This is a genomic window from Simplicispira sp. GW247-4R2A (assembly GCF_059424465.1).
The window spans coordinates 1-55,386 of the sequence record NZ_JBWKZM010000032.1 but is presented as its reverse complement, the minus strand read 5'-3'; the positions used below and the strand labels follow the sequence as shown (position 1 = coordinate 55,386).

52 protein-coding genes are annotated in these 55,386 nt (G+C 66.3%); 25 read left to right on the top strand and 27 right to left on the bottom strand.

What is annotated here, in order from left to right; genetic code table 11:
* Positions 1–159: 159 nt before the first annotated feature.
* Positions 160–615, top strand: a complete 456-nt coding sequence (locus AC07ZH_RS17915; protein WP_147414726.1) for a tripartite tricarboxylate transporter TctB family protein — start codon at positions 160–162, stop codon at positions 613–615.
* A 3-nt stretch (positions 616–618) separates the two neighbouring features.
* Positions 619–2,121: a tripartite tricarboxylate transporter permease gene (locus AC07ZH_RS17910; protein WP_495200765.1), complete on the top strand. Its 1,503-nt coding sequence runs from the start codon at positions 619–621 to the stop codon at positions 2,119–2,121.
* 41 nt (positions 2,122–2,162) lie between these two features.
* On the opposite strand, the gene AC07ZH_RS17905 is transcribed toward AC07ZH_RS17910, so the two are convergent.
* The 3 genes from AC07ZH_RS17905 to AC07ZH_RS17895 all read right to left on the bottom strand — a co-directional run bounded on the left by AC07ZH_RS17905 (position 2,163) and on the right by AC07ZH_RS17895 (position 6,322).
* On the bottom strand, positions 2,163–2,951 hold the full coding sequence (locus tag AC07ZH_RS17905) for a tyrosine-protein phosphatase (RefSeq protein ID WP_495200764.1): 789 nt from the start codon (positions 2,949–2,951) through the stop codon (positions 2,163–2,165).
* A 68-nt stretch (positions 2,952–3,019) separates the two neighbouring features.
* Complete coding sequence (locus AC07ZH_RS17900) at positions 3,020–3,358, bottom strand: DUF4124 domain-containing protein (protein ID WP_495200763.1); 339 nt, start codon at positions 3,356–3,358, stop codon at positions 3,020–3,022.
* Between the two features lie 18 nt (positions 3,359–3,376).
* Positions 3,377–6,322 (bottom strand): DNA topoisomerase III, encoded by a 2,946-nt coding sequence (locus AC07ZH_RS17895; RefSeq protein WP_495200762.1) that lies wholly within the window; start codon positions 6,320–6,322, stop codon positions 3,377–3,379.
* 119 nt (positions 6,323–6,441) lie between these two features.
* On the opposite strand from AC07ZH_RS17895, the gene AC07ZH_RS17890 reads away from it, so the two are divergent.
* The 3 genes from AC07ZH_RS17890 to AC07ZH_RS17880 are packed head-to-tail and all read left to right on the top strand — an operon-like array spanning position 6,442 to position 8,624.
* The gene (locus tag AC07ZH_RS17890; RefSeq protein ID WP_495200761.1) at positions 6,442–6,987 is read left to right on the top strand and encodes an SET domain-containing protein; all 546 of its coding nucleotides are present in this window, start codon (positions 6,442–6,444) and stop codon (positions 6,985–6,987) included.
* The gene (locus AC07ZH_RS17885) at positions 6,984–7,880 is read left to right on the top strand and encodes a biotin--[acetyl-CoA-carboxylase] ligase (RefSeq protein ID WP_495200760.1); all 897 of its coding nucleotides are present in this window, start codon (positions 6,984–6,986) and stop codon (positions 7,878–7,880) included. The genes AC07ZH_RS17890 and AC07ZH_RS17885 overlap by 4 nt, the downstream gene beginning before the upstream one ends.
* A 6-nt stretch (positions 7,881–7,886) precedes the next feature.
* Positions 7,887–8,624 carry an SPOR domain-containing protein gene (locus tag AC07ZH_RS17880; RefSeq protein WP_495200759.1) on the top strand — a complete coding sequence of 246 codons (738 nt, stop codon included), beginning with the start codon at positions 7,887–7,889 and terminating at the stop codon, positions 8,622–8,624.
* Between the two features lie 82 nt (positions 8,625–8,706).
* Here the strand turns inward: AC07ZH_RS17880 and AC07ZH_RS17875 are convergent, their stop codons facing one another.
* The 3 genes from AC07ZH_RS17875 to AC07ZH_RS17865 all read right to left on the bottom strand — a co-directional run bounded on the left by AC07ZH_RS17875 (position 8,707) and on the right by AC07ZH_RS17865 (position 11,654).
* On the bottom strand, positions 8,707–10,155 hold the full coding sequence (locus AC07ZH_RS17875; protein WP_119109792.1) for a sensor histidine kinase: 1,449 nt from the start codon (positions 10,153–10,155) through the stop codon (positions 8,707–8,709).
* Positions 10,156–10,412: 257 nt separating this feature from the next.
* A complete protein-coding gene (locus AC07ZH_RS17870) occupies positions 10,413–11,087 on the bottom strand; it encodes a response regulator (protein ID WP_119109793.1) in 675 nt (224 codons plus the stop codon).
* A 54-nt stretch (positions 11,088–11,141) separates the two neighbouring features.
* Positions 11,142–11,654: a MarR family winged helix-turn-helix transcriptional regulator gene (locus AC07ZH_RS17865; RefSeq protein WP_495200758.1), complete on the bottom strand. Its 513-nt coding sequence runs from the start codon at positions 11,652–11,654 to the stop codon at positions 11,142–11,144.
* Between the two features lie 140 nt (positions 11,655–11,794).
* Here AC07ZH_RS17865 and recA point away from each other — a divergent pair, with 140 nt between their 5' ends.
* Both recA and recX read left to right on the top strand, forming a co-directional pair.
* Positions 11,795–12,928 (top strand): recombinase RecA, encoded by a 1,134-nt coding sequence (recA, locus tag AC07ZH_RS17860; protein WP_495200757.1) that lies wholly within the window; start codon positions 11,795–11,797, stop codon positions 12,926–12,928.
* 50 nt (positions 12,929–12,978) lie between these two features.
* Entirely contained in the window at positions 12,979–13,434 is a 456-nt protein-coding gene (recX, locus tag AC07ZH_RS17855; protein ID WP_495200756.1) for a recombination regulator RecX, read from the top strand.
* 37 nt (positions 13,435–13,471) lie between these two features.
* Here recX and argC read toward each other — a convergent pair whose 3' ends face one another.
* Complete coding sequence (gene argC, locus AC07ZH_RS17850) at positions 13,472–14,404, bottom strand: N-acetyl-gamma-glutamyl-phosphate reductase (protein ID WP_495200755.1); 933 nt, start codon at positions 14,402–14,404, stop codon at positions 13,472–13,474.
* Between the two features lie 165 nt (positions 14,405–14,569).
* Here argC and sucC point away from each other — a divergent pair, with 165 nt between their 5' ends.
* From sucC to AC07ZH_RS17785, 13 genes are all read left to right on the top strand, one after another.
* Entirely contained in the window at positions 14,570–15,730 is a 1,161-nt protein-coding gene (sucC, locus tag AC07ZH_RS17845) for an ADP-forming succinate--CoA ligase subunit beta (RefSeq protein ID WP_119109797.1), read from the top strand.
* A 53-nt stretch (positions 15,731–15,783) separates the two neighbouring features.
* Positions 15,784–16,677 carry a succinate--CoA ligase subunit alpha gene (sucD, locus tag AC07ZH_RS17840; RefSeq protein WP_119109798.1) on the top strand — a complete coding sequence of 298 codons (894 nt, stop codon included), beginning with the start codon at positions 15,784–15,786 and terminating at the stop codon, positions 16,675–16,677.
* 254 nt (positions 16,678–16,931) lie between these two features.
* Positions 16,932–18,614 carry a serine/threonine-protein kinase gene (locus tag AC07ZH_RS17835; RefSeq protein WP_495200754.1) on the top strand — a complete coding sequence of 561 codons (1,683 nt, stop codon included), beginning with the start codon at positions 16,932–16,934 and terminating at the stop codon, positions 18,612–18,614.
* Positions 18,614–19,414: a Stp1/IreP family PP2C-type Ser/Thr phosphatase gene (locus tag AC07ZH_RS17830; protein WP_495200753.1), complete on the top strand. Its 801-nt coding sequence runs from the start codon at positions 18,614–18,616 to the stop codon at positions 19,412–19,414. The genes AC07ZH_RS17835 and AC07ZH_RS17830 overlap by 1 nt, the downstream gene beginning before the upstream one ends.
* Positions 19,415–19,467: 53 nt before the next feature.
* Complete coding sequence (locus AC07ZH_RS17825) at positions 19,468–20,148, top strand: FHA domain-containing protein (RefSeq protein ID WP_495200752.1); 681 nt, start codon at positions 19,468–19,470, stop codon at positions 20,146–20,148.
* Positions 20,149–20,228: 80 nt separating this feature from the next.
* On the top strand, positions 20,229–22,445 hold the full coding sequence (locus AC07ZH_RS17820; RefSeq protein ID WP_495200767.1) for a CHASE2 domain-containing protein: 2,217 nt from the start codon (positions 20,229–20,231) through the stop codon (positions 22,443–22,445).
* 10 nt (positions 22,446–22,455) lie between these two features.
* A complete protein-coding gene (locus AC07ZH_RS17815; protein ID WP_495200751.1) occupies positions 22,456–23,247 on the top strand; it encodes an MBL fold metallo-hydrolase in 792 nt (263 codons plus the stop codon).
* A gap of 199 nt (positions 23,248–23,446) precedes the next feature.
* Positions 23,447–24,034: a pilin gene (locus AC07ZH_RS17810; protein WP_495200750.1), complete on the top strand. Its 588-nt coding sequence runs from the start codon at positions 23,447–23,449 to the stop codon at positions 24,032–24,034.
* Positions 24,035–24,154: 120 nt separating this feature from the next.
* Positions 24,155–24,976, top strand: a complete 822-nt coding sequence (tfpZ, locus tag AC07ZH_RS17805; protein ID WP_495200749.1) for a TfpX/TfpZ family type IV pilin accessory protein — start codon at positions 24,155–24,157, stop codon at positions 24,974–24,976.
* 159 nt (positions 24,977–25,135) lie between these two features.
* The gene (locus AC07ZH_RS17800) at positions 25,136–26,158 is read left to right on the top strand and encodes an ABC transporter substrate-binding protein (protein ID WP_495200748.1); all 1,023 of its coding nucleotides are present in this window, start codon (positions 25,136–25,138) and stop codon (positions 26,156–26,158) included.
* A complete protein-coding gene (locus tag AC07ZH_RS17795) occupies positions 26,142–26,978 on the top strand; it encodes an ABC transporter ATP-binding protein (RefSeq protein WP_495200747.1) in 837 nt (278 codons plus the stop codon). The genes AC07ZH_RS17800 and AC07ZH_RS17795 overlap by 17 nt, the downstream gene beginning before the upstream one ends.
* A 275-nt stretch (positions 26,979–27,253) precedes the next feature.
* Positions 27,254–28,081, top strand: a complete 828-nt coding sequence (locus AC07ZH_RS17790) for an ABC transporter permease (RefSeq protein ID WP_495200746.1) — start codon at positions 27,254–27,256, stop codon at positions 28,079–28,081.
* Positions 28,078–29,643: a Wzy polymerase domain-containing protein gene (locus tag AC07ZH_RS17785; protein ID WP_495200745.1), complete on the top strand. Its 1,566-nt coding sequence runs from the start codon at positions 28,078–28,080 to the stop codon at positions 29,641–29,643. The genes AC07ZH_RS17790 and AC07ZH_RS17785 overlap by 4 nt, the downstream gene beginning before the upstream one ends.
* Before the next feature lie 9 nt (positions 29,644–29,652).
* Here AC07ZH_RS17785 and moaC read toward each other — a convergent pair whose 3' ends face one another.
* Positions 29,653–30,150: a cyclic pyranopterin monophosphate synthase MoaC gene (gene moaC, locus AC07ZH_RS17780; protein ID WP_119109908.1), complete on the bottom strand. Its 498-nt coding sequence runs from the start codon at positions 30,148–30,150 to the stop codon at positions 29,653–29,655.
* A 142-nt stretch (positions 30,151–30,292) separates the two neighbouring features.
* Between moaC and AC07ZH_RS17775 the strand changes: the two genes are divergently transcribed.
* Positions 30,293–31,828: a M48 family metalloprotease gene (locus AC07ZH_RS17775; RefSeq protein WP_495200744.1), complete on the top strand. Its 1,536-nt coding sequence runs from the start codon at positions 30,293–30,295 to the stop codon at positions 31,826–31,828.
* Here AC07ZH_RS17775 and AC07ZH_RS17770 read toward each other — a convergent pair.
* Both AC07ZH_RS17770 and AC07ZH_RS17765 read right to left on the bottom strand, forming a co-directional pair.
* The gene (locus AC07ZH_RS17770) at positions 31,796–32,149 is read right to left on the bottom strand and encodes a phage holin family protein (RefSeq protein WP_495200766.1); all 354 of its coding nucleotides are present in this window, start codon (positions 32,147–32,149) and stop codon (positions 31,796–31,798) included. The genes AC07ZH_RS17775 and AC07ZH_RS17770 overlap by 33 nt on opposite strands.
* Positions 32,150–32,170: 21 nt before the next feature.
* On the bottom strand, positions 32,171–32,899 hold the full coding sequence (locus tag AC07ZH_RS17765) for a TerC family protein (protein ID WP_495200743.1): 729 nt from the start codon (positions 32,897–32,899) through the stop codon (positions 32,171–32,173).
* Between the two features lie 460 nt (positions 32,900–33,359).
* On the opposite strand from AC07ZH_RS17765, the gene AC07ZH_RS17760 reads away from it, so the two are divergent.
* Positions 33,360–33,707 (top strand): HPF/RaiA family ribosome-associated protein, encoded by a 348-nt coding sequence (locus AC07ZH_RS17760; protein ID WP_119109811.1) that lies wholly within the window; start codon positions 33,360–33,362, stop codon positions 33,705–33,707.
* Between the two features lie 96 nt (positions 33,708–33,803).
* Here AC07ZH_RS17760 and AC07ZH_RS17755 read toward each other — a convergent pair whose 3' ends face one another.
* On the bottom strand, positions 33,804–34,673 hold the full coding sequence (locus AC07ZH_RS17755; protein ID WP_495200742.1) for a gamma-glutamyl-gamma-aminobutyrate hydrolase family protein: 870 nt from the start codon (positions 34,671–34,673) through the stop codon (positions 33,804–33,806).
* Between the two features lie 152 nt (positions 34,674–34,825).
* Between AC07ZH_RS17755 and AC07ZH_RS17750 the strand changes: the two genes are divergently transcribed.
* Positions 34,826–35,134 (top strand): DUF2007 domain-containing protein, encoded by a 309-nt coding sequence (locus AC07ZH_RS17750; RefSeq protein WP_495200741.1) that lies wholly within the window; start codon positions 34,826–34,828, stop codon positions 35,132–35,134.
* Positions 35,135–35,141: 7 nt separating this feature from the next.
* On the opposite strand, the gene AC07ZH_RS17745 is transcribed toward AC07ZH_RS17750, so the two are convergent.
* The 3 genes from AC07ZH_RS17745 to purB form a co-directional block, all read right to left on the bottom strand.
* A complete protein-coding gene (locus AC07ZH_RS17745; RefSeq protein WP_495200740.1) occupies positions 35,142–35,702 on the bottom strand; it encodes a YaeQ family protein in 561 nt (186 codons plus the stop codon).
* Positions 35,703–35,725: 23 nt separating this feature from the next.
* Positions 35,726–36,904: an ATP-binding protein gene (locus AC07ZH_RS17740; protein ID WP_495200739.1), complete on the bottom strand. Its 1,179-nt coding sequence runs from the start codon at positions 36,902–36,904 to the stop codon at positions 35,726–35,728.
* A 163-nt stretch (positions 36,905–37,067) separates the two neighbouring features.
* On the bottom strand, positions 37,068–38,462 hold the full coding sequence (gene purB, locus AC07ZH_RS17735) for an adenylosuccinate lyase (protein ID WP_495200738.1): 1,395 nt from the start codon (positions 38,460–38,462) through the stop codon (positions 37,068–37,070).
* A gap of 120 nt (positions 38,463–38,582) precedes the next feature.
* Between purB and AC07ZH_RS17730 the strand changes: the two genes are divergently transcribed.
* Positions 38,583–39,197 carry a glutathione S-transferase N-terminal domain-containing protein gene (locus AC07ZH_RS17730; RefSeq protein WP_119109816.1) on the top strand — a complete coding sequence of 205 codons (615 nt, stop codon included), beginning with the start codon at positions 38,583–38,585 and terminating at the stop codon, positions 39,195–39,197.
* Between the two features lie 12 nt (positions 39,198–39,209).
* Here the strand turns inward: AC07ZH_RS17730 and AC07ZH_RS17725 are convergent, their stop codons facing one another.
* From AC07ZH_RS17725 to AC07ZH_RS17685, 9 genes are all read right to left on the bottom strand, one after another.
* The gene (locus AC07ZH_RS17725) at positions 39,210–39,659 is read right to left on the bottom strand and encodes a nuclear transport factor 2 family protein (RefSeq protein WP_495200737.1); all 450 of its coding nucleotides are present in this window, start codon (positions 39,657–39,659) and stop codon (positions 39,210–39,212) included.
* The gene (locus AC07ZH_RS17720; protein WP_495200736.1) at positions 39,656–40,441 is read right to left on the bottom strand and encodes an SDR family NAD(P)-dependent oxidoreductase; all 786 of its coding nucleotides are present in this window, start codon (positions 40,439–40,441) and stop codon (positions 39,656–39,658) included. The genes AC07ZH_RS17725 and AC07ZH_RS17720 overlap by 4 nt, the downstream gene beginning before the upstream one ends.
* Positions 40,438–40,980 carry a DUF3833 domain-containing protein gene (locus AC07ZH_RS17715; protein ID WP_495200735.1) on the bottom strand — a complete coding sequence of 181 codons (543 nt, stop codon included), beginning with the start codon at positions 40,978–40,980 and terminating at the stop codon, positions 40,438–40,440. Before AC07ZH_RS17715 ends, AC07ZH_RS17720 begins: the two co-directional genes overlap by 4 nt.
* On the bottom strand, positions 40,977–42,272 hold the full coding sequence (locus AC07ZH_RS17710; RefSeq protein WP_495200734.1) for an MFS transporter: 1,296 nt from the start codon (positions 42,270–42,272) through the stop codon (positions 40,977–40,979). The genes AC07ZH_RS17715 and AC07ZH_RS17710 overlap by 4 nt, the downstream gene beginning before the upstream one ends.
* A gap of 15 nt (positions 42,273–42,287) precedes the next feature.
* Positions 42,288–42,833, bottom strand: a complete 546-nt coding sequence (locus tag AC07ZH_RS17705) for a chalcone isomerase family protein (RefSeq protein ID WP_495200733.1) — start codon at positions 42,831–42,833, stop codon at positions 42,288–42,290.
* Positions 42,830–44,059 (bottom strand): class I SAM-dependent methyltransferase, encoded by a 1,230-nt coding sequence (locus tag AC07ZH_RS17700; RefSeq protein WP_495200732.1) that lies wholly within the window; start codon positions 44,057–44,059, stop codon positions 42,830–42,832. Before AC07ZH_RS17700 ends, AC07ZH_RS17705 begins: the two co-directional genes overlap by 4 nt.
* Complete coding sequence (locus tag AC07ZH_RS17695) at positions 44,056–44,925, bottom strand: DUF1365 domain-containing protein (protein WP_495200731.1); 870 nt, start codon at positions 44,923–44,925, stop codon at positions 44,056–44,058. The genes AC07ZH_RS17700 and AC07ZH_RS17695 overlap by 4 nt, the downstream gene beginning before the upstream one ends.
* Positions 44,922–46,226: an NAD(P)/FAD-dependent oxidoreductase gene (locus tag AC07ZH_RS17690; protein WP_495200730.1), complete on the bottom strand. Its 1,305-nt coding sequence runs from the start codon at positions 46,224–46,226 to the stop codon at positions 44,922–44,924. Before AC07ZH_RS17690 ends, AC07ZH_RS17695 begins: the two co-directional genes overlap by 4 nt.
* Before the next feature lie 241 nt (positions 46,227–46,467).
* Complete coding sequence (locus tag AC07ZH_RS17685) at positions 46,468–47,091, bottom strand: glutathione peroxidase (protein ID WP_495200729.1); 624 nt, start codon at positions 47,089–47,091, stop codon at positions 46,468–46,470.
* 136 nt (positions 47,092–47,227) lie between these two features.
* Between AC07ZH_RS17685 and AC07ZH_RS17680 the strand changes: the two genes are divergently transcribed.
* A complete protein-coding gene (locus AC07ZH_RS17680; protein WP_495200728.1) occupies positions 47,228–48,211 on the top strand; it encodes a MerR family transcriptional regulator in 984 nt (327 codons plus the stop codon).
* A 12-nt stretch (positions 48,212–48,223) separates the two neighbouring features.
* On the opposite strand, the gene AC07ZH_RS17675 is transcribed toward AC07ZH_RS17680, so the two are convergent.
* The 4 genes from AC07ZH_RS17675 to AC07ZH_RS17660 form a co-directional block, all read right to left on the bottom strand.
* On the bottom strand, positions 48,224–49,426 hold the full coding sequence (locus AC07ZH_RS17675) for an HD-GYP domain-containing protein (RefSeq protein WP_495200727.1): 1,203 nt from the start codon (positions 49,424–49,426) through the stop codon (positions 48,224–48,226).
* A gap of 76 nt (positions 49,427–49,502) precedes the next feature.
* On the bottom strand, positions 49,503–52,649 hold the full coding sequence (locus tag AC07ZH_RS17670; RefSeq protein WP_495200726.1) for an efflux RND transporter permease subunit: 3,147 nt from the start codon (positions 52,647–52,649) through the stop codon (positions 49,503–49,505).
* An 11-nt stretch (positions 52,650–52,660) separates the two neighbouring features.
* Positions 52,661–53,830, bottom strand: coding sequence for an efflux RND transporter periplasmic adaptor subunit (locus AC07ZH_RS17665; RefSeq protein ID WP_495200725.1), 1,170 nt, complete (start codon positions 53,828–53,830; stop codon positions 52,661–52,663).
* Between the two features lie 57 nt (positions 53,831–53,887).
* Entirely contained in the window at positions 53,888–55,348 is a 1,461-nt protein-coding gene (locus tag AC07ZH_RS17660) for an efflux transporter outer membrane subunit (RefSeq protein WP_495200724.1), read from the bottom strand.
* Positions 55,349–55,386: the final 38 nt, after the last annotated feature.

The following is a 55,386-nucleotide window of genomic DNA, read 5'->3' as shown; positions in this document are numbered from 1 at the left end:
GGATTGGGGTCGGAGCACGAGTTTCGCTGCGCGAAATCGTGATCCGACCCCAATGCCTGCGCGGCGTGCGTGCGACTTCAGACCCGCCAGCGCCCCATGGCCGCCCACAAGATAATCGTGGCCACACACGACCGGGCGGTCCGGTAGTCGGAGCAAGCGTTGAAACCTGACATTCGCGACCTTGTCGCTGGCATCGCGATGATTTCGCTAGGCCTCTTTGTAGCCTTGTATGCGTCCACCCATTACCAGGTCGGCTCCGCCTCCCGCATGGGGCCAGGCTATTTCCCGACGGTGCTCGGCTACATCCTCGCCGCGCTGGGCCTGGTGATTGCGCTGCTCTCGCTGCGCAAGACGGTCCATGTGGTGCAGCCGCCCCCTTTTACTTTGCGTCCCTTTCTGGCGGTGATGGCGGCGGTGGCGCTTTTCGCTTTGCTGATTTCGCATGTTGGGCTGGTCCCCACCACGATTTTGATGGTGGTGGTCACCTCTGCCGGAAGCAACAGCTTTCAGTTGCGCCGGGCCGTCCTGCTCGGTGTTTCCCTCTCGGTCATTGCCTGGCTGATCTTCTCGCTCGGTCTGCAAATGACACTGCCGGCCTTTGCCTGGGAGTTCTGAGCCATGGACTTCCTTTCAATCTTTGCGGCCAACCTCTCCATAGGCATCCATGAAGCGGTCACGCTCAGCAACCTTTGGTACTGCTTCGTCGGGGTGTTCCTGGGAACGCTCGTTGGCGTGCTGCCGGGCCTGGGCTCGCTGATTGCGATTTCCCTGCTGCTGCCCATCACCTACCACCTGCCCGCCACCGGCGCGCTCATCATGTTGGCGGGGGTGTACTTTGGCGCCGATTACGGCGGCGGCACCTGCTCCATCCTGCTGGGGGTGCCAGGGCACGCGGCAGCAGCAGTCGATGTGCTGGACGGCTACCCCATGGCCAAGCAGGGGCGTGGCGGTATCGCCTTGTTCATGAAGTGCGTGGCCTCGTTCTGGGGCTCCGCCGTGGGCATCGTGCTGCTGATGATGTTTGCCCCTGTTCTCTCGGGCTGGGCCCTGAATTTCGGCCCCTCGGAGTACTGCGCGTTGATGCTGCTGGGCCTGATTGCGGCTTCCACCGTGGGCCAGGGCTCGCCCCTCAAGGGTGTGGCGATGGTGTTCTTTGGTTTGATCCTGGGCGTGATCGGAACGGACGTGAACAGCGGTGTCTCGCGCTTTGCCTTCGACATCCCTGAGCTGACCGACGGCATCAGCCTGATCGCCATGGCCATGGGGCTGTTCGCCATTACCGAGGTGATCAAGAGCGCCAACACTTCGCGCGTGACGCCCGAGGAGCAACGCTTCTCGCTGCGCGACCAGATGCCGACCAAGGAAGACTGGCGCCGCTCCTTTGGCCCCATGCTGCGCGGCTCGGGCCTGGGCGCCTTTTTTGGCGCGCTGCCCGGCACCAGCGGGGGCATGGCGACGTTTCTGTCGTACTCGATGGAAAAGCGCATTTCCAAGCACCCGGAGGAATTCGGCAAGGGCGCCATCGAGGGCATCGCCGGGCCCGAGGCCTGCAACAACGCGGGCGTGGGTACGGCGTTCATCCCGACGCTGACGCTCGGCATTCCCGGCGACGCCGTCATGGCGCTGATGCTGGGGGCCCTCACCATCCAGGGTATTCAGCCTGGTCCGCAGGTCATTACGGCCCACCCGGACCTGTTCTGGGGGCTGATCGTGAGCTTCTGGATCGGCAATATTTTTCTGGTGATCCTCAACATCCCGCTGATTGGCATGTGGGTGAAGTTGCTCTCTATCCCCTACCACCTGATGTTCCCGGCCATCGTGCTGTTCACCTGCATCGGGGTGTACAGCACCAGCAACAGCACGTTTGATGTCTGGGTGCTGCTGGCCTTTGGCATCGTGGGCTACCTCATGGCCTTGCTGCGGCTGGAGGTGGTGCCGGTGCTGCTGGGCCTGATCCTGGGGCCGATGCTGGAAGAAAACTTCCGCAGAACCTTGCTGCTCTCGCGCGGCAGCTTCAGCGTGTTTGTGGAGCGGCCCATTACGGCTGTGGCGCTGGGGGTTTGTGCGTTTTTGCTGCTCTGGACGGTGTGGGGCTCGCTGCGCAGCCGCGTCACTGCATAGGGGGAAGCAGGCCGGCGCCGCGCGCTGGCCTGTGGCTTGCCTCAGGCGTGCGGTGCTTGCAGGTAGCGCCCTGCCAGTTCCCGCTGCGCGGCGCTGTCCACGCCCAAGACGTCCACCAAGTACGTCTGCAGGCCGCCGTAGTCCTGGTCCACCTTGTGCAGCGCCGCGTCGAGAAACTCGGCCTGCACACGCCACAGCACCGCCAGCACTTCTTCCGGTGCGTGGCCCTCGGCCATGGCGGGGCGGCGGTACAGGTCGTTGGTGAGCAGGTAGTCGCGCATCACCACGTCGCGCGGCACGCCGAGCGCCAGCAGGATGAGCGCGGCGGCAAAGCCGGTGCGGTCCTTGCCGGCGGTGCAGTGGAAGACCAGCGGCGTGTCCTTGGCGAGCAGGATGCGAAAGAACTCGGCAAAGCGTGGCGCGTTCTCGTGCACGAAGCCGCGGTAGGTTTCCTGCATCAGCGCCACCGCGTCCTGCGCGGTCAGTGCCCGGCCATCCCGCTGCAGTTCGATGGCGCGCTGCACCACCGTGGGCTCGATGGCCAGTTGGTAGTGCTCGACGGCGGGCAGCAGGTAGGCGAGCTGGGCGCGTTCGCGCTCGCCCCGGAAATCCACCGTGCGTGCGATGCCCAGCGCGGCCAGGCGTGCCTGGTCGCCGGGCGTCAGGCTGGCCAGGTGGTCGGAGCGGAAGATGCGCCGCCATGCGACCTGCCGGCCGCCGTGGCCGGTGTAGCCGCCCAGGTCGCGGAAGTTGCTGGCGCCGGCCAGCGGCAGGGAGCGGGTGGGGGTTTCGGATCGCGGAGCGTCCGCAGAGAGGTCGGGTGTTGGCATGGCGCTGAGCGTAGCGCAAGCGGCCGGTTTTGGCCGTCCCCCGCGGGCAGCGCTCCCGGGCGGGCCGTTCACTGCGGCAGCACGCTCAACGCGGGGTCCAGCGGGCGCTCCTGGCTGCCCGGTGGGCATGGCTGGTCGGTGTACACCGTGCGGCTTCCTTGCACGCACTTGCGTGGTGGCGCGGCCGGGGCCGGGGCTGATGCGCCCGCTTTGGCAGGCTGCGCGCTTGCCGACGCCCTGGCGTGGCCAGGCGGTGGGCTGGGGCGGGTGATGGCCCGCCAGGTTTGCCTGGCCCAGGGGCCGGCGAGCGGCGTCCAGCGCTCGGCGGTCCACCACGCGGCCACGCTAGCTGCGACCAGAACCACGGCCAGGGTGGTCCAGACAGCGCGCTCCCTGGGGCCGAGCATGGTGCCCCCCGTTCCAGGTCAGCCCAGGTGCGGGCCGAGCAGGCCGGCGAGCTCGAACATGCCGGCGCTGTCCTTGCCGAACACGGCGCGCAGCTTGTCGTCGGCGACGATGGTGCGCTTGTCCTTGGGGTCCTGCAGGTTCTGCGCCTTGATGTACTCCCACAGCTTCTTCACGGCGGCCGGGCGCGCCACCGGCTCGGTGCCGATGACGGCGGCGAGCGCAGCGCTGGGCGCTTTGCCGGCTGCGGCCTTGCGTGGTGCGGCCGCTTTCGCCGCCGTCTTTTGGGCCGGGGCTTTCTTGGCAGTGGCTGGTTTTTTAAGGTCTTTTAGGCCTCCAGCGCTTGTCCTGCTTGCGCCAGCAGCTATGGTTTTGGTAGTTCCACCGGCAGCCGGCTTGCGCGGCGGGAACTTGCTCGGGGCAAATTCAAAGTTCACTTTGCCGGCTTCAGCGTCCCAGGCCAGGTGCGCCTTGAAGGCGCGGCGGGTGCGCATGCTGACGAACTTGTCGAGCAGGTCGGTCTTGCCCGTCTGCAGGAGCTTTTCCATCTGCGCGCGCTCCACTGGCTGCTGCAGGATGATCTTGCCGCTCTTGAACGTGCAACTGGGCACGGGCTGCGCGGCGGTGGGGACCGATTTGGCGCACACGTAGTTGCTGCCGTGCTCGTGCACTTCGGCGCCGCAAATGGGGCAGGCGCCGAGCGCCGGGTCGGTGAATTCGACCAGCTCGCCGGTTTCCTCGGCCTTGTCGTCGCCAAAATCGAATTCGAGCTTGTAGTTGTGCGCTTCGTCGTCGTACTTGAGCACGATCTCGGACGTGAACGGCCAGCCGGCCTTGGAGCGAAAGCCGTCGAGTGGGCCGATCTTGCGCTCGCTCAGCAATTGCTCGGCCTCTTGCGGCTCGAAGGTGCGGCCCGCGGGCGATTTGCCGAAGGAGAAGCCGCAGGGTTCCGCGCCTGGCTTGCCCACGCAGGCGTACCTGCGGTAGTTTTCCTTCACCACGCCGCCGCAGTTGGGGCAGGGCGCCACCAGCGTGGCGTAGTCGCCGGGGATGGTGTCGCGGTCGTATTCCTTGGCCTTCTTCACCATGCGCTCGGTCATGGCGGCGATTTCCTGCATGAAGGTGGCGCGCGGCAGCAGGCCCTTTTCCATTTGCGCGAGCTTGTATTCCCACTCGCCGGTCAGGTCGGCGCGGGCCAGCTCCTTCACGTCCAGGCCGCGCAGCAGCGTCATGAGCTGGAAGGCCTTGGCGGTGGGGATCAGCTCGCGGCCGTCGCGCAGCATGTACTTTTCCGCCAGCAGGCCTTCGATGGTGGCCGCGCGCGTGGCCGGCGTGCCCAGGCCTTTTTCCTGCATGGCCTCGCGCATGTCTTCGTCTTCCACCTGCTTGCCGGCGCTCTCCATGGCGCCCAGCAGCGTGGCTTCCGAATACCGCGCCGGTGGCTTGGTCTTGAGGCCCTTGGCGTCGACTTCGTTTGCCAGGGGCTTTTCGCCCGGCTGCACCGGGACCAGGTTCTGGCCTTTGTCGCCTTCCTTGGCGTCCTGCACCTCATCGGCGGCTTCCTTGCCGTAGATGGCGAGCCAGCCGGGTTTGACCAGCACCTTGCCTTCGGTCTTGAAGTGGTTGGTTTGGCCCGCTTGCTCCACTTTGCTGATGCGGGTGGTCACCAGGTATTCCGCGCTGGGGAAAAACACCGCCAGGAAGCGGCGCACCACCAGGTCGTAGAGCTTTTGTTCGGCTTCCGACAAACCGCTGGGCGCTTGCAGCGTGGGGATGATGGCGAAGTGGTCGCTCACCTTGGCGTTGTCGAAGATGCGCTTGTTCGGCCGCACGTAGTGGCCTTCGATGGCCGTGCGGGCGTGCGGCGCCAGGTGCGCCATGCCGCTGCCCGCCAGCATTTCGAGCGTTTGCTTGGCCACGGGCACATAGTCTTCGGGCAGCGCACGCGAATCGGTACGCGGGTAGGTCAGGGCCTTGTGGCGCTCGTAGAGCGACTGCGCCAGGGAGAGCGTGGTCTTGGCCGAGAAGCCGAATTTGCCGTTGGCCTCGCGCTGCAGGCTGGTCAGGTCGAACAATTGGCCCGGCGCCTGGGTGGTGGGGCGGCTCTCTTCGGTCACCGTAGCAGCCTGCCCGCGCGAGGCATCGGCAATGGCGCGCGCCTGGGCTTCGGACCACACGCGGTCGGCGCGCTGCTCGGCATCGTTGGGGTTCTTCTTCCACGCCGGGTCGAACCACTTGCCGGGGTACTGGCCGGCCTGCGCAGCAAACGACGCGTGGATTTCCCAGTAGTCGCGGCTGATGAATTTGCGGATTTTTTCTTCGCGCTCCACCACCAGCGAGAGCGTGGGCGTCTGCACCCGGCCCACGGTGGTCAGAAAGAAGCCGCCGCCCTGCGAGTTGAAGGCCGTCATGGCGCGGGTGCCGTTGATGCCGACCAGCCAGTCGGCCTCCGAGCGGCTGCGGGCGGCGTCCGCCAAGCCCTGCATCTGCTCTTCGGTGCGCAGTTGGTCAAAGCCGTCGCGAATCGCCTGCGGCGTCATGGACTGCAGCCACAGGCGTTTGACCGGCTTGCCCAGTGGCTTGGCGCCGCCGGCGTACTGCTCTATCAGGCGAAAGATCAGCTCGCCCTCGCGGCCCGCGTCGCAGGCGTTGATGAGCTGCGTCACGTCCTTGCGCTTGGCCTGCTTGACGACGGCGTTCAGGCGCGTCTTGGTCTTGTCCACGGGTTTGAGGTCAAAGCGCGGCGGAATCACCGGCAGGTTGGCAAAGCTCCACTTGCCGCGCTTGACGTCGAATTCTTCCGGCGCCTGGATCTCGACCAGGTGGCCGACGGCGCTGGTGACGACGTACTGGTCGTTCTCGAAATGCTCTTCGTGCTTGTCGAACTTGCCCGCCATGGGCGTGAGTGCGCGCACGATGTCTTGTGCGACCGAAGGTTTTTCTGCGATGACGAGGGTTTTGCTCATGGGGTTTCGTACTGGGGCGCCGCGGCCGGACAGGGCCGCGCGCGCTTCTACAATCGGGCTTCCTCGCGCGTACACGCGCACGCGCAGGTGTGCATATTCAAAGTAACAGAAGTTTTGCCATGCCTTCAAGCACCGTGCCCGCCTCCCACGCCGGACGCCGGCTCCAGACCCGCCGCTCCGGCGTACACGGCAAGGGCGTCTTCGCCGTGCAGGATATCGCCGAGGGCGAGGTGCTGATCGAATACACCGGCGAGGTCATCAGCTGGCAGGCGGCGCAGGACCGGCACCCGCACGATCCGCTGCAGCCCAACCACACGTTTTATTTTCATGTCGATGAAGACCGCGTGATCGACGCCAAGTTCGGTGGCAACTCCTCGCGCTGGATCAACCACAGCTGCGATCCCAACTGCTTTGCCGATGAGCAGGAGGGCCGCATCTTCATCACCGCGCTGCGCAACATCGCAGCGGGCGAAGAGCTGAACTACGACTATGGTCTGATCATCGAAGAGCGCTACACGCCCAAGCTGAAGGCCGAATACCCCTGCTGGTGCGGCGCGGCGAACTGCCGCGGCACCTTGCTCGCCCCCAAGCGCGGCCCGTGGGCGCCGGCGCCGCTGGCCAAAAAAGCCCCCTCCAAACCACGCAAGACGCGGGCCGGCGCATGAGCGCGGCGCCAGGCCTTGCGCCAACCCCTGAGCCGACTGGAGGTGCGCCAGTGAACGAACCCCTTCGCTGGCCGCTGGAAGACTTGTGGCAGGCGCTGGCGCCGCGCCTGCCCGGCTTTACCGCCGAGCTGCTGGCAACGGTCGATTCGACCAACACCGAGTGCATGCGCCGCCTGCGCAGCGGGCAGAGCGAGCCGCTCTTGCTGGTCGCGCTGGCGCAAACCGCAGGGCGCGGGCGCATGGGGCGGGCCTGGCAGAGCGTGGGCGCGGAGCCGGGCGCGGCACTCACCTTTTCACTGGCGCTGCCGCTGGCGCCGCGCAGTTGGTCGGGCTTGTCGCTGGCCGTGGGCCTGTGCGTGGCGCAAAGCCTGCAGGCCGAGTTGCCGGCGGCGGGCGGCCGCGAGCCGCGCATCGCGCTCAAGTGGCCCAACGATTTGTGGCTGCAGGGCGCGGGTGGCCCGGAGCGCAAGCTCGGCGGCATTCTGGTCGAGACGGCCAGCTTGCTGGCGCCCAACGCGGCCGGCCCTGCCGCGCGCTGGGTGGTGGTCGGTGTTGGGCTGAACGTGGCGCCGCGCAGCAGCGAGGGGCTGAGCATGCCCGCCGGCTGCCTGCACGAGCTCGATGCGCGCTGGGACGCCCCCACCGCCTTGGGCCGCGTCGTCCCGCATCTGGTGGACGCCCTTGAGACCTTCGAAACGCAGGGCTTTGCGCCCCTGGTGGCGCCCTTTGCCGCGCGCGACGCGCTGGCCGGCCGGGCCGTGCGCCTGTCGGACGGCCGTGAAGGCGTGGCAGCCGGCGTGGGGCCAGACGGCGCGCTGCACCTGCAGAGCGCGGCAGGCCTGGTGCAGGTCAGCAGCGCCGAAGTGTCGGTGCGGCCCGTTGTGGCAAGCTAGGCGACCATGCTGCGCGCGCTCGTCCTCCTGCTTTTGCTCGCCAACGGGGGCTACTACGCCTGGTCGCAGGGGCTGCTGCGCGACTGGGGCCTGGCGCCGCACGAGCAGGCCGAGCCGCAGCGCCTGGCCAACGAAATCCACCCTGAGCTGCTGCGCGTGTTGCCGCAGCCCGGCACCCAACCGGCGTCTCCCGCCGCTGTGTCGGGGCAGCCGGCGCCCACCGCGCCCGCAGCCCCTGCAGTTGCGCCCGGTACGCCGGCGCAGAGCACGCCCGAGGCCGCCGCTGCCTCTGCACCGCAAGGCGAATGCCTGCAGGCTGGCATCTTCGACGCCGCGCAAGCCGACGTGCTGCGCCGCGCCGCCAGCGCGCTGCCCGAGGGCCGTTGGCGTCTGGAGCCGGCGACGCTGCCGGGCCGCTGGATGGTCTACATGGGCCGGTTTTCCGACCCTGACCAGCTCGCCAAGAAGCGTGCCGAACTGCGCGCGCTGAGCATCGCTTACGACCGGCCGAACGGGACTCTGGAGCCGGGCCTGTCGCTGGGGCGCTTTTCCACCGAAGAGGCGGCGCAGCGCGGCCTCGCCACCCTTGCCGCCAAGGGCGTGCGCTCGGCGCGTGTGGTGCAGGAGCGCGTGGACATGCCTGGCTTCATGCTGCGCCTGCCCGAGGCCGACGCGCGCCTGCGCGCCCAGGCAGAAGACTTGCGCGCTGCGCTGGCCGGCAAGGCGCTGCGGCCCTGCAGCTGAAATTTTAGTAAAAAAAGCCCTAGCGCTTATACCCATTGCGCTAGCAGCTATCAAAACAGAAGCTAACACCGGCTGCAAGAACTCAGGCTTCCGAAGCATCCAGCGCCGCGAAGCGCACGCTGAAGCACGCGCCTGGCGGGGTGGCGCCGGGGCGCACGTCTTCCACCACGATGCGCGCGCCGTGCTGGCGGGCGATTTCCTGCACGATGGGCAGGCCCAGGCCGGAGCCGTCGGCGTCGTTCCCCAGTGCCCGGTAGAAGGGCCGGAAGATCAGCTCGCGCTCGGGCTCGGGCACGCCGGGGCCGGAGTCTTCCACCTGCACCACCAGCACGCGGCCAAAGGTGTCGGCCAGCACGCGCGCCGTGACCACGCCGGGGCGCTCGGGGGTCGAGGGGGTGTAGTTGATGGCGTTGTCCACCAGGTTGCGCACCAGTTCGTGCAGCAGCGTGGGGTTGCCCAGCATGCGCACGCCGGGGGCGCCGGGCAGGGCGCCGTCGTAGCCCAGGTCAATGCCTTTGTCGAGCGCGCGCGAGATCGCGTCGTGCACCACGTCCACGGTGATCTGCGCCAGGTCGCAGGGGATCAGCGCCATTTGCGCGCTGCTGCTCTCGGCCCGCGCCAGCGCCAGCAATTGGTTGACGCTGTGGGTGGCGCGGATGCTCGAGCGCCCGATCTGCTCCAGTGAGCGCTTGATCTCTTCGGGGCTGGTGCCTGCGCGTTGCGCCAGGTCGGCCTGCATGCGCAGGCCCGCCAGGGGCGTCTTGAGCTGGTGGGCGGCATCGGCCAGGAAGCGTTTTTGGGTCGCCAGCGAGTCGTTCAGCCGGGTGAGCAAGTCGTTCACCGAGGCCACCAGCGGCGCCACTTCCAGGGGCACGGTCCGGTCGTCGAGTGGTGAGAGGTCGTCGGGCTTGCGCGCGCGGATGCGCTCTTCGAGCTGGTGCAGCGGCTGGATGCCGCGCGCCAGCGCCAGCCACACCAGCAGCACGGCCAGCGGCAGGATGATGAACTGGGGCAGCATGACGCCCTTGATGATCTCGGTGGCCAGCACGCTGCGCTTCTCGCGCGTCTCGGCCACCTGCACCAGCGCCAGCGGCGCATTGGGCAAGGACAAGCGTACCCAGATATAGGCCATGCGAATGTCCAGCCCGCGCAGCTCGGCGTCGCGCAGGTGCACGTCGCCGGTGCTGGGGGCTTCGTCGGCTGGCGGTGGCGGCAGCTCGCGCTCGCCCGAGAGCAATTCGCCGCGCGGCCCCAGGACTTGGTAATAGACCGTGTCGGAGTCGTCGGCGCGCAGGATTTCGCTGGCGGGCTGCGGCAGGTTGAACTGCGCCCTGCCGTGGCTGACCGAGACCAGCTGCGCCAGCGCCTGGGCGTTGTATTCCAGCGCGCGGTCAAACGGTTTGTTGGCAATGCCCTGCGCCACCAGCCAGGTCAGCGCCAGGCTCACGGGCCAGAGCAAGAGCAGCGGCGTGAGCATCCAGTCGAGGATCTCGCCAAACAGAGAGCGCTGCTCGCGCTGGAAGAGCTTCAAGATCGCGGCCCTGGTTTGGGGTGAAAAGTGGCTCTAACGCAGGATGGGAAAGCGCTATAAGCTACTGGATTAGTAGCAATAGGCGCCTGCTTTTTGGGGCGTATCGCCGCACCCTCGACGCAACATACTGGCGCGGCCTCGGCCAGCGGCCACCGTGCAAGGGCCGCCCCGCCGCACTGGTGGCGTCCCCCCTCCCGCAGCGCGAAGCGATGCGAGAGAGGGGGGATGGAGCGAAGCGACACAGGGGGGTGCTTCAATCAACTCGGAATCTTTTCCAGGCAATACCCCAGGCCGCGCACGGTGGCGATGCGGATCGGGCCCTTTTCAATCTTTTTCCGCAGGCGGTGGATATAGACCTCGATGGCGTTGTTGCTCACCTCTTCGCCCCATTCGCACAGGCGCTCGACGAGCTGGTCCTTGCTCACCAGGCGTCCAGCGCGCTGCAGCAGCACTTCGAGCAGGCCGAGCTCGCGCGCCGAGAGCTCCACCATCTTGCCGTCGATGGTGGCCACGCGCCCGGCCTGGTCGTACACCAGAGGCCCGTGCTTGATGGCGCTGCTGGCGCCGCCCATGCCGCGGCGTGCCAGAGCGCGTACGCGCGCTTCAAGCTCCTGGAGCGAAAACGGCTTGGCCATGTAATCGTCGGCGCCCAGGTCCAGGCCCTTGACGCGCTCATCCACGCTGTCGGCGGCGGTGAGGATCAGCACCGGCAACGCCGAGCCGCGCGAGCGCAGGCGCTTGAGCACCTCCAGCCCGTGCATGCGGGGCAGGCCCAGGTCGAGGATCAGCAGGTCGAACTCGTTGTTCGTCATCAGCGCGGCGTCGGCTTCGCTGCCACTGGCCACGTGGTCCACCACCGCGCCCGAGCTGCGCAGTGTGCGCAAGAGGCCATCGGCCAGCACTTGGTCGTCTTCAGCAATGAGGATGCGCATGCGGGTCTCCCGGATTCGACTTATGACCGGGCAAGAGTGCCCCTGCCTGCGATTCTAGGAGCGCCATTGGCCCGATGGTGCGCCGCTGCCATAGGTTTCCAGGCCAATGGCGACCACGGTGGCCACCGCATCGCCGACCTCGGCACGAAACTCTGCCTCGGCCTGCGCCACGGCGTCCTGAAACGCCTGCAGCCAATCCAGACCCGTGGGCGTGAAGCCGATGCGGCGTGCCCGGGCATCCGACGGGTCCGCCTCGCGGCGCACCAGGCCCCAGGCGGTGCACTGGTCCACCAGACTGGCCATGGCCTGCTTGGACATGCCGGCGCGCGCTGCCAGGTCGGTCAGCCGATCGCCGGCGAGCGACAAATGCCGCGTGATGTGAACGTGCGCGGCCCCCACCTGGTCGCGCGCCGCCAGGTTGGACAGCGCCAGCGGCACCTCGACATTGCGCGCCATGAGTTGCAGCACGCGCGCGTCAAAGCGGCGCAGCGCATCGCCCATCAAGCGGCCGAGGTGGGTCTGGCGCCAGGCGTCGGAGGGTGGGGAGACGGGCATGGAGGCGGGCATGGTTTATTGTCAGGCAAACTGACTATAAATCATCTTTACGGGAGAATACTTCGGCCCTACATTACTGGTCAAGCATCCAGTATTTCCCACGGGGTGCAGACAAAAACCTCGTCAACGCATTGAATTTCCAGGAGATTTCCATGAGCACCCCAACCAACCACAGCATGCCCGCCGACGGCGAAAAAGCACGTGCCCTGCAAGCTGCGCTGGCGCAGATCGAGAAGCAGTTTGGCAAGGGCACCATCATGCGGCTCGGCGAAGGCGAGGTGATCGAGGACATCCAGGTGGTGTCCACCGGCTCGCTTGGGCTCGATGTGGCGCTCGGCGTCGGCGGCCTGCCACGCGGCCGCGTGGTGGAAATCTATGGCCCGGAATCCTCGGGCAAGACCACGCTGACGCTGCAAGTCATCGCGGAAATGCAAAAGCAGGGCGGCCAGTGTGCTTTTGTCGATGCGGAGCACGCGCTCGACATCCAGTACGCGCAAAAGCTGGGCGTGAACCTGCAAGACCTGCTGATCAGCCAGCCCGACACCGGCGAACAGGCGCTGGAGATCGTCGACAGCCTGGTGCGTTCGGGCGCGGTGGACCTGATCGTCATCGACTCGGTCGCGGCGCTCACGCCCAAGGCCGAAATCGAGGGCGACATGGGCGACAGCCTGCCCGGCCTGCAGGCGCGCCTGATGAGCCAGGCGCTGCGCAAGCTGACCTCGACCATCAAGAAAACCAACTGCATGGTCATCTTCATCAACCAGATTCGGATGAAGATCGGCGTCATGTTCGGCAGCCCCGAGACCACCACCGGTGGCAACGCGCTCAAGTTCTACGCCTCGGTGCGGCTCGACATCCGCCGCATCGGCTCCATCAAGAAGGGCGAGGAAGTCATTGGCAACGAAACCCGCGTCAAGGTGGTGAAGAACAAGGTCTCGCCCCCGTTCAAGACGGCCGAGTTCGACATCCTGTTTGGCGAAGGCATCTCGCGCGAGGGCGAAATCATCGACATGGGGGTAACCGCGCGCATCGTTGAAAAATCGGGTGCCTGGTACGCCTACAACGGCGAGAAGATCGGCCAGGGCCGTGACAACGCGCGCGAATTCCTGCGCGAGAACCCGCAACTGGCGCGCGAGATCGAGAACAAGGTGCGCGACAGCCTGGGCGTCGCCCTGCTGCCGGCTGGCGCGCCGGTGCTTGCGGTGCCCGGCGACGATGCCGCCGATGGCGTGGTGCCGGCACCAGTGTCTGCGCGGGGCAAGAAATCAGAAGAAAAAGTCGCTTGAGCGCTTACCCAGTAAGCGCTAGAAGCTACAAATTCAGGAGTCTCTAGGCAGTGCGCACCCCGCCGCCTTCGCTCAAGGGCCGGGCGCTGCGCCTGCTCTCGCAGCGTGAGCACTCGCGCGCCGAACTGGCACGCAAGCTGGCGCGGCATGTGCAGGACGGCGACGACCTCGCGGCCGTGCTGGACGACCTTCAGGCCAAGGATTTCATCAGCGAGCAGCGGGTGGCCGAGTCCGTGGTGCACCAGCGGGCGGGCCGCATGGGGCTCATGCGCATCCGCCAGGAACTGCAGGCCAAGGGGCTCTCGGGCGAGGCGGTGGAGCAAGCCCTGGCGCCCTTGCAGGGCACCGAGCTGGAGCGTGCCGGCGAACTGTGGCGCCGCAAGTTCGCCGAGCCGCCCGCCGACGCCTCGGCGCGTGCCAAGCAGATGCGTTTTTTGATGGCGCGCGGCTTCTCGGGGGACGTGGCCTCGCGCGTGCTGCGCATGGCAGACCGGGACGAGGCCTAGCGCCGTTTCGCGGCGTCCGCCGCTTGGAACAGGTCTCTTAGAGGCCGAAAATCAACCGCAGGTTTTGCACCGCCGCGCCGCTGGCACCCTTGCCCAGGTTGTCCAGTCGCGCCACCAGCACCGCGTGCCGGTAGGCCTCGTTGGCGTACACGCGCAGTTCCAGCGCGTTGGTGCCGGCCAGCGCGGGCGCGTCGAGCTTGCCGTTGTCCGTGGGCGGCAGTACGCGCACCCACTGCTCAGGCGTGTTGCTGCGGGCGTAATGCGCGGCCAGCGCGTCGTGCAGATCGGCTGCCTTGGGCTGGCCGGGCAGCAGGTCCAGATGCAGCGGCAGCTCCACCAGCATGCCCTGGCGGAAATTGCCGACGGCGGGAATGAAAATAGGCCGGCGCGTGAGGCCCGTGAACTGCATGATTTCCGGCAAATGCTTGTGCGTCAGGCCCAGCGCATACAGTTCGAAGGCCGGCGCTGCGCCCGCCTCGTAGGCTTCAATCATGCTGCGCCCTCCGCCCGAGTAGCCGCTCACCGAGGGCAGGCACAGCGGGTGGTCGGCAGCCACCAGGCCCGCATCGACCAGGGGGCGCAGCAGCGCAATGGCGCCGGTGGCGTAGCAGCCGGGGTTGGAGACGCGCGCCGCCGCTTGCACCGCCTGCGCCTGACCGGCGCACAGCTCCGGAAAGCCGAACACCCAGCCCGGTGCTGTGCGGTGCGCGGTGCTCGCGTCGATGATCTTGGTGCGGCGCCCTCCCGCGGCTTCAATGGAATCGACCAGCGCCACCGTCTCGCGCGCGGCGTCGTCGTGCAGGCACAGGATGACCAGGTCCACCTGCGCCAACAGGGCCCGTTTGGCAGCCGGGTTCTTGCGCTCTTCGGGGGCAATGCTGATCAGGTCAATGGCGTCCATGCCCTGCAGACGCTCGCGAATTTGCAGCCCCGTGGTGCCAGCTTCGCCGTCGATGAATACCTTGACCATGCGTGTTCCTCGGTGTGTACGGATGCAGCAGCAGCGCCGCGTGTAAGCTCCCAACAAGATTGGTGCGTTGCAACATGATACAGTCGCTGGCTGCCATGTCCACCGCCCGCCGCCAGACATGCATTCATGGCAGACGGGTGAAATTCCTTTCCTGAGAAAGTCCTCATGAAGATTCACGAATACCAAGCCAAGGAAATCTTGCGCCAATTTGGTGTGCCCGTTCCGCGCGGCATTCCCGCATTCACCGTTCAGGAAGCCGTCGAAGCTGCACAAAAGCTCGGCGGGCCGGTCTGGGTCGTCAAGGCGCAGATTCATGCCGGCGGTCGCGGCAAGGGTGGCGGCGTGAAGGTCGCCAAGAGCATCGACGACGTCAAGCGCCTGGCCGGCGAAATCCTGGGCATGCAGCTCAAGACGCACCAGACCGGGCCCGAGGGCCAGAAGGTGCGCCGCCTGTACATCGAAGATGGCGCCGACATCCAGAAGGAATACTACGTCTCGCTGGTCACCGACCGCGCCACGCAAAGCGTTGCCTTCATCGCGTCGAGCGAAGGGGGCATGGACATCGAAGAAGTGGCCCATTCCACGCCCGAGAAAATCATTACCGAGTACATCAACCCGCTCAAGGGCCTGGGCGACGAGCAGGCGCGCAAGATTGGACGCGGCATCGGCTTGCCCGAAGCTTCGATGGACCAGGCGGTAGACCTGTTCCAGAAGCTCTACAAGTGCTACATGGACACCGACGCCTCGCTGGTCGAGATCAACCCCCTCAACCGCGACAGCCAGAACAAGCTCACGGCGCTGGACGCCAAGTTCAACTTTGACGCCAACGCGCTGTTCCGCCACCCCGAAATCGTGGCGCTGCGCGATCTGGACGAAGAAGATCCGGCCGAAGTCGAGGCTTCCAAGTTCGACCTGGCCTACATCAGCCTGGACGGCAACATTGGCTGCCTGGTCAACGGCGCGGGCCTGGCCATGGCCACCATGGACACCATCAAGCTGTTTGGCGGCGAGCCGGCCAACTTCCTCGACGTGGGCGGTGGCGCCACCGCCGAGAAGGTGACCGAGGCCTTCAAGATCATGTTGGCGAACAAAAATGTCAAAGGCATTCTGGTCAACATCTTCGGCGGCATCATGAAGTGCGACACCATCGCCACCGGCGTGATCACCGCCTGCAAAGCGGTGAACCTGTCCGTGCCGCTGGTGGTGCGCATGAAGGGCACGAACGAAGAGCTGGGCAAGAAGCTGCTGGCCGAGTCCGGCCTGCCGATCATCGCGGCCGACACCATGGCCGAAGCCGCTACAAAAATTGTAGCTGCCGTCAAGTAATGACCTTGGGGACAGATCTTTAGCGCTGTCCCAAACTGACTAGGACAAGAAACATGTCGATCTACATCAACAAAGACACCAAGGTCATCACCCAGGGCATCACGGGCAAGACCGGCCAGTTCCACACGGAAAAGTGCCAGGAATACGCGAACGGCAAGAACTGCTTCGTCGCTGGCGTGAACCCGAAGAAGGCCGGCGAGTCGATCTTCAACATCCCGATTTACGCCTCCGTCAAGGAAGCCGCACACCAGACGGGCGCCACCGTCTCGGTGATCTACGTGCCGCCCGCGGGCGCCGCTGCCGCCATCTGGGAAGCTGTGGAAGCCGATCTGGACATGGCGATCTGCATCACCGAAGGCATTCCAGTGCGCGACATGCTGGAAGTGCGCAACAAAATGCGCGCCAAGGAAGCCGCCGGCGGCAAGAAGACGCTGCTGCTGGGCCCCAACTGCCCCGGCATCATCACGCCCGATGAAATCAAGATCGGCATCATGCCCGGCCACATCCACCGCAAGGGCCGCATCGGCGTGGTCAGCCGCTCGGGCACGCTGACGTACGAAGCCGTGGCCATGCTGACCGAAGTCGGCCTGGGCCAGTCCACTGCCGTGGGCATCGGCGGCGACCCGATCAATGGTTTGAAGCACATCGACGTGATGCAGGCGTTCAACAACGACCCGGACACCGACGCCGTCATCATGATTGGCGAAATCGGCGGCCCCGACGAAGCCGAAGCCGCGCGCTGGTGCAAGGCCAACATGAAGAAACCCATCGTCGGTTTCATCGCCGGTGTCACGGCCCCCGCAGGCAAGCGCATGGGCCACGCCGGCGCGCTGATCTCCGGTGGCGCCGATACCGCGGATGCCAAGCTGGCCATCATGGAAGAGTGCGGCTTTATCGTGACCCGCAACCCGTCCGAACTGGGCCATTTGCTCAAAGCGCAGTTGTAATTCCATTTTTAAATCAAACGATTACTTTGTCGGCTTCGCTTGCCGTACGCCTGTACTGCCTGCACTTCGCCTTCGCGTACTCGATTGATTGAGAAACGGAATAGGCGCCGCGCCACCCTCCGAAAACCCGCTGCGTGCGGGTTTTTTTTGTTGTCGAGACCGGCAGCACCGTCCTGCACGTACAACGGGCGCAAAAATTGCTTGTTTTTTGGCCAAGATCGATGGTTGGCAACGCGTTCGGAGGGAGCACCACTGTGGCAAGCAAGCAAAACGCGCACCGGGTTCATCCGGCGCCACGGTATGGTGCGCCGGATGCGGCATTGTGGCGGCGCGATGCGCTCTGGCCTGTGGCGTCTGCCGCACTGGCGGTGCTGGTCTGCGTCGCTACAGGCTTGGTGCCGCTGCCGCCATCGCTGCTGGTTCTGGCGGCATTGCTGGTGGTGCTGGCCTGCCTCGCCCTGCTGCCGCTGCTGCGCGTCTGGCCGGGCGTTCTGGCCGGCGTCGGGGTAGCGGGTATTTGTGTCGCGGTGGGATGGAGCCAGGGCCGGATGCTGGCCTTGCCGCTGCTGGCGCTCTTTACCGGGCACTACACCTACCTCGCGCGGCGTGCGGCCAAGGGTGAGGTTGCCGCAGCGCGCAATGGCGGCACGGCGCTGCAAGACGAGGTGCGCCGTCTGGCGAGCGACTTGAAAAATCAAGGCAAGCTCGACGCCGCATTCGACAAACTTGTGCAGTTGCCGGTGCGCGGCGAGGTGCTGCGCGATCTGTACCACCTGGGCAAAGCTTTTGAGCGCAACCGCTCATTTGAAGGGGCGCGTGGCGTTTTTGCCCACCTGGTCGCACACGCCCCGCTGTACCGCGATGCCGGAGCTCGCCTCGGGCGCGCGGAGCGTCTGGCGGAAGTAGAACGCCAGGCAAAAGGCCTGCCCAGCGCACGGCCGCAGGGAGCCGAAGCCTTCGCTGCACCCCAACACCTGGGCCGCTATGAGATCGACGGTGAACTGGGGCGCGGTTCCATGGGCCGGGTGTATGCAGCGCACGATCCGGTGATTGGCCGGGCCGTCGCCCTCAAGACGCTCGCGTTGGGCAGCGAATTCGAGGGCGCCGCCCTGGTGGATGCCCGCGCCCGGTTTTTTCGCGAGGCCGAGTCCGCCGGCCGTCTGCAGCATCCCCAGATCGTGGCGATCTACGACGCAGGCGACGAACAAGGCCTTAGCTGGATTGCCATGGAGCGGCTGCGTGGCAAGGATTTGTCACACGCAGTCCAGCCAGAGCATTGGCTTGCGGTGCCCATCCTGCTGTCCATCGCTGCGCGTGTTGCCGACGCGCTCGACTATGCCCACCAGCACCAGGTGGTGCACCGCGACATCAAGCCCTCCAATATCCTGTACGACGCTGGAACGGACACCGTCAAGGTGACCGATTTCGGTATTGCGCGCATTACGGACAACAGCAAGACCCGTACGGGTCTTGTATTGGGAACGCCAAGCTTCATGGCGCCAGAGCAGATCGTGGGAACCAAGGCAGATGGCCGCTGCGATATCTATGCGCTGGGCGTGACGCTGTACCAGCTGCTGACGGGCCGCCTGCCGCTGCGCGGCGAGTCCATGAGCGCTCTGATGCACGCCATTGCGAACGAGGTGCCGGCTGACGTGCGCACGCTGCGCGCGGACCTTCCGGAATCGGTCGCCATGGTGGTAGCGCGTGCCTTGCACAAGAACCCCGGCGCACGCTTTCAGACCGGGGCGCAAATGGCGGCCGCCCTGCGCGAGGCCAGCTCGGGAATGCGCCCGTCTGCGGATGCGCATTTCGGCCCCCCACTCGACTATGATGCGCGGACAGATTTTCACAAATACCCCATGGCGGACTTCCCAGACACAGTGTTCGACAGCGCGGCCGCGCCGGCAGCACCCCACGCCACGCGTTCGAGGATCTGATGAGTGCGGTGTCGCTGAGCTACGAGTTTTGTGCGCGTACCGATACGGGTCGTGTACGGGCCAACAACGAAGACGCGGTAGGCGTCGATTCGCAGGCCCAACTGGCGATGCTCGCCGACGGCATGGGTGGCTACAACGCGGGTGAAGTGGCCAGCCGCATGGCCATCGACTTCATTCAGAGGGAAATGGCGCGCTGGCTTGCCCAGGCGGGCCCGCGGGCCAAATCGTTCGATCTGCGCCGGGCCATGGAAATATGCGTGGACAACGCCAACCAGGCCATCCTGGAGGCTGCCGAGTCCAATATGCAGTACACCGGCATGGGCACTACCTTGGTGGTTGGTGTTTTTCAAGGCCCGCGTCTCATGCTGGGGCATATTGGCGACTCCCGTTGCTACCGCCTGCGCGAAGGCGTGCTGGAGCAGATCACGCGTGACCATTCCTGGCTCCAGGAGCAGATAGACGCTGGCCTGATCACGCCGCAACAGGCGGCGGTGTCTGCAAGTCGCAATCTCGTCACCCGTGCGTTGGGGGTCGAAGAACTGGTTTTGCTCGAAGTGAATGAATTCGAGGTGCAGCCGGGCGACTTGTATCTGCTGTGCTCCGATGGGCTGAGCGAAATGGTGCGCCACGCGGAGCTTGCCGCCCTGCTTGCGCCGCGCAGCTCGCTCGAAGAGAAGACCGAGCGGCTGATTGCGGCCGCCAACAGCCAAGGCGGGCGCGACAATATCAGTGTGGTCTTGGTGAAAGCGAGCATGGGCCCGCGCAAACAAGGCTTGATGTCGCGCTTGCTGCGCGCCTGATCACCTGTGCCGCAACGAATCCAACACGTAAGCCAATACATCGGGAGTGGGACATGCCAAGAATGGTTGTTTCGATTGACGGGGTCGTCATCAAGGAAGTGGAGCTCACCAAAGAGCGGACCACGTTGGGGCGGCGCCCTTACAACGACATCGTGATCGACAACCTGGCCGTGAGTGGCGAGCATGCGGCCTTTCACATGGCCGGCAACGACGTCGCCATTGAAGACCTGCACAGCACCAACGGCACCTACGTCAACGGCAAGGCCGTGATGCGGCACGAATTGCGCAACGGCGACACGCTCGAAGTCGGCAAGTACAAAATCCGCTTTTTCAACGAGGCGGAAGACCCCCAGTTTGAGAAAACCATGGTGTTCAAGCCCGGCATGGTGTTGCCGGCAGTCGCTGCGCGCAGTGCTGCTCCCACCACCGGCCCGGCGCCGCTGTCAGGGTTTGGAAGTGCGGGGGGTACGGTCATTACTGCCGTCATCCGGGTGCTGTCCGGCCCTGCGACAGGCCGTGAGGTGGCGCTCACCAAGGTGGTCACCACCATTGGCAAACCCGGGGTAGCCGTGGCATCGGTGACCCGGCGCCACCATGGCTTCGTATTGGCGCATGTCGAGGGCCCCGAGCCTCCCGAACTCAACGGAGCGCGGATTGGCAACGATCCCGTGCCCCTGAAAGACGGCGACCGCCTGGCGCTGGCAGGGACGGAAATGCAGTTCGTTCACGTGTGAGCCAGAGCGGCTGACGCGCGCAGCCTGCCTGCACCGTGGCACCGCGATGGGCCAGCCTCCTGCAGCGGCGCTGGCGCCGGATGGTGTGGGTGCTCGCGCCCGTTGTGCTGGGCGTGCTGCATGCGTCAGGCGGCGTATCGTTCCAGTTTCTCGAGCGGCTTGAGCACCTGCTGTACGACGTGCGCCTGCGTGCGACGTTGCCGCATACGCCCGACGGGCGCATCGTCATTGTCGACATTGACGAAGCCAGCCTGCAGCGCGTCGGCCAATGGCCCTGGGGCCGGGACAAGATGGCGGCGTTTGCCAACGAGCTGTTCCAACGCCAAGAGATCGCGGTGCTGGGCTTCGATGTGGTCTTTGCCGAGGCCGATACCAGCTCTGGCCTCGCGCGCCTGAACGAGCTGGCACAAGGCCCGCTCAAGAGCCAGCCTGGCTTTGCACAAGCCTTGACTGGCCTTGCACCCACGCTCGACTATGACGCGCGCTTTGCCGGTGCGATGGACACGCAAAATGCCGTGCTCGGCTACTACTTCACCAGCGACCGCGATGGCCAGGGGCGTGGTGCCCTGCCGCCCCCTGCGCTGACGCTGCAGCAGATGGGGGGAAGCCTGCTCAACGCTACTGTCTGGAGCGGCTTTGGCAGCAACCTTGCCGTCCTGGCGCAGGCGGCTCCAGCAGCAGGTTTCTTCAATACCATGAGCGATGAGGACGGTGTCGTGCGCTCATTGCCTCTGCTGGCGGAGTACCAGGGTGCTTACTACGAATCGTTGGCGCTAGCCGTCTACCGTACCTTCCTGGGCGGCGCCAATGTGGTGCCGGCGTTTGCTACGGAACCAGTGCCGGGCGAGCGCAACTTGCTGCGCGGCGTCGAGCTGCACGCAAGTGGCGGGCGGAAATTCCTCCCGGTGGACGAGGAATTGGCAACGCTCGTGCCCTACCGCGGGCCGGGTGGGCCCAGTGGTGGATCTTTTCGGTATATCTCGGCGGCTGACGTGCTGCAAGGCAGGCTGCCCGCCGGCAGCCTGCGCGGCAAAATTGTGCTGCTGGGCTCCACGGCGCCGGGCCTGCAGGACCTGCGTGCGACGCCTGTCGGGCGCGCGTACCCCGGTGTGGAAGTGCACGCCAATGTGCTCTCGGGGTTCCTGAGCGGGAAGGCGATTTATCGGCCCGACTACGCCACCGCCTTTGACGTATTGCAAATCGTCGTTGCTGGCGTGCTGCTGGCGCTGGTACTGCCTTTGCTCAGCGCCGCTCGTGCGCTGCTGCTGGCCGCCGCTGTACTGGTGGCCTTGGTAGGCCTTAATGCACAGCTGTATCTGGTCGACGGCTTGGCCTTGCCATTGGCGAGTGCGCTGGCCGTGGTGGTGGTGGCCACCGCACTCGACATGGCCCATGGCTACCTGACAGAGAGCCGCACCAAACGCAACCTGGCGCACCTGTTTGGCACTTACGTGCCCCCTGAACTCGTGGACCAGATGCTGCTCGCGCCCGAGCGCTACAGCATGCAGGCCGCCAGCCGCGAACTCACCGTGATGTTTTGCGATATGCGCGGCTTTACCGCCATGTCCGAGCGCATGGAGCCCGTGCAGCTCCAAGCCTTGCTCAACGACATCTTCAGCCGTCTCACGCAGGCCATTCGCGCGCATCTGGGCACGATCGACAAGTACATGGGGGACTGCGTCATGGCCTTTTGGGGCGCACCGGTGCCCACGCAGCAGCACGCCGCGCTGGCCGTGCAGGCGGCGCTGGACATGGTTGCTGCTGTCCAATCGCTCAACGCCCGCCACCGCGCCACCGGCCTGCCAGAGATCGGCATCGGCATAGGGCTCAATACCGGCCCCATGTGCGTGGGGGACATGGGCTCGGACATTCGCCGCAGCTACACCGTGATTGGCGACGCCGTCAACCTTGGCTCGCGCCTGGAAGGCTTGTGCAAAGTCTACGGCGTGGACATTGTGGCGAGCGAGGCAACCCGCCAGCAGGCGAGTGGTTTCGTCTGGCAGGAGCTCGACCGTGTGCGCGTCAAGGGCAAGGAAGACGCCGTCGCCATTTTTTACCCGCTCGGCCGGTTGGGGGAGGTCGCGCCTGATCAGATGCACAGGCTGGCGCAATGGAACGAGGCGCTCGCCAGCTTGCGCGCGCAGGATTGGGCGGCCTGCGATCGCCATGCAGAATCCCTGCGCCGCGCCGATCCTGAGAGCAAGCTGCTGGCCTGGTACGCCGAACGTGTGGCCATGCTGCGGGTGTTACCCTACCAGCCCGACTGGGACGGGGCGACCCGTTTCGATACCAAATAGCCGCAGCCCTATGAAAATCCGTGTGCTTGGTTGTTCCGGCGCCATCTCGCAAGGCTGCCGCACCACCTCGTTTCTGGTCAACCGCAACATCCTGATCGATGCGGGCACCGGCGTGGGCGACCTGACGCTGGACGAAATGGCGGCCATCGACCATGTGTTCCTCACCCACTCGCATCTGGACCACATCGCCGCCCTGCCACTGATGATCGATTCGGTGGCCGCCATGCGCAGCGCCCCGCTGCAGGTGCATGCGCTGCCGGAAACCATTGCCGCCCTGCGCGCCCATGTGTTCAACGGCACCATCTGGCCCGACTTCAGCCGTATCCCCAGCAGCGACAGACCCTTTTTGCGTTGCGTCCCTCTGGCCACTGGCGAAGTGTTGAGCGTGGCGGATGCTGTCCTCGAAGTACTGCCCGCGCTGCACACCGTGCCGGCCGTGGGCTATGCCGTGCAGGGCGAGCGCGGCTGGTGGGTGTTCAGCGGCGACACCGGGCGCAACCCGGCGTTCTGGCAGCGCGTGAATGCCTTGCCTGTTGCCATGCTGGTGATTGAGACCGCGTTCAGCCGGCGCGAACACCTGCTGGCCGAGCGCAGCCGGCATCTGTCGTCGGACACCCTGGCCCAGGAGCTGGCGCAGTTCCAGGGTGCGGCGAACTGCCCCATCTGCATCACCCACACCAAGCCGTCGGAAACGGCGCTCATCTATGAAGAAGTGTGCCGGTTTGACGCGCATGCGGCAGCGGGGGCGCCGGCCAGGCACGACATTCGGTGGCTGGAGGCGGGGCAGGAGTTTGAGGTGTAGGGGGGCAGCGCAAGGCACCACAAAAGACGGGCCGGGGCAAAGCGGCAGACTGAAGGTGACAAAAATGTGCAATCTGTGCGCAAACGTGTCACGTTGAGAGACTGCCAATTTGAAATGTCTCACCTCACGTGCCGTAAAAATCCTGGCACAGGATTTGCTGCATACCCTGTGCATTTGCAACTTTCCCTAGGGGGTTTTCATGAAGCGTTCTCTCCAACAAGGTTTTACCTTGATCGAATTGATGATCGTTGTGGCGATCATCGGTATCTTGGCCGCTATCGCTTTGCCTGCTTATCAGGATTACACGGTTCGGGCAAAGATTTCTGAAGGTGTGATCGCCGGCTCTTCTGCCAAAGGTGTGTTGAGCGAAGCGTTCCAATCTGACGGTGTGACAGGGTTGACAGCTGCTGCGACCGCAATCAATGCAACGCCGTATCAGCAAAAGGCATCAAAATATGTCCTGAACTACTGTGTATACAACGCAGCTGCTGGCGGTGCTCCAACTGCGGCAGACTGCGCTCCCTTCCCTGCAGCGGCGACCAACTGGACCATCTCGGTAGCAATTGCAGCCACTTCAGGCAATGGTATTCCCACCGGCCTGAACGGAAAGGCGTTTAACCTCCTTCCGAATGTCCAGGGCGCATTGCCTGTGGCAACTTCCGTCGGTGCTGTGGATTGGGCTTGCACTTCTGCAACCAACGTATCTGCAAACGGTCGCGGGCTGACCAATATAACGGTTAATGCTGCTCCGGTGCTGGCTAAATATATGCCGTCCGAGTGCCGTTGATCGTCAGGCGCAGCTAAGCGCCGGGTGAGAAACACAACGCCCGCTTTTGCGGGCGTTTTCGTTGATGATGGGAACCCCACGTCTTTCTCTCTCTCTCTCTCTTCATTTTTTGCTGCTGCCGTGCCTGAAGTTTCTGCTTTCCCTTCCGTATTCCACTCCCGCGGTGCCCATGCGCTGCGCGCCGCTGCCATCCATTTGCTGTTGTCTGCCACCGTGGCGGGCGTGGTTGCAGCGTTGGTGTTTGGCCTGTGGTTTCCCTCGCCGCTGCGCGAACTGGTGGGCGGCACGGAGTTGTTCTGGTTGATTGTCGGCGTCGATGTGGTCTGCGGCCCCTCGCTCACCCTGGTGGTGTTCAACCCCGCCAAGCCACGCGCCGAGCTGCGGCGCGATCTGGCACTAGTGGCGCTCATCCAGTTGCTGGCGCTTGGCTACGGTATTCATACGCTGGCACATGCCCGCCCGGTGGCGCTGGTGCATGAGGTGGACCGATTTCGCGTGGTGACCTATTCCGACCTGAACGAGGGCGAAGACGCGACTGTTCCCGATTGGGCCCAGCCCTGGAGCCTGGCGCGCCCGCGCACCGTGGGGCTTCGCCCTGTGAGCACTTCCGCCGAGAAGCTGGCCAGCATCGATGCCTCGCTGCAGGGCGTTGAGCCCAGCCAGCGCCCAAGCTGGTGGCAGGACTATGCGCTCAGCACCGCCCAGGTGCTGCAACGCGCCCGCCCACTGAGCGAACTGCGTGGCAAATACCCCAGCCAGGCGGCGCTGATGGATGCGGCGGTAGGGCGCGCATTGGCCAACCACAAGCCGGGCGAAACCACCGATGGCGCTGCGTTGCGCTGGCTGCCGCTGGTCAGCCGTCGAGCGATGGATTGGGTGGTGCTGATCGACCCGCACACCGCCCGCCTGCGCGGGTATGCCCATGTGGATGGTTTCTTTTGATTGAGCCCGCCTGCGGCGTGTGCGTGTCCTCGGCATTTCATACGCCTTGCACGGCGATGGAAGCGGGCAGGTGGTAGCATTTTCCTTTTGGTTGCGGCAGCCCGGCTTCGCGTGCCGGCATCCGATCCATCCAACAATTCGCCCCAGGAGACACCCCCCATGCTCACCCGCCGCCACCTCATCGCCTCCACGCTCGCTAGCGCAGCCCTTCCCCACCTGGCCTTCGCCCAGGCCATCGAAAAGCCCAAGCTCACCATCGCCGTCGGCGGCAAGAACCTGTTCTATTACCTGCCGCTGACCATTGCCGAGCAGTTGGGCTATTTCAAGGACGAGGGGCTGGATGTCACCATCGTCGACTTCGCCGGCGGCTCCAAGGCGCTGCAGGCCGTGGTGGGGGGCAGTGCGGACGTGGTGTCGGGTGCCTTCGAGCACACGGTGAACATGCAGTTGAAGGGCCAGCCCATGCGCGCCTTCGTGCTGCAGGGGCTGGCGCCGCAGATCGTGCTGGGCATCAACCCCAAGACCATGCCCCACTACCAGTCGGTGGCCGACCTGCGTGGCAAGAAGATCGGCGTCACGGCGCCGGGCAGCTCGACCAATGTGCTGGTGAACTACGTGCTGGCCAAGGCGGGCGTCAAGCCCAGCGAGGTCAGCTTTGTCGGGGTGGGCGCCAGCAACGGCGCGGTGGCGGCGATGCGCTCGGGGCAGATCGACGCGATCAGCAACCTCGACCCGGTCATCACGCTCTTGCAGCGCTCGGGCGACTTGAAAATCGTTTCCGACACGCGTCTCGTGTCAGAGGCCGAAAAGGTGTTTGGCGGCCCCATGCCGGCCGCCTGCCTGTATGCGCCGGAGCATTTCGTCCAGGCCAACCCTGGCACCGTGCAGGCGCTGACCAACGCCATCGTCCGCGCGGACCGCTGGATCCAGGCCGCCGGGCCGGGCGATGTGATCAAGGTGGTGCCCGAGAGCTATTTGTTGGGCGACCGGGCGATTTACATCGACGGTTTCCTGGCGGCGCAAAAGGCGCTGTCGCCCGACGGCATGTTTCCCCCTGCGGGCGCGCGCACGGCGTACCGCGCGCTGGCCAGCGTCGACCCGAAGATGGCGGCGGCCAAGCTCGACCTCGATGCCGTCTATACCAACGCATTCGTCAAGAAGGCACATGCCGGCAAGCGCTGAAGCGGCCGGCGAACCGGCGCTGCATTTGGCAGGCGTTGCCTGCACCTTCATCAGCAAGGACGCCCCCGGCCAGCGCTATACCGCTGTGCAGGAGGTGGATTTGCGTGTCGGCGCAGGCGAGTTCGTCAGCGTGGTCGGCCCCACGGGCTGCGGCAAGAGCACGCTGCTGAACGTGGCGGCCGGCCTGCTGGCGCCGAGTCTGGGCCGCGTGGCGGTGTTTGGCGAGCCGCTCGTCGGCCTGAACCGCCGGGCCGGCTACATGTTCCAGGCCGAGAGCCTGATGCCCTGGCGCACGGCGCTGGCCAATGTGGCTGCCGGCCTGGAGTTTCGTGGCATGCCGGCCAGGCAGGCGCAGGCCCTGGCCCAGGAGTGGTTGGGCCGTGTGGGTCTTGCGGGCTTTGGTGACCGCTACCCCCACCAGATGAGCGGCGGCATGCGAAAGCGCGCCAGCCTGGCGCAGGTGCTGGTGCTCGACCCGGACATCATCCTCATGGACGAGCCGTTTTCTGCGCTCGACATCCAGACGCGCCAGCTCATGGAAAACGAGGTGCTGCAGCTCTGGCAGGCCAAGCGCAAGGCGGTACTGTTCATCACCCACGACCTGGATGAAGCCATTGCCATGAGCGACCGCGTTGTGGTGATGAGTGCGGGGCCGGCCTCGCACCCCATGGGCGAATTCGTGATCGATATCGAACGCCCGCGCGACGTGGCCGAAATCAAGATGACCCGGCGTTTTCGGGAGTTGCATGCCGGCATCTGGGATGTCATGCGCGCCGAGGTGCTCAAGGGCTATCAGCAACAGTTGCAGAAAGCCGCCTAAGGCAATGCTGCACAAGCCCCTCACGCGCCGCGCATCCGTCCCTCGGGCGGTCTGCGGCGTTGCAAATCCTCGCCATAGCTGCGGCTATGACTGCGGTTTGCGCCTTGCATCCCATCCCGATGCACGGCGCGCGTCATCGCGGTGACTTATTCAGCATTGCCCTAAGGCAGTTTCGCAATCAAAGATATAACCGCGTTGCTTCGCCTTGCCGTACGTTCGTACTGTCCGCGGCATCGCGCCTTGTTCTCTCATTGATTGCAAACCTGTTTACGACCATGTGGCAAAAAATCAAACCCCGTGCGGCGACGTTGCGCGCCTGGCAGCTTGGCCTGCTGGTGCTGCTCTTTCTGTTCTGGGATGCCATGACCCGGCCGGGCTTCATCCCACCGTTCATGTTCGACAACGACCGCCAGGCAGCCTTCTTTTTCGGCCAGCCGCTGGCGGTTTTTAGGTGTATCTGGGCGTGGTTTGTCACCGATGCCGACATTTACCGCCATCTGGCCGTCACGCTCATGGAAACCGTCATGGCATTTGCCGTGGGCGCCGGCACCGGCCTTGCCTGCGGCCTGTGGCTGGCGCTTGCGCCCATGGCATCGGCATTGCTGGAGCCCTACATCAAGGCCTTCAACTCAATGCCGCGCATTGTGCTGGCGCCTATTTTTTCGGTGTGGTTTGGGCTCGGCATGGGCTCCAAGGTGGCGCTCGGCGTTACGCTGGTGTTTTTCATTGTCTTTTTCAATGTCTACCAGGGCGTCAAGGAAGTGAGCCCGGTGGTGCTCGCCAACGCCCGCATGCTGGGCGCGAGCCCGCGCCAGCTGCTGCGCCATGTGTACCTGCCCAGCGCCACGAGCTGGGTGTTCAGCTCACTGCACACTTCCGTGGGCCTGGCGTTCGTCGGCGCGGTGGTGGGGGAATACCTGGGCTCCAGCCAGGGCGTGGGCTACCTGATCCTGCAGGCTGAAGGCACTTTCGACATCAATACCGTGATGGCCGGCATTGTGGTGCTCACGGCGTTTGCCCTGGTGCTCGACGGCGCGGTCGGCCGTATCGAGCGGCACCTGATGAAGTGGCAGCCCAAGGCCGGCGAAGTCGAAAAGCTTTGACCCCTGTTAGCTTTCCCGGACGTTCCGATCCCCGGTCGGCTTCGCTGTCAGCGCTCGCAGTGCTGGCGGTCGCCTTGCCCTTCCTGTGGTGTTTCACCCGGCCGCCCTCCACCAACTTCTGGCCACTGGCAGCGAGCTGGCTGTGCGCTGCGCTGCTCTTGCTGGCATCGGCCGTGCAGAGATGGGTAGGTCAGCCCTGGAGTACGCGGCATTGGGCGCGCTTGCTGGCCGTGGGGCTGCTGTGTGCGGCGCTGGCCTCCAGTAGCATCGGGCTGGCGCAGTACTTCGGCCTGCACGGCGCGCTTGCCCCCTGGGTCTACGACGCACCGACCGGCCAGGCCATGGGCAACTTGCGCCAGCGCAACCAGCAGGCGACGCTGCTCAGTCTGGGCGTGTGGGCCTTGGTCTGGTGGGCGGCGCAAAGCAGAGCGGCAGGGCGGCCTGCTGCCCCGCGTTGGCGTGTGGCGGCCCTGTGGGCGGCCATGGCCTTGCTGGCGGTGGGCAGCGCGGCCACGGCGTCGCGCACCGGATTGTTGCAGTGGCTGTTGTTGCTCTGCCTGGCAGGGCTATGGCGAGAACGCCTGGGCGCCGGGGCGTGCAAGCTGCTCGCTGGCGGGCTGCTGCTGTATGTCCTGGCAGGCTGGATGCTGCCCGCGCTGCTGTGGCGCACTGCGGGCGTCCACGGCAGTGGGGTCTTCACGCGCGTGGCGGCCTCTTACGGCTGCGGCAGCCGGCGCGTGCTGTGGTCCAACGTGCTCGACCTGATCGCCCTGCGGCCCTGGCTGGGTTGGGGCTGGGGGGAGCTCGACTATGCCCACTACACCACGCTGTTTTCCGGCGAGCGCTTTTGCACGCTGCTGGACAACGCCCACAACCTGCCGCTGCATCTCGCCGTGGAGCTTGGCCTGCCCGCCGCGCTGACGGCTTGCGCCATCGCCGGTGCGCTGGTCTGGCGTGCCCGCCCCTGGCAGGAGACGGCACCGCAGCGCCAGCTCGCCTGGGGCATTCTGCTGGCGATCACGGCGCACAGCATGCTGGAGTTTCCGCTCTGGTACGGCCCGTTCCAGTTGGCGGCGTTGTGCGCGCTGGGCTTACTGTTCACGCCGGAGTCAGCGAAGAAATTCAAGGAAAAATGGCCTCTAGCGCAATATCTACAAGCACTTGCAGCTATCATTTTAATAGTTATTGTGGGTGCTGTGGCGCGCCAGTACGCTGCGGTAAGCCAGCTCTATTACCCGCTGTCCGAGCGCAGCGCGGCTTTGCGCCTTGATGCCCAGGGGCGCGTCGTGGGGGCGCCGCTGTTTGACGATGCGGCCCGCTTTGCCTACCTGACGACGCAGACCGTGATCCCCGCCAATGCAGCCCAGGTGCATGCCATGGCCAGCGATCTGCTGCACTACTCGCCCGAGCCTCGGGTGATCGAGCGCCTGATCGAGAGTGCCGAACTGCTGGGCCTTGCCGACGAGGCGCAGTTTCACCGCCGGCGCTACGCCGCCGCGTACCCGGTGGACTATGCGCGCTGGCTGCGTGGGGGCAAGGCATCGGGGGCGCTGGGCCACTGAGCCCTGGTTTCACGGCTGCGCGCCCGCCACGAAACTCCCCGACTTGCCGCCATGCTTTTCCAGCACGCGCACGCCGTGGATGGACATGCCCCGGTCCACTGCCTTGCACATGTCGTAGATGGTGAGCAGGGCCACCTGCACCGCGGTGAGGGCCTCCATCTCCACGCCCGTGGGCCCCACCGTTTCTACCGTGGCGGTGCAGGCAATGCCAATGGCGCCCGGTTGCTGCGCGCTGGCGGGGCCGAAGTCCAGCGCCACGCGGGTGAGGGCGAGCGGGTGGCACAGCGGAATCAAATCGCTGGTTTTTTTGGCCCCCTGGATGCCGGCGATGCGCGCGATGCCCAGCACATCGCCTTTTTTGGCGTTGCCCGCCTCGATCAGTGCCAGCGTGGCGGGCAGCATGTCGATGCGCCCCGTGGCGATCGCGATGCGGTGGGTGGCCGCCTTGGCGGCGACGTCGACCATATGGGCCTGGCCCTGGGCGTCGAAGTGGGTGAGTGCGGACATGGGCAAGAATGGCTGGCGCGGCGAACCTTCGCCGGAGCGGGCCATCATACGAAACTTGTGCCCGCCACGATGGCGGCGCAGGTCGCGAGGCGCCGTGTGCCGCCCAGGTTCTAAGATCGCCACCACATTCCAAAGGTTTTTGATGCGAATTTGGCCTCTATCGCATATTTTTCGGATGTTTATAGCTATTTGTTTTATAGCAAATAGCAGCTTGGCAGCGGCACAATCGCTCGGCACAGCCCGCCTGCCCACCTTGGGCGACGATGGCGAGATGAGCGCCAGCGCCGAGCGGCGCCTGGGCGACGACATTGCCCGCGAGCTCTACCGCGATCCTGACTACATCGACGACCCGCAATTGCTTGAATACGTCGGCACCATCTGGCAGGCGCTATTGGGGGCGGCGCGCTCGCTGGGCGAGATTTCGCCGGAGCTGGACGAGCACTTTTCCTTTGAGCTCTTTCTTGAGCATGACCGCACGGTCAACGCCTTTGCCCTGCCGGGCGGCTTCATGGGCGTGAACCTGGGCTTGATCGGCGTGGTGGCCACGCCCGACGAGCTCGCCTCGGTGCTGGCACACGAGCTCAGCCACATCACCCAGCGCCATATTGCGCGCCTGATCGGCCGGCAGGCGAAGACCATGCCGCTGATGCTCGGCGCCATGGTGCTGGGCATTCTGGCGGCCAGCAAGAACCCGCAGGCGGCGCAGGCGCTGGCGGTCGGGGGCCAGGCGCTGGTAGTGCAGAACCAGCTCAATTTCTCGCGCGACATGGAGCGCGAGGCCGATCGCGTGGGCATGGGCCTGATGGTGCCGGCCGGATTTTCTCCGCGGGGTTTTGTCGACATGTTCGACAAGCTGCAGCAGGCCAACCGCATCAACGACAACGGCTCATGGCCCTATTTGCGCAACCACCCGCTGACCACGCAGCGCATTGCCGACATGCAGGCGCGCCAACCGCGCGACGCCGTGCCGCCGCACGCGCCGGGGGCGTTCTCGCTGGAGGCCCACGGATTGCTGGCGGCGCGTGCGCGCGTGCTTGCCGGGCCAGGGGTGGACGCGCTGCGCCAATGGGAAGACGCGCCCGCGGACCGGAGTTTTGCCACGTTGGCGCCCGCCGAGCGCGCGGCGACCTTGTATGCCGGGGTGCTTGCTGCCAGTCAGCTCAACCAGCCAGCCACTGCGCGCAGCCTGCTGGCGCGCCTGCGGCCCCTGGTCGCGCAGGATGCGGCGGCCAGCCGCCAGGTGCGGCTGCTGGCCGCCGATGTCGCGTTGCGCGCGGGCCAGCCGGAGGCGGCGCTGCCTGAGCTGCTGGCCACAGGTGCAAGCCAGCAGCGGCCCGAGTTGCTGCTGCGCGCGCAGGCCTTGCTGGCGCTTGGCAGGGCCAGCGAAATCTCGGGCGACTTGCAAAGCTGGGTGGCGCTGCATCCGCACGATGCGGGGGTGTGGCAAGCGCTTGCATCGAACTTGCATGCACAAGGCCAGGTGCTGCGCGCGGTGCGCGCCGAGGGCGAGGCGCGCGCCGCGCAGTACGACTACGCGGGGGCGGTGGACCGCTTCAAGGCGGGCCAGGCATTGGCCGCCAAGAGCAGCACGCCGGCGGACTACGTCGAGGTGTCCATCATCGACACCCGGCTGCGTGCCATGCAGTCACTTCTTCGCGAACAGGCCGCCGAGCGCTGATTCGATCACCAGGCCGAGCAGCGAATACAAGAGCGAGCCCAGCAGCGCCGCGCCAAAGCCGCTGACGTGAAAACCGTCCAGCACGCCGGCCGCAGCCCAGAACATCAGCGCGTTGATGACGAACAGGAACAGGCCCACGGTGACGATGGTGACCGGCAGCGTCAGCACCACCAGCACCGGGCGCAGCACGGCGTTGAACAGGCCAATGACGAAAGCAGCAATCAGGGCAGAACTGAAGCTTTGCACCTGTACGCCGCTGTAGAGGTAGGCGACCGCCAGCAGCGCGCAGGCGCTGAGCAGCCATTTGGCGAGGATTTTCAACATGCGCTCAGCATAGCGCTTTCACGCCGTGGCAGTGCCGCGCCGGCGAGCAGCCCACTTGCCAATCGCCAGCACCAGCAGGGCACCGACGGCGCCGGCCCCGTACTTGATGGCGCCGCTGCTCTGGTCGAGCTTGGGCAGCGATGCCAGGGTGTCCGGGCTTGCCAGCGCCGGGTCGGAGACCAGCATGGTCCCGGCGATCCAGCCGAGCAGCATGCCTCCAAAGGTGATGATGGTGGGAAAGCGGTCCATCAGCTTGATCACGAGCTGGCTGCCCCAGACGATGATGGGAATGCTGATCACCAGGCCAAAAATCACCAGCGGCATTTCATGGTGGCTGGCCGCGCCCTGGGCGGCGCCAGCAATGGCAATCACGTTGTCGATGCTCATCACCAGGTCGGCCACGATGATGGTCTTGATGGCGGCGAGCAGCTTGTCGCTGGCGGCGATGTTGCTGTGGCCGTCGTCCGGGTCGGGCGCCAGGAGCTTGACGCCGATCCAGACCAGCAGCAGTGCGCCGGCGATCTTGAGAAAGGGAATCGCCAGCAGGGTGAGGGCAAAGTAGATGAGCACCACGCGCAGCACGATGGCGCCCGCCGTGCCCCACAGGATGCCGCGGGTGCGCTGCTCGGGTGGGAGCTTGCGGCAGGCCAACGCGATGACGACAGCGTTGTCACCGCCCAGCAAGATGTCGATCATCACGATCTGGCCAACGGCAACCCAGAATTCGGGGGTCAGGAACTGTTCCATGGAGTTTTCCAGTGAAGTGCAGGCCTGCCGGGAATGGGGCGGGACCGGCAATGCGCATGGCGCGCACAGCATGCCTTCGACCCGAGCCCCAGCAGGTTCTCGAACCGAAGGTCTTGCTCGACCCGGTAGTACCGGGCCCGACAGGCCGGGCGCTTGCGCGCCGTGTTGACGACTTGTCGATGTCCGCAGCGCCTGTTGCCAGAGCGTTTGCGGGCGGGAGCTACTCCCCTTCAGATGAACCCTGATTAAACCTGAAATCTGCGCACTACGGTGCGACACGGTCCGTCACGGGGCCTCATGGCCTGGAGGCGCGGCTGTGCAACCGCCCCTGATGGGTGTCTGCTGTAGGGCAAGGCCGCGCATTGCCTGCGCGCGGGTGCAGGCGGTGCCAATGCAGGCATGATGGAGGCTGAGACTGACCGCCGGCCGCCGGCCGGCCTTGACCTGAAGGAGTGCACGCATGCAAATACAAGTTCATACCGACGACAACATTCAGGGCGGTGACTCGCTGGCCCGCTGGATCAGCGACGAAACGACCGCCAAGCTCTCGCGCTTTCGTGACCATGTGACCCGTGTGGAAGTGTTTCTCACCGATATCGATGCGGGCAAGTCGGGCGCGCAGGACAAGCGCTGCCGCGTGGAAGCGCGCCCCGCCGGGCGCCAACCGCTGACCGTTACGGCAGACGGTGACAAAGTGGCCGCTGCCTTCACGGGCGCCATCGACAAACTGGTGCGCGCGCTCGATACCGACATGGGGCGCCTGAAAGACAAGAATGGGCGCGACACCATTCGCGCGGCCGAGGAATGATGTGAGGCGTCAGAAGATGGCGATCAAAATTACTATCATTTGAATAGCTTGATACGCATACCAGATAAGCGCCAGAGCCAGAAAACCCTTGGGTTTTCAGCTCTGGCGTTTGAACGCCCGGCGCACCAGTTCCCCGGCGCGCGCGCGCAGCGCCAGCGGGCCATGGCTTGGCGAAGCCTGCTCCCGCACAGTGGTACACGCAGCCAGAAAATCGTTCAGGATGGCCCGGTCATCCAGGGTATGCGCCCCGGCTTTGTGGAACTCTGGATGCCACTGGGTCGCTGCAATATAGCCGCGCCCGCGCGCAGGTTTTAGCCGTATCGCCTCGGGCACGCCATCGGGTTCGCTCAGTGCTTCGACGACAAAGTCGGGCGCCACACGCTTGATCCCCTGGTGGTGAATGCTGTTGACTTTTGCATGCAGCTTGCCGGGATACAGCTCTGCCAGGTGCGTCCCGGGCACGATGTTGATTTCGTGAAAATGCTGGTCGTAGGCGGTGGCGTTGCGGTGCTGCTGGGCGCCGGGGTGCTGGACCTGCAGGTCCTGGTACAGCGCACCGCCGAAGGCCACGTTGATCAGTTGCAGGCCACGGCAGACGCCAAAAATGGGCTTGCCGGCTTGAGCAAACGCCTTGACCACGGCCAAATCGTACAAATCGCGCAGCCGGTCGCCCACCCACTCTTCGCGCAGGGGCTCCTCGCCGTAGTTGCCGGGCCAGACATCCGCCCCGCCGTGCATGACGACGCCGTCCAGCCATTGTGCGTAATGGTCCAGCGTCGCGTCTCCCCGCGCGGTCTCGCCAATGGGGCAGGGCACCATCACCACCATGGCCCCAGCCGACATGATCCAGTGCGCAATCGACTGCTCTACATACTGCAGGGTTTTGCCGGTGAACATGGGGCGTGTGGGGTCCGCGTACTGAAAGCAGGCGGACAAACCAATTTTGAGGCGGCGGTCATTGGGCATCCGTCTTTGTAGCACCGCCCGCCGGGGGCGTGGTGTAGGAATGCAGGCTTTTCGCGGTGCCAGTGCCTTTGCCGTATCGCCGGCGCATCATCGAAGGCACTGCTATCGTGTGGTGCCCCAGCGCAACACCGCCACCCACCCAGAATCTTCACATGCACCGCCTCACCCGCGCTCCCAATGCCGCCATGGCGACCCTGTGGGCCGACCTGCTGTGCGAAGGTGGCATGCCGGCGACCGTCCAGCGCCTGTACCTCAGTGCGGTGGCCGGAGAATTGCCACCGCACGAATGTCTGCCCGAGATCTGGCTCGACCACGTTGAGCACAAGGAGCGTGCGCTGGCGCTGCTCGAAGCACTGCGCAATCTGCCGCAGCGCCGCTGGCACTGCCCGGCCTGCGGCGAACTGGTGGAGGGCGGCTTCGAGCAGTGCTGGAACTGCGGCGCCCTGATGCCACCGCTGTAGGAACCGCCTACTTCCAGCGCAGCGGCTCGATGTGCACGCTGCCGCGCGGGCTGCTGAGCGTGATGGCGCCTTCCTGCACCGTCGCTTGCAACTGCATGCTGCGCTCGGCCAGGGTGGCCAGTTCCTGCGCCTGCTCGGCCGGCAGGCGCCAGACCTCCAGCTTGGCCAGGCGCGTGAGCTTGGTTTCGATGCCGCGCCACCAGATGTCGGCGGCGTGGCCAAAGGCATACACCTTGACCACATCGGCCTTGCTGCAGGCGCGGGTGAGGGGTTTGTCCTCGGGCTGGCCGACTTCGATCCAGACGCGCTTCCTGCCGGTGAAATCGGTCAGCGAGGCGTCCGGGTCGTCCGGATCCGAAAGGCCCGCGCCAAAGGCCAGGGTGGCGTCTCCATGGCACAGGTCCTGCAGCAGGTGCGCGTTGAGCGCCAGGGCGGCGAGGCGCACCATCATCCGTTCGTCGGTCTCGCTCGGGTGGCGGGCCAGGGTGAGCGCATGGTCGGCGTAGTAGCCGTGGTCGATGTCGGCGATCGAAAGATGAGCCTTGAAGATGGTGGATTTGGTGGCCATGCGGGCAGTTTTGAAAAAGGAGGTCAGGAAAGAGGGACGGTGAAATCGGCTGCGCCGAGCGTGCGCCAGCCGCGCACGTCGACACCGCTGCGCACAAAAGAGGCATCGCCACCATAGATCAGGCGCGGGGTCAGGGCTTCGTCCTGCGCAAAGCGGGCCGATTTCTGCCCGGCGCGGATGTAGTCGCTGGTGGGCGTTTGGCCGGACTTGATCTCAATGGTCTGCAGCTTGGTCTGCACTTCGTACAGCAGGTCGGCTTCGACGCCGTTGTTGTCGCGCCAGAAATACAGGTCTGCGCTCTCGCCCGCATTGCAGCGCGCCTTGAGGTGCTCGGTCACCACCCAGTTTTCAAACAAGGCGCCGCGCATCGGGTGCAGGGCCAGCATGTCGGCCGCGCGGATGCCCAGCAGCCAGCTCGCCAGGCCCGTGTCCACGAAATACAGCTTGGGCGTCTTGACCAGCCGTTTGCCGAAATTGCGGTGGTAGGGGGCCAGCAGATAGGCCACGTCGCTCGATTCGAGGACCGAAAGCCAGGCGCGCGCGGTGGTGTGGGTGATGCCGGCCTCGCCGGCAAGCGCGTTGAGGTTGAGCAGTTGCCCGCAGCGCCCGGCGCACAGCCGCACGAAACGCTGGAACGTGCCCAGGTCCTGCACCTTGAGCACCTGGCGCACGTCGCGCTCCAGGTAGGTGGCTACGTAACTGGCGTACCAGTCGCCCGGCGCCACGGCCTGGATATGCAGCGCCGGGTAGCCGCCGCGCCACAGCACATCATCGAGCGCCAGCGTGCCGTCCGCCACACCCGCAAGCTCGCTGGCCGCCAGAGGCAGCAGCCGCGTCATGCCGACGCGGCCCGCGAGCGACTGCGTGACGCCGGCCAGCAAGCCGAACTGCTGCGAGCCCGTGAGAATGAAACGCCCTGGCGTGCGGTCGGCGTCCACCAGGCCTTGCAGATGCGAGAACAACGCGGGCCAGCGCTGGGCTTCGTCGAACACCGCTCCGCCTTTGAACCGCGCCAGAAAACCACGCGGATCTTCTTCGGCAAAGGCGCGCTCAATGGGGTCTTCGAGGCTGACATAGGGCTTATCGGCAAAGAGTGCCCGCGCCAGCGTGGTCTTGCCCGACTGGCGCGGGCCGGTGATGGCGACCACCGGGAACGCGTATGCCAGCCGCTGGAGGGTGGAAGAAAGGCGTCGGTCAAGCATGTTGAATTATACAAACAGAAGAAACAATCTTCAATTTGTATAGATTTGCTGCTTGATCGCTCTGTGCATGGGAGCCTGCACGGAGATTGGAAACTTCAAAAATAATAGCTTCTAGCGCTTACCGGATAAGCGTTAGAAGCCAAAAAGACTTCAAATTCCAGCCCTACACCCGCCGCGCCAGCGCCACCGCCATGCCCGTGTAGCTGCCGGGCGTCATGGCGAGCAGCCGGTCCTTTTCGGCCTGGGGGATTTCCAGCGACGCAATCAGGCCGTGCAGCGCCTCGCGTGTCACGCTTTGCCCACGGGTGACTTCCTTGAGTTTCTCGTAGGCGCCGGGCACGCCGTAGCGGCGCATGACGGTCTGGATGGGTTCGGCCAGCACTTCCCAGGCGCCGTCCAGGTCTTCGGCCAGGGCGGCTTCGTTCAGTTCGAGCTTGTTCAGGCCGGTCAGCAGCGACACGTAGGCCAGCGTGGCATAGCCCATGGCCACGCCGATGTTGCGCAGCACGGTGCTGTCGGTCAAGTCGCGCTGCCAGCGGCTGATGGGGAGCTTTTCCGACAGGTGGCGCAGCAGCGCGTTGGCCAGGCCCAGGTTGCCTTCTGCATTTTCGAAGTCGATCGGGTTGACCTTGTGCGGCATGGTGGACGAGCCAATCTCACCGGCTTTGAGGCGCTGCTTGAAGTAACCCAGTGACACATAGCCCCAGATGTCGCGCGAGAGGTCGATCAGGATGGTGTTGGCACGCGCCACGGCGTCGAACAGCTCGGCCATGTAATCGTGCGGCTCGATCTGAATGGAATACGGCTGGAACGTGAGGCCCAGGCCAACGGGTTCCGGCGTTTCCACCACGCTTTTGCTGAACGCCTCCCAGTCAAAGCTGGGCCAGGCGGCCAGGTGCGCGTTGTAGTTGCCGACCGCGCCGTTCATCTTGGCCAGAATCTTCACACTGGCGATGCGCTCGGCCGCCGTCTGCAGGCGCACCAGCACGTTGGCCAGCTCTTTGCCCACGGTGGTGGGGCTGGCGGTCTGGCCGTGGGTGCGGCTGAGCATGGGCACGGCAGCGTACAGGTGCGCCATCTCGCGCAGCTTGAGGACGATGCGGTCCAGCCCCGGCAGCAGGACCTGGTCGCGGCCCGAGCGCAACTGCAGGGCGTGGCTGGTGTTGTTGATGTCTTCGCTGGTGCAGGCGAAGTGCACGAATTCGGCGGCTTTTTCCAGCTCGGGCCGGGCTTCGAATTTGCTTTTGATCCAGTATTCCACCGCTTTCACGTCGTGGTTGGTGGTTTTCTCGATCTCCTTGATGGCCGTCGAATCGGCTTCGGAGAAGTTCTTCACCAGCCCCAGCAGGTAGGCGCGTGCGCCGGTGGTCAGCGGCTTGAACTCGGCAAAACCGGCGTCCGAGAGGGCAATGAACCAGCTTATCTCCACCTGCACGCGCCGCTGCATGTAGCCGTGCTCGCTCATGATGGGGCGCAGCAGTGCCAATTTGGCGGCGTAGCGGCCGTCCAGCGGCGAGAGGGCGGTAATGGGCGAGAAGTTCGTGGTCGAGGCGTTCATGGCGGCCGATTGTAGGCGGCAGCCAACACCTTACGGCCGCAGTCAGGAGCGCTCGATAGAATGGAATCTGCTTGCCAGTTTGGCTTACACCGGTGCCCGCCCCGCACCACGGAACCCACCATGAAACTCATCGGATCGACCACCAGCCCCTACGTGCGCAAGGTGCGCGTAGTGATGGCCGAGAAGAAGCTCGACTACCGCTTCGTCGAGGACAGCGTCTGGGCGGACGACAGCACCATTGCGACTGCCAACCCGCTGGGCAAGGTGCCCTGCCTGGTGCTGGACGGGGGAGACGCCATGTTCGATTCGCGCGTCATCGTCGAATACCTCGACACCCTCTCGCCCGTTGGCAAGCTCATTCCTGCCTCGGGCCGCGAGCGCGCCGAAGTCAAAACCTGGGAAGCCCTGGCCGACGGCCTGCTCGACGCGGCCATCCTGGTGCGGCTGGAGCGCACGTTTGCCGGTCGCACGGAGGCCCAGCGCAGCCAGGCCTGGATGGATCGGCAACTCGGCAAGGTGCAGGCCGCGCTGCACGCCATGAGCAAGGGCCTGGGCGACAAGGCCTTCTGCAGCGGCATCCACTTGTCGCTCTCGGATGTCGCCGTGGGCTGCGCGCTGGGCTGGCTCGAGTTTCGCTTTCCAGAAATTGCCTGGCGCACCGAACACGCCAACCTCGCGCGCCTGCAGGACAAGCTCGCTGCGCGCGCCAGCTTTATCGAGACAGCGCCTGCCTGAGCTGCGCTGGAATCAGCTGCTCGCCTGGCGCTTGAGCCAGCGCATCAGCGGCCCCAGCAGCGGCAGCTTTTCATACAGCTCCTCCGCCGCGTCCCAGTAGTCGCGGTGCAGCGTGATGCGGCCCTGTTCGTCGAACACCAGCTGCGAGGCACCGCGAATCACCTGATCCTGTCCGCGCCTGAAACGGCGCATCCGAAAGCAGAAATCCCAAGTTAGAAAGCAGGCCCTGCCTTGCAGCACGCGGCCGGTCACGACAAAGTGCGGCGCGTCCAGCGTGGCAAACATGTGCTCGAAGACGCCGCCAATGGCACGCAGCCCCTGCACCTCGTTGAACGGGTCTTTGAATGTTGCGTTCGGCGCGTAGATCAGGTCCAGCGCGGCCAGGTGCGCGGGTTCCAGGTGCTCGAAAAAGGCCACCGCGCGGGCCATGGCGTCAGGCGGGCTCAACACGCTTGGCTTCATGGCTGCCCCGTCAGCCGGCGCACGGCCGGAAAGAACAGCCCATAGGGCATTAAGCGCAGCAACTTCATCGCCAGCGTGAAGCGGCGCGGGAAGTCCATCTCGAACTGCCCGCGCTCCCAGCCGCGGACGATGGCCTGCGCTGCCGCTTCCGGCGTGGTCAGCGCCGGCATGGGAAAGGGGTTGCTCGCGGTGAGCGGCGTGGCCACAAAACCTGGGTGCACCACGCTCACCCCGACGCCTCTGGCGTGCAGATCCAGGTACAGCCCTTGCGCCAAGTGGGTCAGTGCCGCTTTGGTCGGCCCGTAGGCCAGGCTGCGCGGCAGGCCGCAAAAACCAGCGACGCTGCTGACCAGGCAGATATGCGCGGCGGAGCCCGATAGGGCGGCGACCAGCAGGGCGGGCAATACCGCCGCGAGCACATTGAGGGCGCCGCGGTAGTTGACATCGTCGTGGCGCAGCATGGCCGCGAGATCGAAGTTGGCAGCACTCTGGCTCTCGTAGATCCCGGCGCAATAGCAGACGAGGTGCAACGGCCCTTGCGCCCGCAGCCCATCCGCTGCGGCCTGCACGGCTTTCGCATCGGTGCTGTCGAGCGCCACCGCCACACTGCCGGGGTGCGCTTGCGTGAACTGGTTCAGCGCCGATTCGCCCCGGGCCGACACCACCACCTGCGCGCCGCGCGCGTGGAGCAGGGCGGCGGTGGCGCGGCCGATGCCGCTGGACGCGCCGATGATCCAGACGCGGCGCCCGGTCCAGTCGGCAATGCGGGGGTTCAGGCTCATGGCGCGCGCTTGGTAAACGAGAGTGTCAGGTCGCCCAGGTGCACGCCGAATTTGCTCATGCGGGCGCGGTTGAGCATGACGCGGTCGTCCATCAGGTACATCCAGTCGTCGAGCTGCACCTCGTAGGTGCGCCCGTCCACCGGCAGATTGAGCGTGTAGTTCCAGTGAAAAGCGTTGCCCTGCGTTTGCCCATTGGCCTCGCCCACCACATCAGCGGCCGTTCCGGTGTACTGGCCGTTCGCGTGGCGGTGCAGGTGCCAGATGCGCTGCTCTGTTTTGCCGTCCGAGTAGGTGAAACGCTCGTCCAGCGTGCCTTCTTCACCTTGCCAGCTGCACACCATCACCACCGTAAAGCGCCGGACCACCTGGCCGCTGCGGTCCTGGAAAATGCCCCAGGCGTCGAGCGTGCCGTTGAAGTACTGCGACAGGTCGAGCACCGGCTTTTCCGCCGAGTAGTCGGCCAGTTTCTGCGTGCCGCAGCCCTGCAGCAACAGCGGGGCGGCGAGGGCGGCGCCTAGCCAGTGGCGTCTTTGCATCATGTGAATTTCCTTTGAACGGGCATGGACGCGGTGTTGCCTGCGCGCAGCACCAGTGCGTAGAGGGCCGCCGCAGCGGCCAGTTTGAGGGCGCAGGGCAGCAGGGCGTAGGCGAAGCTGAGGGTATGCAATGCGGCGGCGTCGCGTGCGCCCGGCGCGTAGCCCAGGGCGGAGAGCAGCGGCAAAGCCAGGCCAGCGGCCAGCGCCAGGTTGAGTTTGGCCGCCAGGTTCCACCAGCCAAAGTAGGCGCCTTCGTGCTGACTGCCTTCGCTTTGCGCGGCTGCCACGCCGGCCAGCAGCGCACTGGGCAATGCCAGGTCAGCGCCCAAGGCTGCGCCCGAGAGCGCGCAGACCACCAGAAAGGCAGTAGCGTCGCCCGTTCCCAGCAGCGCCGTCCAGGCAAACGCCGCCACGGCCAGCAGCATGCCGGCCAGCCAACTGGGCGCCAGGCCAAAGCGCGCCACCGCCCGCAGCCACAGCGGCATGGAGAGGGCCGCGCAGAGAAAGTAGGTGGCGAGGAACCAGGGCTCCTGCATCCCAGGGACTTGCAGAACATCCTGCACGAAGAACAGCACCAGCGTGGCCGGAATGGCGCTGGCGATGCCGCTCACCACAAACACCAGCAGCAGGCGCCGGAAGGCGCGCACGCGCCAGGGCTGCCACAGCGCGGCCCGCGGTTCAGGACCCGTGGGGACGGCCGCAGTGGGCTGGGGCGCGCGCGTCCAGGCCAGCCAGCCCAGCAGGAGCAGCGTGCAGAACACCACCAGCGCCGCGCACAAGCCAGCCAGCAATGGCAGAAGCGATGCCAGCACCACGCCCGCCAGCCCCGCCGATTCGCGCCAGGCCATGATGCGTCCGCGCTGCAAGTCGCTTTTTCCGAGACGCGCCCCCCAGGCCTGGTGGCTGATGCCGAGCTGGCTCCAGGCGGCGCTGGTGAGCACCAGTCCGGCGAAGGCCCAAGCGGCCAGCGCGAGCGGCGTGCGCGGCAGCGGGAACCACAGCGCTGCCATGCCCAGCGCGAGCAACAGGGCCGAAAGCGCGCCTGCCGCCAGGCTCCAGCGCGCCGGGCCACTCCCAAGCCGGTCGGCCAGGCGCCCCAGCAGCGGGTCGGTCAACGCATCGAAAGCCCGCGCCGCGAGCAGCACCGCGCCCAGCGTCGCCATCGGCATGCCAAATTCGCGCGCGTACAGATTGGGCAGCAGCACGTAGAGCGGCAGCGCGGCGAACGCCAGCGGCAGGGCCAGCAGGCTGTAGCTGGCCAGCTGGCGGCGGCTGAACTCGGCGGAGTGGGACATGAAAACGCGGAGTGATTACGGCGTCGCCAGCAGCGCCGCGCGCAGCGTGGGCTCCGAAGTTTGGGGCGACAGCCAGATGCCAAAGAAGAGGCGGGCAAACAGCGGGTCGTCGATCTGTCCGCGGGGCTGGCCGTTAAAGAGAAAGCGCACGCCCTGGCCTGGTTGGTACAAGCCGACCAGGCGGTCGCCCGCCGCCACGTCGGGCAGCAGCGCCGCGAGCTGTGCCTGCCAGTGCCCGGTTTGTGCTTCGGTCAGCGCTTGCTGGCGCTGCATTTCTTCGAGGGAGCGCCCGGCGATCGCACGGGCCGAGAATCCACGGGCGTAGCGCAGTTCCAGCGCCAGGCTCTGGTGGGTCCAGGTGCGCGGGGTGAAGCCGGGCTGCACCCACAACTTCGCCTGGTACACCTCCATGCCAAGGAAGCGCAGCGTGCCGCTGCCTGCAAGGTGCGCCCCCGCCAGGGGCGTGTGCGGGGTGCCGCTGGCGAGTGCTGTCGCCTGAAAAAATAAGAGAAAAAGGCCTCTGACGCTTATTTGGTAAGCGCTAGCAGCTATGGTTTTCATAGTTTTCTCTTGTGCAGGGTGTACTGCACCACGTCGATGTCGCCCATGGCAAACGCGGCTTCGCAGTAGGCCAGGTAGAACTCCCAGATGTGCAGGAAGCGCTGGTCAAAGCCCTGGCGCAGGATCTGCGCGCGCTCGGCAATGAAGCGCTCGCGCCAGCGCTTGAGCGTCTCGGCGTAATCCAAGCCAAAGGCCAGTTCCTCGGTCACGGTGAGGCCGGCCGCCTCGGCTTCGCGGCGGAACTCGCGCGGGCAGGGCAGGCAGCCGCCGGGGAAGATGTACTGCTGGATGAAATCGGTCGAGCCGATGTAGCGCTCGAACAAGCGGTCGTCGATGACGATGCTCTGGATGCAGGCGCGCCCGCCGGGTTTGAGCAGGCGCGCGACGGCCTGGAAGTAGGTGGGCCAGTACTCGCGCCCTACGGCTTCCACCATCTCGATGGAGCAGATGGCGTCGAACGGTGCATCGGCTATGTCGCGGTAGTCCTGCAGGCGCAAATCGCGCTGCGCAGCGGGCACGCCGAGCCGTTCGAGCCGTGCATTGGCAAAGGCCAGCTGCTCGGTCGAGAGCGTGACGCCGGTAATGCTGGCGCCAAACTCGGTCGCCGCCATTTCGGCGAGAGCCCCCCAGCCGCAGCCAATCTCCAGCACCCGCTCGCCCGGCTGCACGCGCGTTTCAAGCAGGGCGCGGCGTACCTTGGCCTGCTGGGCGGCGTGCAAATCCTGCGTAGCCTCGGGGCCGGAGAACAGCGCCGACGAGTAATTCATCGTCTCGTCGAGCCAGAGCTGGTAGAAGGCGTTGCCCAGGTCGTAGTGGGCGTGGATGTTCTTCTTGCTGCCGGCGCGCGTGTTGCGGTGCAGCAAATGGCGCAGACGCGAGGCCAGGCGCCCCGCCCAGCTGCCGTAGACCACGCTTTCCACGGCATGCCGGTTGGCGATCAGGAGCTTGAGCAGGTCGGTCAGATGCGGCGTGCTCCAGTTTCCTGCGATGTAGCTCTCGGCAAAGCCAATGTCGCCCGAGCGCAGTGCCGCGCCGCAGACCTTCCAGTTGTGGAGCACGATGGCGCCATGCGGCGCACCGCCGGGGCCGAAATGGCGCAGGGCGCCGTCCGGCAGTTGCAGCGTCAGGCTGCCGTGCTGCAGGCGTGCCAGCAGGCGCAGCACGGTGCGCGCTGCGGCGGGAATGCCGGGCGGCAGGGCGAGGGGGTTGGCGGTGGCGGTGTTCATGGCTGTCTCCTCGCTTCCCGGTGCTGGGGGTATTGCTGGTGGCTGATGGGCGCCGGCGGCGGCGCTGGTTTGCTGCGAAAGCCCACGCGCAGGGTCCACAGGCGCAGCGCCTGCCAGTGGATGCGGGCGATGACGGCGAGCGTCATCACCGGGTAGCGCCAGAGCGCACGGCGCAGCGCCGCGCGGGTGGCCGGTTCGAGCGCGCCGCTGACGCTGGTCTCGATGAGCGCGCCGGCCGTGTCGTCGTGGTCGATGCGCGCCACGGTACGCAGCACGCCGTCTTTTTGGCTGAACAGAAAGCGCAAGCGGTAGCTGCCCGCGACGTCGCAAAACGGCGAGACGTGGAACACCTTTTCCGCCCGCAGCTCTTTGCCCCAGGCGGGTTCGTCGAGCAAATAGCAGTGGCGCTCGCCAAAGGTGTTGTTCACCTCGACGACGATGGCCCGCAGGCTGCCGTCGGCGCGCTCGCAGTACCAGAAACTCACCGGCTTGAAGGTGTAGCCCAGCACGCGGGGGTAGCAGTGCAGCCAGACTTCGCCGCTGGCGTCGTCGATTCCCTCCGCGTGCAGCAACGCGTCCAGCCAGGCGAGCGCGCCGCCCGACGCGGCGGGGCGGCCATCGCCGTGGTCCGCATCGTGAAAGCTGATCGCGCCGCGCCGGTTCACCGCCAGTGCTCCCGCATCGGTGCCCCGGGCCAGCGCGCGCATTGGCAGCAGCAGAAAAAATGTCGCGTAACTGAAGCGGTGCTGCTTGGGCCGTAGGCGCGTGTGGCGCACCTGGCCAAAGCCGATGAGCGGCCGTGCCGGGGCGCAGGCCGCGCCGGGGCTGGAAAACTCCCGCGGTGCCGCCGCGCTGGGGGTGGTCATGCGGCCTCCGCCAGTGTGCCGGGCAGACTGGCGCGCACGCCCTCTGCCGCCGCCAGGCCGGATTTCAGTCCGTCCTCATGGAAACCATAGCCTGCCCAGGCGCCGGCAAACCAGGTGTGCTGCCGGCCTTGCAGCTTGTCCAACTGGCGCTGTGCGCGGATCGCTGCCGCGTCGAACACCGGGTGGTCGTACGCGTATTCGCCCAGCACCTGCTCGGGCGCGATGGTGCCGACCGGGTTGAGCGAGACGACCACCTGCTGGGCGAATGGCAGGGGCTGCAGGCGGTTGATCAGGTAGTGCAGGCAGACGCGCGCCGATTCCAGCCGGACCTGGGGCGCGCGTTCGTAGTTCCAGGCTGCCCAGGCAGCGCGGCGCTGCGGCAGCACGCGGGTGTCGGTGTGCAGCACGGCGCGGTTGGCCTGGTAGCGAATGGCGCCGAGCAAGGCGCGCTCCTGCGCGCTGGGTTGGGCGAGCAGCGCCAGTGCCTGGTCGCTGTGCGTCGCCAGCACCAGTCGGTCAAAGTGCTCCGTGCCGTGGTCGGTGGCGATGCGCACGCCGGCAGCGTCGCGTTCGATGCGGCGCACGGGGGTGTTACAGCGCGCATCGGACAGGCCCTGGACGATCTTCCGCACGTAGTTGCGGGAACCCCCGGCTACGGTGAACCACTGCGGCCGGTCGGCGATTTGCAGCAAACCGTGGTTGTGGCAGAAGCGGATCATGGTCGCCACGGGGAACTTGAGCATCTGGTCTGTCGGGCAGCTCCAGATGCAGCCCAGCATGGGCAGCAGATACCAGTCCCGGAACGCCTTGCCCAAGCGGTTCTCGGCGAGAAACTCGCCCAATGGCTGCGCCAGCGCACGCTCCTGGTTCGCCTCGGCGAGCCGGGTGCACACCCGGTTGAAGCGCAGCAGATCGGCCAGCATGCCGAGAAAGCGCGGGCTGGCCAGGTTTCGGCGCTGGGCGAAGACGCTGGCGAGGCTGCTGCCGCTCCATTCCAGGGGATTGGCGCCATGCACGCGCGGCACCTGGACCGAGAACGACATGTCGGAGGGCGCGGTGACCACCCCCAGCTCGGCAAACAGCGCCAGCAGGGTGGGATAGGTGCGCTCGTTGAGCACCAGAAAGCCGGTGTCCACGCCATGCGTCACCAGGCCGCCTTCGCCTGGCAGCGTGACGTTGGCGGTGTGCGCGTGGCCCCCGAAATGATCGCCCGCTTCGAACAGCGTGGTGGCGACATGGGGCGCCAGGCGGTGCGCGGCCGCGAGGCCGGCGATCCCGGCGCCAACGATGGCGATTCTCATGCCGGCCTCCGCTCAGGAGACCCAGCCATGAAGAAGAAAAAAGTTGCGAAGCGTCCCGACGCGAAGAAGAGAGGGAGGGAGGAGAAGCGCCTCGGGATTTCAATCGACCCACGGGGAGTCGAAAGGCTTCGCAACACTAAGAAAACACTGCGCACAATGCACCAGCGTTCTGCATGGAGTGTGTGCCTTGCGGGGAAGTTCCGCAAATTTTTCTGGCAAAGACAACAAATTGTGCCTGCCGTCATGGCGCACTCCGGGGCATGGGGGTGGCCAGCTGCCGCTCCAGCGAACGCACCAGGCGGGCATTGTCCGGGCCCGTCATGCTGGCAAAGGCGTCCACCACGCGGCCGTCCCGGCCGATCAGGTACTTGTAGAAATTCCAGCGGGGTGGCTGACCGCTCTGCGCGGCCAATTCGCGGTAGAACGGCGAGGCCTGCGCACCCGCCACGCTGCTCTTGGCAAACATGGGAAATTTCACGCCGTAGGTGTTTTCACAGAAGTCGGCGATCTGCCGGTTGTCGCCGCTCTCCTGGGCAAAGTCGTTGGAGGGAAAACCCAGCACCACCAGGCCCCGGTCCCGGTAGCGCGCGTACAAGTCCTCCAGTCCGGCGTACTGCCCGGTGAAGCCGCAGTAACTGGCCGTGTTCACCACCAGCAGCACCTTGCCCGCGTACTGGCAAAGCGCTTGAGGTTTTTCGTCCTGCAAACGGTTGAAGCTGTGCCGCAGCAACGGCGGGCAGGAAGCCGGTGTCTCAGTAGCCGCGACCGCTTGGCTGGGCACTGGCGTCGCGGCAGGGCTGGACACGCCGGCAAACAGGCCGAGGGCGAAAGCCGCAGCACTTCGGGGAAAGGGAAAAAATTTCATTTGTCTAATCTATTTGTCTAAGACATATGTAGAATTTAACCATATTTTGTCTAACTCTGCTGGACCTCCGCCATGTCCAATACGCGGGTGGTGCAGCACTGGATTCGCCGATGTCTGCGCGCCAACCTGTTGTCCCGTGAACCCTCCACCCTTGCCCTGTCCAGAGATTCCCGCCGCCTATTCCATTGCAGCGGTGGAGCGCGAGAGCGGCCTGTCCAAAGACACCTTGCGCATGTGGGAGCGGCGCTACGGTTTCCCGGCGCCCTTGCGCGATGCGCAGGGTGAGCGCCTCTACCCGGCGGCGCAGGTCGAGCGCCTGCGCCTGCTGCGGCGTCTGATCCATGCCGGGCACCGGCCGGGCAAGGTGGTGGCGTTGGGGGCGGACGAACTGGCCGTCCTACTGGCCTCTGCCGCCGTGCGGACTCCCGCGCCGGCATCGCGCACCGGCCGCAGCGCGCGCGCTTTGCCCGCCGTGGCGGCCCAGGGTGTGCTGGTGGCGCAATGCCTGGATCTGATCGCTGCGCACGACGTGGCGGCGCTGCGTGAGCAGCTCACGCGCGCCGTGCTGACACTGGGACTTCAGGGCTGCGTACTGCAGCTCGTCGCCCCTTTGACGCGCGAGGTCGGCCTGGCCTGGCTGCAGGGGCGCTTTCAGGTGTTCGAGGAACACCTCTATACCGAGTGCGTGACGGGTGTCCTGCGCGGCGCCATTGCCAGCGTTCCCGCGACGGCAGCAGCAGGAACGCCGAGGGTGCTGTTGACAACCTTCACCCAGGAACAGCATGGCCTGGGGCTGCTGATGCTTGAGGCGGTGCTGGCGCTCCAGGGCTGCTTGTGCCTGTCGCTGGGAACGCAGACCCCGCATGTGGACATTGTTCGCGCCGCACAGGCGTTTCGCGCGGACATCGTGGCGCTGAGTTTCAGTGGTGTCCTGGCGCCCGCCCAGGTACGCGCAGGCTTGCGCGAGCTGCGCGCGCAGTTGCCTATGCCGGCCCGGCTGTGGGCGGGCGGGCAGGGTGCAGGCGTGATACCCGACGAGGCGGCCGGAGTGGACTTGGTGCGCGAGCTGGAAGCAGTTGCACAGGCACTGGCAGACTGGCGGGTCGCCAACACCCGGTGACGGGGCCCGTGGTTACACCATGGCGGCGAGGCGGTCGATGGGCAGCCGCATGCGCAGTTCCTGCTGGCTGACCACGCCGGTGATGCGCCAATTTTCCTGCGCCGTATCGCGCCGAATCAGCTCGCCGGTGGGCATGCCGCTGCGGCTGCGCACCACGGCCACGCGCGGCGTGGTGGGCGTGGCGCCGCGTTTGAGCACCACGCCGATTTCCTGACTCGCCAGCTTCACCAGTGCGCCGGGTGGGTAGATTCCCAGGGTGTTGAGCATGGCGGCGCCGGCCTCGTCGACCTGGCGATTTTCATCGTAGTAACAAGCCTTGATGGCAGCGGTGACGGTCATGGGCGTGCGCCCGGCACGCGGTGCCAGCCGGGCAGCAAAAATATCGCTGCGTTGCACCAGGCGGGCGATTTGCCCAGCTTCGCTGCGCCCGGCGAGCGGCCCGGGCGCGCGGTCGTGGTGTTGGCGCACGGCGTCCAGCCATAGGGGGTCCGAGACGCCAAGTGCCGCGAGCAGCGTGGCCGACCGCTCCGCATGGTCCTGGATCTGGGCGATCTGGGCAGCGGAGAGGGGCCCGTTTTGCTGGGCCAGCCGGTCTTGCAGCTCGGTCATCGAAATGTTCATGGAGAGCGCCACGCGACCGGCACGTTCGACCTGCTCGCTGCTCCAGCGCAGGCCGTCGCGCGCGACGAGCATGCACACGCTGGCCACCAGCAGCACATGCGTGGCGCTGTAGATGCGCGTCTCATCGCTGGAGCGCTGGATCAGCGCCAGCAGGGTGGCGTCCGGCGCTTGCAGGCAGGCGCGTGCGACTTCGCCTTGCAAAGCCAGAAAGCGCGCGCTGAAATCCGCCGCATTGGGGCTGCCGAGCAGTTGCGTGGTGGACCACTGCAGCTCGGGCCAATCCACTGGTCCCTGGCGCGCACGGGCGGTGTTGGCATGGGCCGAGCCGTCGATCTTCATCGCCGCGATTTCGCCCAGCGACGTGTCCGATATCAGCATTTGCTGCAATTGGCCGAGGTAGGCGCGGTAGCTCTCGCCGGATTCCTCGATGTCCACGCACAACTGCACGCCGCGCTCAAGCAGCAGGTCCACCTCGTCCTGTTTGCGCAGCACATAGCCCTTATGGGCCAGCAGGGTGCCGTCGGCACCCCTGAGCGCAAAGGGCAAGGGTTGGCCGAGTGCAAGCGAGTCGGGGTTGAGGGCGACAAGGTTCATGGTGCAGCGTCACATTATGAAACCTCCACCTGCCGCTCAGGCGCGCAATAGCGCCTGTGCTTGCAGGCAATTTGCTCTATTGGTCGGCAGGCGCCTGGCGCACGCGCAACCCCGGGGAGGGATCGGGCTGTTTTGGCCGGCTGCGCGGTAGCTGGCGGCGCAGCCACTGCCCCAGATCGTCGATGTAGGTGAACACGGCCGGCACCACCAGCAAGCTGAGCACGGTCGAGGTCAGCAGCCCGCCAATCACCGCCACCGCCATGGGCGAGCGAAAGCTCATGTCGGCGCTGCCCAGCGCCAGCGCGATGGGCAGCATGCCGGCGCCCATGGCCAGCGTCGTCATGATGATGGGGCGGGCGCGCTTGTGGCAGGCGTCGAGCAGGGCGTCGATGCGGCTCATGCCCAGGGCGGCCGGCCGGCCGTCGCTTCCGTCGTGCCCGCGCCGCGCCACGATGGCGTATTCCACCAGCAGGATGGAGTTTTTGGTGGCAATGCCCATGAGCATCACCAGCCCGATCAAAGACGGCATGGAAAAGCTCTTGCCCGCAATCAAGAGGCCGACGAAGGCGCCGCCGAGCGACAGCGGCAGGGCCATCAGAATGGTCACGGGCTGTAGCAAATTCTTGAACAGCAGCACCAGCACGATGTAGATGCACACCACGCCGGTGAGCATGGCCAGGCCGAAGCTGGCAAACAGCTCGCCCATCATCTCGGCGTCGCCCACGTCGATCAGGCGCACGCTGCCGGGCAGGTTGCGCACCGCGGGCAGGTTTTTGACCGCGTCGGTCACTTCGCCCAGGCCCCGGGACCCCAGTTCGATCTCGAAGTTGACGTTGCGCGCGCGGTCGTAGCGGCTGATCACCGCCGGGCCGCCAGCGACCTCCAGCATGGCGACTTCGGCCAGGCGCACCGGGCCATTGGCGCCGGGCACCGCCAGGCGCTCCAGCACGGACAGGTCTTCGCGCGCCGTGTCGTTCAGCCGCACCACGATGGGAATCTGGCGCTGCGCCAGGTTGAGCTTGGGCAGGTACTGGTCGTAATCGCCCACGGTGGCCACGCGCAGCGTCTCGGCAATGGCGCTGCTGGTGACACCCAGGTCGGCGGCGCGGGCAAAGTCGGGGTGCACGGCGATCTCGGGGCGCACCAGGCTGGCGTTGGAGCTCACCCCGCCAATGCCGGCAATGGTGCGGATGCCCTGCTCCACCGAGCGCGCGGCGCTGGCCAGCGCCTGGGGGTCTTCGCTGGCGAGCGCCAGCACGTACTTGTCGTTCGAGCCGCCCAGACCGATTTTTACGCGCACGCCAGGCAGGTCAGCGAGCGCCGCGCGCAGGCGCTGCTCGATCTCCTGCTTGAGCGGGCGCTCGCCACGCGGCGCCAGGCGCAGCGTCAGCGTGGCCTTGCGCGGGTCGCCGGCACCGCCGCCGCCGGCAAAGGGGTCGGTTCCTGCCGAACCGCCACCGATCGTGGTGTAAATGCTTTGTACATGGCCCACGCGTTGCACGCGCTCGGCCGCCTGCGCCACGGCGGCGCGGGTGTCGGCGAGCCTGCTGCCGGGCGGCAGCTCAAGGTTGACTTGCGTCTGGGCGTTGTCGTCCGCGGGAATAAAGCCGGACGGCAGCAGCGGGATCAGCGCGAGGGAGCCGACAAAGAACACCAGCGCCCCCGCGATCGTCAGCACGCGGTGCCGGAGGCACCAGGACGACGCACGCATGTAGGTGGCCAGCCAGCGCGGCTCGCGCTGCTGTGCGGCGACTGGCTTCATCAGGTAGGCGGCCATCATGGGCGTGAGCAAGCGTGCCACGACGAGCGAGGCAAAAACCGCCAGCGCCGCCGTCCAGCCAAATTGCTTGAAAAAGCGCCCGGCAATGCCGCTCATGAAGGCCGTGGGCAGGAACACCGCAATCAGCGAGAAGGTGGTGGCGATGACGGCCAGGCCAATCTCGTCGGCTGCTTCCATGGCGGCTTCGTAAGGGCTTTTTCCCATGCGCAAATGGCGCACGATGTTTTCCACCTCGACGATGGCGTCGTCCACCAGGATGCCCACCACCAGCGAGAGCGCCAGCAGCGTGATGATGTTGATCGAAAACCCCAGCAGGTGCATGCCGATGAATGCCGGGATGACCGACAGCGGCAGCGCTACGGCAGAGACGATGGTGGCGCGCCAGTTGCGCAGGAACAGCCACACCACCACCACGGCGAGGAGGGCGCCTTCGTACAGCAGGTGCATGGAGCTGTCGTACTCGTCGCTGGCGATCTGCACGAAATCCACGGTGCGGGTGAGCTGCAGGTCGGGCCGCTCGGCGAGCAACTGGTCAAGTGCGCGCTGCACGCCGGCGCCCACCTCCACCTCGCTCGCGCCCCGGCTGCGCGAGACCTCGAAGCCGATGACCTGTTGGCCATCGAGCAGCGCGGCAGTGCGCTGCTCGGCCACGGTGTCGCGGATGGTGGCGACCTGGTCGAGGCGGATATGGCGGCCGTCGCCCAGCGGAATGTCCAGCGCGGCAAGTTCACCCGCCGTCTGCACCGTGGCCAGCGTGCGCACGGGTTGTTCGGCGCCGCCCAGGTCGGCGCGGCCGCCAGCGCTTTCAATCTGAACCTGGCGCAACTGGCGCGACACCTCGGCCGCTGTGGCGCCCAGAGCCTGGAGCTTGAGCGGGTCGAGCGCCACGCGCACCTCGCGCGCCACGCCGCCCACGCGGTTCACCGCGCCGACTCCTGGCACAGCGAGCAGGCGGCGCGTGAGCGTGTCGTCCACGAACCACGACAGTGCCTCGTCGTCCATGCGCTTGGAGGCAATGGCGAAGGCCAGAATCGGCTGGGCCGAGAGTTCGAGCTTGGCGACGATGGGGTCGCGCAGGTCCGCCGGCAGGTCGGCGCGCACGCGCGAGACCGCCGAGCGCACATCGTCCACCGCCTCCTGCACCGGCTTTTCCAACTGGTATTCGGCGGCGATGGTGGCCACGCCATCGGTCAGCGTGGTGGTGATGTGCTTGAGCCCTTGCGTGGTGGCAATGGCGTTCTCGATCTTGCGCGCCACGTCCGATTCAAGCTGGCCCGGCGCGGCCCCCGGCAGCACGGCCGTGACCACGACCACCGGCAGGTCCATGTCGGGGAAGTTCTGCACCTTCATGGCGCGGAACGACAGCAGACCCGCCAGGGTCAGCAGCACAAACAGCATGACCGCAGGAATCGGGTTGCGGATGGACCAGGCAGACAGGTTCATGCGAATGCTCCTTATTTGCTAGCTGCTTGCGCAGGTGCAATAAGCGCTGGAGGCTTGTTTTGATCTAAATTTTCGGTGGTGCGCACCAGATCGCCATCGTTCAGGAACGCGCCGCCGCGCACGACAATGCGCGCGCTCGCCTCCAGGCCCGAGACGATCTCGATGCGCTCGCCCACGCGCTGGCCGGTCTGCACCCGGCGCATGACCACGCGGTGGTCGTCGCCCACCTCAAACACCTGGCTGAAGCCGTCGCGCACCACCACGGCCGATTGCGGCACGCTCAGCGCCTGGCGCGCGCCCAGCACAAACTCGCCCTGGGCAAACATGCCGGCGCGGATGTCCGCGTGCGCCGGCAGGTCCACATAGACCAGGGCGTTGCGGGTCTTGGGGTCCACCGTGGGCGCGAGCATGCGCACGCGGCCCGTCACCTGCGTGCCGGCGGTGGTCGTCACGCGGACCTCATCGCCTGCGTGCAGGCGCGGCAGATCGCTGGCGCTGACTTCGGCGCGCCATTCGAGCCGGCCCTTGCGCACCATGCGAAACAGCTCGGTGCCGGCGCCCACCACCGCGCCCACCGTGGCGCTGCGCGATGAAATCACGCCACTGTCGGGCGCCAGCACGCGGGTGTACTGCAGGCGCAGTTGCTGCGCGTGCAGCATCGCCTGCGCGGCCTCCACACGCGCCCGAGCCGTCTGTGAGGCCGTGGCGTACTGGCCGATCTGCTGCTGGCTGAGCGCGCCTGAGGCAATCAGCGTCTGCGCCCGCTCGGCATTGGCAGCGGCTTCGGCTGCGTTGGCCTTGGCTTCAAGCAGGCTGGCGCGCGCCTGCGCTACGTCGGCCTGCACGGTGTCGGCGGCAAACACGGCCAGCACCTGGCCGGCGCGCACCTGGTCGCCGACATTGGCGCGCACCTCCGTCAAGCGCAGGCCATTGCTTTCGGCGCCAATGCTGGCCTCCTGCCAGGCGGCGACATTGCCGTTGGCCGGCAGGCGCAGGGCCATGGAGGTGCGGGTGGCCTGCGTGGTCGTCACGGCCAGCGCTGGTCGGGGGGCGCTGGCCGGCGCGTCCTTCGCGTCGCTGGCGGCGCGGGAGGCACGGGGCGCAAGCAGTGCGCCCGCAGTGGCCAGCAGGCACAGCGTGGCAAGGGCGGCGATCGAAAGGGTCAGTTTCCTGGGCTGCATGGAAGGTCCATTCCTGCGGTCAAATGAAGAGAGGCTGTGGGGTTGTTGGGCTGGGGTTCAGCTGGCGCTGGCGGTATGAGGCGTGGACGTGGACGTGGGCGTTGTGGCCCCACTGGCGTCCCAGCCGCCACCGACGGCGCGGTAGAGCGAAATCCAGGCGGCCATGCGCTCCTGCTGCAGGGCCACCAGCGCGGTATCCGCGGCGAGTGCGGTGCGGCGCGCGTCTTCCAGCTCGACCAGGCTGGCCAGGCCCGCGCGCCAACGCGCCTCGGTCGCCTCGAACGAGCGCTGGTAGCCGGCAGCCGCCTGCTGCGCGTCGGTGCTGCGCGTCTCGGTGCTATCGAGTTGAACCAGCGCCTGCTCCACCTCGCTCACCGCCTTGCGCACCTGGGCCCGGTAGAGCACCACGGCCGCGTCGTAGCGCGCCACGGCGGCGTCGACCTGCGCAGCGCGGCGGCCGGCGTCGAAGATCGGCAGGCTCAGGGCCAGCGGCCCCAGGGACCAGGTGTTGCTGCTGATGCTGGTGCCGCCCGTGTGCAGCCAGCCACGGCCGATGGAGCCGCTCAAGCTCAGGCGTGGGTAGCGATCGGCTTGCGCGCCCCCCACCTCGGCGCTGGCCGCGGCGACTTCGCGCTCGGCGGCATACACGTCGGGGCGCTGCGCCAGCGCCTGCGCGGGAACGGTGGCGATGGCAAACAGCGCCTGCGGCGTGTGCGGCGGCGGTGCGGCGGCCAGCCGCTCGCGCAGCGCCGCCTCGTCCATGCCGGTGAGCGCCACCAGGGTTTTCAGGTTGATCTCGCACTCCATGCGCTGGCGCTCGGTGCGTACCTTGGCATCGGAAGCGCTGGCGCTGGCCAGGGCTGCCGTGGCCGGCGCCGTGAAGCCGGCCTTTTCGCTCGCCAGCGCCAGGCGCGCCGTCTCGCCGCGTGAGCGTGCGTCGGACGCCGTCAAGGCCAGTTGCTGCACGCAGCTGCGCCAGCCGCTGACCTGCAGCGCCACCTCGGCCGCCACCGACACGCGCGCTTCGTGCCACTGGGCGCCGGCACCGGCCAGGCGCTCGCGCGCCGCGTCGCTGGCGGCGGCGTTGCGGCCAAACAGGTCGATCTCCCAGCCCGCCTGTACGCCCGCCTGTGCGGTGCTGGCCAAGGCCTCCACCTGCTCATTGAAACCGCGGCTCGCGCTGGCCTGCCCATCGAGCGAGGGCAGCAATGCCGCCCGGGCGGCGGCCTGTGCGGCGCGCGCCTGCACCAGATGCGCGCGGGCCTGTGCGAGATCGGGGCTGGCCGCTTGTGCAGCCGCGATCAGTTCGACCAGCAGCGGGTCGCCCTGGCGCTCCCACCAGTGCTCCAGGTCGGCCAGCTGACCGTGGTGCGGCAGGGGTGCTTGCCAGGCCGTGGGCATGGGCGCGGCCACCTGGGCGGCGGGGCGCTGCACGGCGCAGGCGACGAGCGCCAGCGGCATGGACAGCGCCAGGGCGCTGCGCAGGGTGCGCGCCCGGCAAAAATGCAAGACATTCATACAAACGAACGGGGTTGGGCGGGGCGCGCACCCTGCGC

Bases quoted from the DNA above. Each gene is read 5' to 3' on its own strand.
- AC07ZH_RS17705 (WP_495200733.1), bottom strand. From the start codon at position 42,833: ATGAAAACCATAGCTGCTAGCGCTTACCAAATAAGCGTCAGAGGCCTT.
- AC07ZH_RS17900 (WP_495200763.1), bottom strand. From the start codon at position 3,358: ATGCTCGGCCCCAGGGAGCGCGCTGTCTGGACCACCCTGGCCGTGGTT.
- AC07ZH_RS17760 (WP_119109811.1), top strand. From the start codon at position 33,360: ATGCAAATACAAGTTCATACCGACGACAACATTCAGGGCGGTGACTCG.
- AC07ZH_RS17730 (WP_119109816.1), top strand. From the start codon at position 38,583: ATGAAACTCATCGGATCGACCACCAGCCCCTACGTGCGCAAGGTGCGC.
- AC07ZH_RS17695 (WP_495200731.1), bottom strand. From the start codon at position 44,925: ATGACCACCCCCAGCGCGGCGGCACCGCGGGAGTTTTCCAGCCCCGGC.
- AC07ZH_RS17790 (WP_495200746.1), top strand. From the start codon at position 27,254: ATGTGGCAAAAAATCAAACCCCGTGCGGCGACGTTGCGCGCCTGGCAG.
- AC07ZH_RS17720 (WP_495200736.1), bottom strand. From the start codon at position 40,441: ATGAGCCTGAACCCCCGCATTGCCGACTGGACCGGGCGCCGCGTCTGG.
- AC07ZH_RS17745 (WP_495200740.1), bottom strand. From the start codon at position 35,702: ATGGCCACCAAATCCACCATCTTCAAGGCTCATCTTTCGATCGCCGAC.
- AC07ZH_RS17820 (WP_495200767.1), top strand. From the start codon at position 20,229: ATGGTGTGGGTGCTCGCGCCCGTTGTGCTGGGCGTGCTGCATGCGTCA.
- AC07ZH_RS17830 (WP_495200753.1), top strand. From the start codon at position 18,614: ATGAGTGCGGTGTCGCTGAGCTACGAGTTTTGTGCGCGTACCGATACG.
- AC07ZH_RS17675 (WP_495200727.1), bottom strand. From the start codon at position 49,426: ATGAACCTTGTCGCCCTCAACCCCGACTCGCTTGCACTCGGCCAACCC.
- AC07ZH_RS17740 (WP_495200739.1), bottom strand. From the start codon at position 36,904: ATGCTTGACCGACGCCTTTCTTCCACCCTCCAGCGGCTGGCATACGCG.
- AC07ZH_RS17665 (WP_495200725.1), bottom strand. From the start codon at position 53,830: ATGCAGCCCAGGAAACTGACCCTTTCGATCGCCGCCCTTGCCACGCTG.
- AC07ZH_RS17885 (WP_495200760.1), top strand. From the start codon at position 6,984: ATGAGCGCGGCGCCAGGCCTTGCGCCAACCCCTGAGCCGACTGGAGGT.
- AC07ZH_RS17870 (WP_119109793.1), bottom strand. From the start codon at position 11,087: ATGCGCATCCTCATTGCTGAAGACGACCAAGTGCTGGCCGATGGCCTC.
- sucC (WP_119109797.1), top strand. From the start codon at position 14,570: ATGAAGATTCACGAATACCAAGCCAAGGAAATCTTGCGCCAATTTGGT.
- AC07ZH_RS17710 (WP_495200734.1), bottom strand. From the start codon at position 42,272: ATGTCCCACTCCGCCGAGTTCAGCCGCCGCCAGCTGGCCAGCTACAGC.
- AC07ZH_RS17765 (WP_495200743.1), bottom strand. From the start codon at position 32,899: ATGGAACAGTTCCTGACCCCCGAATTCTGGGTTGCCGTTGGCCAGATC.
- AC07ZH_RS17890 (WP_495200761.1), top strand. From the start codon at position 6,442: ATGCCTTCAAGCACCGTGCCCGCCTCCCACGCCGGACGCCGGCTCCAG.
- AC07ZH_RS17775 (WP_495200744.1), top strand. From the start codon at position 30,293: ATGCGAATTTGGCCTCTATCGCATATTTTTCGGATGTTTATAGCTATT.
- AC07ZH_RS17685 (WP_495200729.1), bottom strand. From the start codon at position 47,091: ATGAAATTTTTTCCCTTTCCCCGAAGTGCTGCGGCTTTCGCCCTCGGC.
- AC07ZH_RS17795 (WP_495200747.1), top strand. From the start codon at position 26,142: ATGCCGGCAAGCGCTGAAGCGGCCGGCGAACCGGCGCTGCATTTGGCA.
- AC07ZH_RS17810 (WP_495200750.1), top strand. From the start codon at position 23,447: ATGAAGCGTTCTCTCCAACAAGGTTTTACCTTGATCGAATTGATGATC.
- moaC (WP_119109908.1), bottom strand. From the start codon at position 30,150: ATGTCCGCACTCACCCACTTCGACGCCCAGGGCCAGGCCCATATGGTC.
- AC07ZH_RS17725 (WP_495200737.1), bottom strand. From the start codon at position 39,659: ATGAAGCCAAGCGTGTTGAGCCCGCCTGACGCCATGGCCCGCGCGGTG.
- AC07ZH_RS17895 (WP_495200762.1), bottom strand. From the start codon at position 6,322: ATGAGCAAAACCCTCGTCATCGCAGAAAAACCTTCGGTCGCACAAGAC.
- AC07ZH_RS17905 (WP_495200764.1), bottom strand. From the start codon at position 2,951: ATGCCAACACCCGACCTCTCTGCGGACGCTCCGCGATCCGAAACCCCC.
- sucD (WP_119109798.1), top strand. From the start codon at position 15,784: ATGTCGATCTACATCAACAAAGACACCAAGGTCATCACCCAGGGCATC.
- AC07ZH_RS17825 (WP_495200752.1), top strand. From the start codon at position 19,468: ATGCCAAGAATGGTTGTTTCGATTGACGGGGTCGTCATCAAGGAAGTG.
- recA (WP_495200757.1), top strand. From the start codon at position 11,795: ATGAGCACCCCAACCAACCACAGCATGCCCGCCGACGGCGAAAAAGCA.
- AC07ZH_RS17700 (WP_495200732.1), bottom strand. From the start codon at position 44,059: ATGAACACCGCCACCGCCAACCCCCTCGCCCTGCCGCCCGGCATTCCC.
- purB (WP_495200738.1), bottom strand. From the start codon at position 38,462: ATGAACGCCTCGACCACGAACTTCTCGCCCATTACCGCCCTCTCGCCG.
- AC07ZH_RS17815 (WP_495200751.1), top strand. From the start codon at position 22,456: ATGAAAATCCGTGTGCTTGGTTGTTCCGGCGCCATCTCGCAAGGCTGC.
- AC07ZH_RS17750 (WP_495200741.1), top strand. From the start codon at position 34,826: ATGCACCGCCTCACCCGCGCTCCCAATGCCGCCATGGCGACCCTGTGG.
- AC07ZH_RS17910 (WP_495200765.1), top strand. From the start codon at position 619: ATGGACTTCCTTTCAATCTTTGCGGCCAACCTCTCCATAGGCATCCAT.
- AC07ZH_RS17800 (WP_495200748.1), top strand. From the start codon at position 25,136: ATGCTCACCCGCCGCCACCTCATCGCCTCCACGCTCGCTAGCGCAGCC.
- AC07ZH_RS17660 (WP_495200724.1), bottom strand. From the start codon at position 55,348: ATGAATGTCTTGCATTTTTGCCGGGCGCGCACCCTGCGCAGCGCCCTG.
- AC07ZH_RS17865 (WP_495200758.1), bottom strand. From the start codon at position 11,654: ATGCCCGCCTCCATGCCCGTCTCCCCACCCTCCGACGCCTGGCGCCAG.
- AC07ZH_RS17715 (WP_495200735.1), bottom strand. From the start codon at position 40,980: ATGATGCAAAGACGCCACTGGCTAGGCGCCGCCCTCGCCGCCCCGCTG.
- AC07ZH_RS17670 (WP_495200726.1), bottom strand. From the start codon at position 52,649: ATGAACCTGTCTGCCTGGTCCATCCGCAACCCGATTCCTGCGGTCATG.
- AC07ZH_RS17880 (WP_495200759.1), top strand. From the start codon at position 7,887: ATGCTGCGCGCGCTCGTCCTCCTGCTTTTGCTCGCCAACGGGGGCTAC.
- AC07ZH_RS17690 (WP_495200730.1), bottom strand. From the start codon at position 46,226: ATGAGAATCGCCATCGTTGGCGCCGGGATCGCCGGCCTCGCGGCCGCG.
- argC (WP_495200755.1), bottom strand. From the start codon at position 14,404: ATGGTCAAGGTATTCATCGACGGCGAAGCTGGCACCACGGGGCTGCAA.
- AC07ZH_RS17755 (WP_495200742.1), bottom strand. From the start codon at position 34,673: ATGCCCAATGACCGCCGCCTCAAAATTGGTTTGTCCGCCTGCTTTCAG.